This window comes from Pseudomonas sp. A-RE-22, assembly GCF_019956035.1.
Taxonomy (GTDB): Bacteria; Pseudomonadota; Gammaproteobacteria; order Pseudomonadales; family Pseudomonadaceae; genus Aquipseudomonas; species Aquipseudomonas brassicacearum.
This window is the reverse complement of the sequence record NZ_JAHBCZ010000029.1, coordinates 1-56125: the sequence shown is the minus strand read 5'-3', so window position 1 is coordinate 56125 and position 56125 is coordinate 1. Positions and strand designations below refer to the sequence as shown.

Sequence of the window (56125 nt, the reverse complement as noted above, 5' to 3'; positions counted from 1 at the left end):
GTTCGCTGGCAGCAACGGACGGAAGATCGCTCCAATACGCAGCAGGGCCTTGAACCGATCGGGGCTGGTGGCCAGGCTTCGCAGCCCCAGGCGCAGCGCGCGTTGGCCGGCGGGACGCGGCACGGCTTGGTCGACCACCGCCCGGCCGATGTCCAGCAGGTTGTGGTAATCCACGCCGGACGGGCAGGTGGTCTCGCAGTTGCGACAGGATAGGCAGCGATCCAGATGCAGCTGGGTGCTGGCCGTCGCCGGCTGGCCTTCGAGCACTTGCTTGATCAGGTAGATGCGTCCGCGCGGGCCGTCCAGTTCATCGCCGAGCAATTGGTAAGTGGGGCAGGTGGCATTGCAGAAGCCGCAATGCACGCAGCTGCGCAGGATCCGTTCGGCTTCTTCGGCGCGGGGTAGATTTTTGCTTTCCTCACTGAACCGAGTCTGCATAGGTAGTGTCCTGTATCACAAATGCTGTTTCTTTTTGACGGCGTCTGTTGTCGTCATGCTGCGTTGCCGCTTCTCGCCATAGCGGGCTATGACTCGTCGCGGCGCCTTGCCTGACGACAACAGCCACTCGTCAAAAAGGAACGCATTTGCGACACAGGACACTAGAACTCCAGATACATCCGACCAGGGTTGAAAAGCCCCAGGGGATCGAGCTGGGCCTTGAGCTGCCGGTGATAGCGCAGCAGCGCCGGGGCCAGTGGCTGGAACGGTGTGTCGCTGGCACCCTGACGATAGCAGGTGGCATGGCCACCGACTTCATGGGCCAGGGTTTGCACCGTGTCGGCCTCGGTTTTCAACCAGCGTTGGGCGCCGGCCCAGTCGATCAACTGCGCGCCGGGCAGGATGAGCGGCCCGGTATGGTTGGGCAGAGACAGGCGCCACAGCGGCAAGCCTTCATCGAAGAAGGCCAACTGATGTTCATTGAGTGCCGTCCAGTATTGATCGTCGATCAGCTCGCCACCGAAACGCTGATGAGCAGCGCTGACCGAGCCTTCGCCACCCTCCAGGCGCAGGTGCAGGCAGTCGCCGTCATGGCTGGCGGCGCTGATGGGCAGGGGCTGACGGCCCCATTCGGCGAGTTTTTCCAGGGCCTCGGTGCTGTCCAGTTCCAGGCGGATACTCAGGCTGTGACGGGGCTTGGGCAGGACCTTCAAGGAAACTTCGGTGATCACCCCCAGGCAACCGAAACTGCCGGCCAACAGGCGCGACAGGTCGTAGCCGGCGACGTTTTTCATCACCTCGCCGCCGAAACGCAGCAACGTGCCGTGGCCACTGATCAGCCGCGTGCCCAGGACGAAGTCGCGCACCGAACCGGCCCATGGGCGACGCGGCCCCGACAGCCCGGCGGCGACCATGCCGCCGACCGTGGCGTCGTCGCCAAATGCTGGCGGTTCGCAGGGCAGCCGTTGCCCGGCGGCGTCCAGGGCGGCAAGCAGTTCCTGCAGCGGGGTGCCGGCACGGGCCGTGATCACCAGTTCGGTGGGGTCGTAGTGGACGATGCCGCGATGGACGCGGGTGTCCAGCACCTCGCCGGCCACTTCGCGTCCCAGGAAAGCCTTGCTGTTGGACCCCTGGATGCGCAGCGGCGTGGCGTCGGCCCGGGCGCGATTGACCTGTTCGAGCAGCAGGTCGCTGGCGTCCTGGTCGGCTTCGCGGCTCATCAGAAACGCTCCAGTTCAGGAAACGGCAGTTGTCCGCCATGGATGTGCATGGCACCGAATTCGGCGCAGCGGTGCAGGGTGGGGATGTTCTTGCCGGGGTTGAGCAGGCCTTGGGGATCGAATGCTGCTTTCACCGCGTGGAACAGGTTCAGTTCGTCGCTGTTGAATTGCGTGCACATCTGATTGATTTTTTCCCGGCCGACACCGTGTTCGCCAGTGATGCTGCCACCTACCTGGACACACAGTTCGAGGATTTTCCCGCCCAGGGTTTCGGCGCGCTCCAGTTCGCCGGGCTGGTTGGCATCGAACAGGATCAGCGGGTGCATGTTGCCGTCACCGGCGTGAAAAACGTTGGCGACGCGCAGGCCATGCTCGGCACCGAGGCTGGCGATGCGCTGCAGTACCTCGGGCAGGGCACGTCGCGGGATGGTGCCGTCCATGCAGTAATAATCCGGCGCCAGGCGACCCACCGCCGGGAAGGCGTTCTTGCGCCCGGCCCAGAAGCGCAGCCGCTCGGCCTCGTCCCGCGCCTGGCGCACCTCGGTGGCCCCGGCCTGCTCCAACACCTGGCGGACCCGTTCGCAATCGTCATGGACATCGGCCTCTACCCCGTCCAGTTCGCACAGCAGGATCGCTTCGGCCTCCACCGGATAACCCGCGTGGATGAAGTCCTCGGCGGCGCGGATCGCCAGGTTGTCCATCATTTCCAGGCCGCCGGGGATGATCCCGGCGGCGATGATGTCGGCTACCGCTCGCCCGGCCTTGTCCACCGAATCGAAACTGGCCAGCAGCACCTTGGCGACCTGGGGCCGGGGCAACAGTTTGACCGTCACTTCGGTGATCACCCCCAGCAAACCTTCGGAACCGGTGAACAGCGCCAGCAGGTCCAGGCCCGGCGAGTCCAGGGCTTCGCTGCCGAGGGTCAGGCGCTCGCCTTCGATGGTGAGGATTTCCAGCTTCAACAGGTTGTGCACCGTCAGACCGTACTTGAGGCAGTGCACGCCGCCGGCATTTTCCGCGACGTTGCCGCCGATGGAACAGGCGATCTGCGACGAGGGATCCGGCGCGTAATACAGCCCGAACGGCGCCGCCGCCTGGGAGATCGCCAGGTTGCGCACACCGGGCTGAAGGCGTGCGGTGCGGGCGTCGGGGTCGATGTGCAGGATCTGGTTGAACCGCGCCATCACCAGCAACACGCCGCTTGCCAGGGGCAGGGCGCCGCCGGACAGGCCGGTCCCGGCACCCCTGGCGACCACCGGCACATTCAGCCCATGGCAGAGCTTGAGCAGCGCTTGCACCTGCTCGACTCGCTTGGGCAGTACCACCAGCAGGGGCGTGGTGCGGTAGGCCGACAGGCCATCGCATTCGTAGGGCTTGAGATCTTCCTCCTGATGCAGGATGTCCAGGTCTGGAACCTGTGCCTGCAAGGCTTGAAGCAGCGCCTGTTTGTCCACCTTGGGCAAGGGGCCGTCGAGGTGTTCGTCGTAGAGGATGTTCATGAAGTCGATACCTCTGAGTCGGCTCGAATCCCTGTGGGAGCGAGCTTGCTCGCGATGGCGGTGGGTCAGCTTGCATCCAGGTTGAATGTGTCACCGCTATCGCGAGCAAGCTCGCTCCCACATGGGATTCATTTTGTTATTTTCGCATCGCCGTCACTGCCCCAGCCCCTTGAGAAATTCCCGGTACAGCGCCGCGGTTTTCCCCGGTCGTTCGACCATGGGCATGTGGCCAATACCGTCCCAGATTTCCACCCGCAAATCGGCGATACCCTTGCTCCACACCGGCACGCTGCTGACGTCGATCAGCCGGTCCTTGCGCCCCCAGAGTAGCAGCGACGGGGCGCGGATGTCGGCCAGGCGCGGTTCCATCGGCGGGCTGGCGCGAAAATCGACGAAGATCTCCGCCAGTTCCTCGCGGCGCTGTTCGTAACGTTCGGCCATTGCCGCCAGCACCACGCTGGGCACCCAGGGCGGGGAGGCCATGGTCATTGCGTAGAACGGCGCGAAATCGTCCCGCGAGTCGACGAGGAACGGGTTATGCCCGGCGGCCAGGTGGCGTTCCATGTCGCTGGCCTGGGGCGCGGTGACGCCGGCCGGATCGATCAGCGCCAGGGTCAGCACGCGCTCGGGCGAGGTGGCCGCCAGCCATGCGGCGAGGTAACCGCCCATGGAATTGCCAATCACATGGACCTTGTCCAGGCCACAGGCGTCGAGCAACTCGATGACCCGCCGGGCCTGGGTCGGGATGTCATAGCCGCCGCCGGCCTTGAAGCCGGTTTCGCCATGGCCGGCCAGGTCGGGCACCACCACCCGGTAGTCGCCGACAAAATGTCGGGCGAAGCGCAGCCAGAGATTCTTGTCGGCGCTGTAGCCATGCAGCATCAGGATGCTGCCGGACGCTTCATAGGGCCCGCCTTGCCAGGTCGATACGGTCATCTCGCTGATGGGGACGGTGATCTTGTGCAACCGGTAGAGACGTGCCTCCAGCGCCATGCCCATGTCGTACAGCACATGGCCGATGCCTGGATATGTCAACCAGCTCCAGGCGATAAACACGGCAAGGACTACCCACAACACCAGCATGTTTTGCCCCCCCATGGGTCAGGACAGAATGTGATCGGCCAGTCTGAGCCGACGGGCCAGATATTCTTAAGTGAAGCTGAAACCCGAGCACATCGCGATGACATGGCGCATTTGCTTTGCTACTTGCTATGACAGCCGCCGGATGACTCATGTATAGCCAAGATCCGCGGCAGGGCCCGACATTTGAAGGAGAATAAATACCCCCTCATTCAGTGGTGGCTATTTGATGCTGCCCTGATAGACTCCAAGCTACCCCCCGTCCCAACGACTTGGGAAACCCGCGGTGCAGAGGTTCCTATGCAAAAAACGGGAAAAAAGGGACGGACGCTGGCCAGGAGGCTTTATATATCGCGCATTCTGGGCCTGACGCTGGGGTTGCTGTTGGTGAGTGCTGCCGTCTTTCCCCTCGAGCCGGCGCCGTGGGTCTGGGGTTTCATGCTGTTCAACGGCCTGCTCTGGCCACACTTGTCCTACGGGTGGGCCCGGCGTTGCTCGGTGCCGTACCAAGCCGAACACATCAACTTATTGATCGATGCGGCGCTTGGCGGCTTCTGGGTCGCGGCAATGCAGTTCAACCCACTGCCCGCAGCCGTCACGCTGGCGATGATGGCGATGAACAATGTCGCCATTGGTGGCCTGCGTTTCCTGCTCATTGGGGCCTTGGCCCAAGTGGCCGGCGTTGTCGTGGGCGTGCTGATCTTCCCGCTGACCAGCGTGCCCATGACCAGCCCGGCGCAGATCTATGCTTGTTTGCCGTTGCTGTGCCTGTATCCGATGGCGCTGGGTTGGTTCTGCTATCGCCAGGCCTACATTCTGGGCCGGCAGAAACGCGAGTTGCTGGCCCTGAGTCGCACCGACAGCCTGACTGGTTTGCTTAACCATGGCGCCTGGAAAGATCGCCTCAACGAGGAGTTCCAGCGCTGCCAGCGTCACCCGAATGACGGGGCAGGGCGCGGCGCGATTGCGCTGATCGACATCGATCATTTCAAAGCCATCAATGACACCTATGGCCATGTCGCCGGCGACATCGTGCTGCGCCAGCTTGGCAAGATGCTCAAGCAAAACCTGCGCGCCGCCGATGTGGTCGGGCGTTATGGCGGGGACGAGTTCTGTGTGATTCTGCCGGACCTGACGCTTCACAACGCCGTGCAGGCCATGGACGGCTTGCGCGAGCGCTTTGCGACGCTCAGCTATGAACAGAACCCGGCGCTGAAGGTGAGCCTGAGTATTGGCCTGGCGGCCTTCAACCCGGCTTATGGCGATGCGACCCATTGGCTCAATGATGCCGACCAGGCGCTTTACGAGGCCAAGACCGGCGGGCGCAACCGGGTCACGTGTTACCGGCATCGGCAGGTGTTGGAGGTATCGGCCATTTCTCCCTGAGGTGGCCACCTGCGGTCTAGAGCCTTGACCCATTGTCGGGTAGGGTGCCTCTGGCACTCTTTCGATACGGAACAAGGATGAAATCATGATGATGACCGCTCTTCGCTCCCGTCTGGCCGTCAGTCTTGGCCTGAGCCTGGCCCTCGGCGCCTTTGCTCCCGTTGCTTTCGCGCAGCCCCATCAACAAGTCCTGAGCGACGCCGAACAGTACAAGGGCGAGGCCCTGAAACTGCTCGAACGTTTGGTGAACATCGACTCCGGCTCAGGCTATGTGCCGGGGCTGACCCAGGTCGGTGACATTGCCATCGATGAATTGCAGAAGTTGGGCGCCACCATCGAAAAGGTGCCTAACTCGGACGGCACCCAGCACATCCTGGCGACCCTCAAGGGCACCGGCAAGGCAAAAATCCTGCTGATGGCGCACATGGACACGGTGTTCAAGGAAGGTTCGGCCGCCGAGCGTCCCTTCCACATCAAGGATGGCCGGGCCTACGGGCCGGGGGTGATGGATGACAAGGGCGGCATCGTCGCCGGGATCTACGCCTTGAAGGTGCTCAAGAACCTGGACTTCAAGAACTACGCGCAGATTACTTTCCTGCTCGACGCCAGCGAAGAAACCGGTTCGGACGCCGCCACCGACCTGATCAAGAAAACCGCCAAGGCCCATGACGTGACGCTCAACCTCGAGCCGGGGCGCCCGGCCGATGGTCTGGTGGTGTGGCGCAAGGGCAGTGCCACGGCGCTGGTGGAGGTCAAGGGCAAGGCGTCTCACGCCGGTGTCGCGCCGGAGTTGGGGCGCAATGCGGCGATGGAAGCCGCGCATCAGATCTTGCAACTGGGCCAGCTCGGCGACGCGGAAAAGAAAACCACCATCAACTTCACGGTGATCAAGGCCGGCGACCGGACCAACGTGATTCCCGACCAGGCGAGCGCCAAGGCGGATGTGCGGGCAGCGGTGCCGGAAGAGTTCGACCGCATCGAAAAAGACCTGGCCCGGGTGTCGCAGGACAAGTTGATCGCCGACACCGAAGTCACCACCAGCCTCAAGCGTGGCTTGCCACCGATGCCGCAGACGGCGGAGTCGGACCGGTTGATGGCCATGGCCCAAGGCATCTATGGCGAACTGGGGCGCAAACTCACTGAAGAAGGTAGCGGTGGGGCGGCGGATGCCAGCCTGTCGGCCGGGGTTGGTACGCCGACGCTGGATGGCTTTGGCATTGTTGGCGGCAACATCCATACGCCGGAGGAATACGCCGAAGTCGAGAGTGTGGTGCCAAGGATCTATCTGTTGTCGCGGATGATCATGGAGTTGGCTGGGCGGTAAAGCGCTGCCCATTTTTTAAAGGATCGAAACATCGCACCGTCCCGCTGTGGGAGCAAGCTTTGCTCCCACAGGGATTTGTGTTGCGCCGTTTGACCTGGTTCAGTAGACCCAAACCTCAACCCGTCGATTCCTGACCCGTCCTGCATCCTCGCTGTTGGCCGCCACCGGCATCAATGCGCCGAACCCCCGTACCTCTCGCAGCGCCACGCCGTATTTGACCAGTTCGCGCCGCACCGCCATGGCCCGCAGTTTGGACAGAAGGTCGGCCCGCGCCGGGTCGTCCTTGGCGTCGCCAAACCCCACCAGGGTCACACGCCGGTCGGTTTTGCCATGCTGCTTTATATAGTCGAGCACGCGGCCCAGGTCCTGGTGGGCCTTGTTGTCCAGGCTGGCGCTGCCTTCTTCGAAGCGGAAGTTCACGGTCAAGCGTTGGGCGTGGCGGCTCAGGGCCTGGTAACCCTCGGGCATCAATGCATTCGGCGTGACGGCCATGGCCTGGACGGTTTGGGCGATGAATCCATTGGCCGCGACGATGGTCTGGCCCTGCTCGCTTTGGGTGAACGCCACCAGCGCCTCGGCCCACGGGTTGGTCGCCTGGGGTGGCAAATAAAAGAACAGGCGCCGGGACAAGGGGTAGTCCTCGGTGGCGATCAGGTTGTTCAACGGCAACATGGGTTGGGAATCACCGTCGACAATCGCCAGTGCCTTGGCCTGGCGCACATAGGGCAAACCGATGAAGCCGATGCCTTGCGGGTCCTGGCTGACAGCGTCGGACAACTGTTCGCTGGATTCGAAGCGCCGTGCTGTAGGATCCAGCCGTTTTCCCTGTCGGCTGAGGACCAGTTCCTTGAAGGTGTCGTAGGTGCCGGACTGTTCATCTCGGGCATAAAGATGAATCGGCCCGCCAGCACCGCCCACGGCTTCCCAGGTTTTCGCCTCGCCACTGAATATCCGCGCCAGTTGCACGGTATCGAGCTGACGCAATGGGTTCTGCGGATGAAGAATAATCGCCAGGCCATCAATGGCGATGACCTGCTCGGCGGTGGGACTTTTCAGGTCGCCCAGGGACGACAGTTCCTTCAGCTCACTGTCCTTGATCGGTCGTGAAGAGGCGGCCAGGTCGGCGTTGCCCTGCTTGAGGGCGGCGAAACCGGTGCTGGAGCCGTGGGCGGCAATGTCGATTTCCACTCGCCGACCGTCAGTGGTCTGGCCGACGATCCGCTGCTCATTGTCCGTGCCGGTGATTTCGGCGCTCACTTTGAGCAGCCCCTGGCTTTCCATCAGCCCTTTGACCAGCGCCGGGCCGAGCGTTGCCCCTATGGTATTGGAGCCTTGAAGGCGCAGGGCCGGGCCGGATTCTGGAAGAGGCAAGCCGGGAACAGGCTCGCGTTCAGCGCAGATCGCCAACGGCAGCCACAACGCCATTATCCAGACCACGCACAGACGCATGCCGACACCTTCAGAACCCAGGGAAGTGCCGGGAGAATAAGTCAGGCAGATGACTAAACGATGACAGGGCGATTGCGTTCTTAAGCGCCGGACTCCATTGCTGCCAGCTCGGTCACCAGATGTTCGATCAACGCCCTCACGCGCTTGGGTTGGACGCGGGCAGTCGGGTAGACGATCTGCAGTAGCGTGCTGCCGGCCGTGAACTCCGGGAGTAACTCCACCAACCGCCCGCTCTTGAGATCGTCGCGCACATCCCAGATCGACTTGAGACTGATGCCGTGTCCCTCCAGGCACCACTGGCGTACGAGGCCGCCGTCATTGGCGATTCGCCGACCCTGGACCAACACGCGATGCACCTCGCCGCGTCGGCTGAAGGTCCATTCCCGCGCCGTATTGATGCCCAGGCGCATCACCAGGCATTCGTGTCGGGTCAGTTCGGTGGGGTGCGTTGGCGTGCCATGACGCGCCAGATAAGTGGGCGCGGCACAGACCACGCGACGGTTTTCCCCCAAGGGCCTGGCGCGCAGTGAGCTGTCGGCCAAGGCGCCATAGCGAATGGCAAAATCGAGCCCCTGGCTGACCAGGTCCACGTAGCCGTCGCCCAGGTCCAAATCCAGGCTGACATCTGGATGCTCATCGAGAAATCGCGACAGGATGGGGTCGATGTATTGGCGTCCCAAATCTTGCGGGGCACTCATGCGAATCGGCCCGCTGAGGGTTTGGGTGCCGGCGCGAATGCTGCTGTGCAACTCGCCGGCTTCGGCCAGTAACCGGCGGGCCCCTTCGACCAGCAACTTGCCTTCGTCGGTCAGGCTGATCGCACGCGTGGTGCGATTGAGCAGGGTGGCGCCGTAGTAGGTTTCCAGGGTGGCGAGCCGTTCCGAGACCGAAGCGGGGGACAGCCCCACCTCCCGGCCGGCAGCAGAGAGTCCACCTTTCTCAACGATGAGTAGAAAAAGCTCGAGGTTCTTCAGGAACATTATTCGGTAATTCCGAAATGTATTTTCGCCAGTTGATCAATTATCAGGAAAACACGCAAGGCATACCTTAGTGCCTCAGACGATTGCACTTCAGTGTTTTTTCCAGGAGTCCGCCATGGCCATTTCCGAGGTACCCGATGCTACTCACAACCCCGAACGCAGGACCTTCCTGGCCCAGGCGAGCGCTGGTGCTGCGTTGCTGGCAGCGGGGGACCTTTTGACGACGGGCTCGGCGCAGGCCGGTATCTCGACAAAAGCCGTCGGCGTTTCCAGGAGTGGCTTCTGGCCGGGCGACACCCGCTTGGTGATTTCGATTTCCATGCAATTCGAAGCCGGAGGGCAACCGCCCAAGGGGACCGACAGCCCGTTTCCCCCAGTGGATTTCCCTGACGGTGTCCCCTCCGATCCGGCGACCAATACCTGGTTTGCCTACGGCTATCGGGAAGGTATCCCACGCATGCTGGATTTGTGGGACCGCCATGACGTCAAGGTCACGTCCCATATGATCGGCGAAGCGGCGCGGCGCCAGCCGTCCCTGGCACGGGAGATTGTTGCGCGCGGTCACGAAGCGGCCGGCCATGGCCCGCGTTGGAGTTCGCAGTTTGCGATGAGTCGCGAGGAGGAACGGACGTTCCTGCGCCAGGCCGCCCAGATGGTGCAGGAGGTCACCGGGCAGCCGGTCACCGGTTACAACTGCAACTGGTTGCGCCGGGGGCCCAATACCCTGGCGTTGCTGCAGGAGCTGGGCTACCTCTACCACATCGATGACGTCAGTCGCGACGAGCCCTTCATCGAATCGGTCAATGGCAAGGACTTCGCAGTGGTCCCCTACACATTGCGCAATAACGACATCGTGCTGATCGAAGGCCGGCATTATTCGCCCCAGGCCTTCCTGGAGCAGGTAAAGCTCGATTTCGACCAACTCTACGAAGAAGCCGGCACACGGCGGCGAATGATGTCGATCAGCGCCCATGACCGTATCAGCGGCACGCCGCAAATGGTGCGGGTCTGGGATGAGTTCCTGCGTTACGCCAAAAGCCACCCGGGCGTGACGTTCATGCGCAAGGACGATATTGCCCGCTACACCCTCGCCAGTGCGCTGTCGGTGCGTGAAGCCGAAACGCTCTGAAGCCTTTTTACAAAACCGGGCCCCGGCCCTTGATCGACCCGAAGGAACCTACCATGCCGTTCTCATTCCTTGCCCTGCCTGGCGGCTTGCGCCTGGCCGGTTTTTCCCTGGCCCTGGGCCTGTCGCTGGGGGCCTCGGCCGCCACCGATGCGCTCGTGGCGCCCCAGAGTCTGATTGTCGACCAGAGCCTGTCGGCGCGGCAGGCGTCCGCCATGATCCTCGCGGCCCGGCGTTATGACACGTTCTGGCACACCGGAGACGAAGCGCTGGCCCGCGAAGCCCTGGCGCCTGGCTTCATCGACAAGACGCCACCTGCCGGGCGCAAGCAAGGCCCGGAAGGACCGTTACTGGCGTCTCGAGCCTTCCGTGGCGCAGTGCCGGATCTCAGTTGTGTCGTGGAACAGATGTTGGTGGTGGGGGATCGGGTCGTGGTGCACCTGCGCTTTCGCGGCCATTTCACCGGCACCTTTGACCAGCTCCGGGGCCAGGGCCAACCCGTGGAGTTCATCGCGACGGATATCTATCAGGTGGACCAAGGAAAAATCGTCGCCAACTGGCACATCGAGGACAACTTGAGCCTGTTCAAACAGCTGGGTGCTTTCTGACAGACAGGCTCGCCTTTGGCGAGCCGTTTTGCTGATCAGCTCAACTGCAACCAGATCGGCGCATGGTCCGACGGTTTTTCCATGCCCCGCAGTTCGTAGTCCACGCCGGCGTCCTTGACCCGCGGCAGCAGGCCGTGGGAGGTGAGGATCAGGTCGATGCGCAGGCCGCGTTTGGGCTCGTCCTCGAAACCGCGGCTGCGGTAGTCGAACCAGCTGAAGCGGTCGGTGACGTCCGGGTTCAGGTGGCGGAAGCTGTCCACCAGGCCCCAGTTCTTCAGGCGGGCCATCCATTCGCGTTCTTCCGGCAGGAAGCTGCATTTGCCGGTTTTCAGCCAGCGCTTCATGTTGTCCGGGCCGATGCCGATGTCGCAGTCTTCCGGGGAAATGTTCACGTCGCCCATCACCACCACCGGCTGGTCGTTGCTGAAGCGGCTTTCCAGCAGTTGCTGCAAATCGCTGTAGAAACGTTCCTTGGCCGGGAATTTGGTCGGGTGGTCGCGGCTTTCACCTTGTGGGAAATAACCGTTCATGATGGTCACCGGCACGCCGTTGGCATCGGCGAAGGTGCCCCAGATGAAGCGCCGCTGGGCGTCCTCGTCGTCGCCCTCGAAGCCCTTGTACAGGCTCAGTGGCACCTGGCGGGAGAGCAGGGCGACGCCGTAATGACCCTTTTGCCCGTGGTAATGCACGTGGTAGCCCAGGGCCTGCACCTCGGCCAGGGGGAATTGTTCGTCGTGGACCTTGGTTTCCTGCAGCCCGATCACGTCCGGCTGGTGCTTCTCGATCAGCGCCGCCAACTGATGGGGGCGGGCGCGCAGCCCGTTGATGTTGAAGGAGACGATCTTCATGGTCGGCTGTCCTGGCAAAACTGCGATGCTAGCTGACATGTCGGAACACGGCCAGCGTGGCAGTAGGACAAATGCGCTGCTAATGTCCTGTGGGTGTAGGAACGATCGCAACCCAATCGGGTTCGTACTCAATAAGAGCAGGGCCTCATCGAGCCTCGCCCCAGGAGAACTACCGTCATGCCTGAAACCGCCACCGCCATCGCCGACATCCATATGCTCGACAGTGGTTATTCCCGTGAAGCCCGCTCGTTGCTGTACCAGGCCTATCGCCACGAGCCGACTTTCAGCTACCTGTTCGAATCCGAGCGTCCCGGTTATGAGCAGCGGGTACGGGCCACGGTGCGTGAGCTGGTCAAGCAGCATTTTCTCCAGGACCTGCCGGCCATCGGCTTGCTGGTCAACGACCGCCTGATTGGCATCGCCCTGATCGCCCCGCCGCAGCGGCGCCTGGGCATCACCGAAAGCTGGGCCTGGCGCCTGCGCATGGTCTTGAGCACTGGTTTTCGTTGCACCCGGCGCTACCTGGAATACCACGCGGCGGTGCTGGCCTGCCTGCCGTCGGATGCGGTCCATGTATTGCCGCTGCTGGGGGTGCATCCACAGTTCCAGGGCAAGCATTTCGGCGAACAGTTGCTCGAAGCGGTTCATAACTGGTGTGCGGTGGACGAGCATTCCCAGGGCGTGGTGCTGGACACCGGCAACCCACGTTACCTTGAGTTTTATAAACGCCAGGGTTACGAGGAAATCGGTGAAGTGGCGGTAGGACCGATCCGCGAGCATGTGTTCTTCCACGCCAACCCGCAGGTCCTGCAAAGCGCAACGGCGTAGTCTGGCGAACTTTTGCGAAATGTCCGGCTCTATCAAGCACCTACGCTCGTGATAGCATCCGCGCCATGAACCTCCCAGGAAGAATGACCAGTGGCGCGCTCCTGCTGTCTCTCAGTTGCGCAGCGCTGGCAAACAGCGAATTGGAAGTACGGGTCAAGCCGTCCAACGATGAACTCAAGGCCAACGTAGAAGGTTACATCGGCGGCGTGGGTGATCGTGACGAGGAGGCCTTGCTGCGCTTCAGCCGTGGTGCCGAGGAGCAGGCGCGCAAGGCCGCCCAGGCGTTGGGCTACTACCAGCCGCAGATCGACAGTGAGGTCAAGGGCGGCAAGGACCCACGCCTGGTGCTGACCATCGACCCCGGCGAGCCTGTGCATTTGCGCAACGTCACCGTGCGCATTGATGGCCCGGCGGCATCGCTCAAAGCCTTTCGCGTACCCAGCAACGCCGCCCTCAAGCCCGGCGCGGTGCTCAACCATGGGCGCTACGAAGACGCCAAGCGAATCATCCAGAACCAGGCCTCGCGCTATGGTTTTTTCAGCGGGCGTTTCACCCAGCAGAAGCTGTTGGTTGACCCCCAGGCGGGCATTGCCGACATCGAACTGATTTACGACAGCGGCCCGCGCTATGCCTTGGGCCCGGTGAGTTTTGAGGGTGATACGCCGTTCGACGAAGATCTGCTGCAGCGCATGGTGCCGTTCAAGGCCGGCACGGCGTACGACTCCGAACTCATTGCAGAGCTCAACCAGGCCCTGCAATCGAGCGGTTATTTCGAAGGCGTCCGGGTGGATGCCGCACCGACGGCGGCCACTGACAACGTGATCCCGGTGGCGGTCAAGCTCGACACGCGCAAGCCGCGCACCATGGGCCTGGGCCTGGGTTTTTCCACCGATGTCGGCCCACGGGTCAAAGCCAATTGGACGCGTCACTGGGTCAACCCCCAGGGCCACAGTTATGGCTGGGAAGCGGAAGTGTCGGCGCCCCGGCAGAACGTCGGCCTGTGGTACGACGTGCCGCTGGATCCGCCGCTGACCGACAAGATACGTTACGCCGGCGGTTATCAATATGAAGAACTGGCCGGCACCGACAGCCTCAGCAAACTGCTCACCGTGGGCCCGGAATGGCACAGCAAGTTGCCCAGCGGCTGGCAGCGGGTGGTGTCGCTCAAGTGGCAGCGCGAGGAATATCGCCTCGGCGACGATGCGGGCCTGAGCACACTGCTGATGCCGGGCCTCAGCTATTCCTACCTGCGCAGCGACAACCGCATCGATCCGCACAACGGTTACCGCTTGCAGTTCGACACCAAGGTCGCCAAGGAAGGGCTCGGCTCGGACAACAACCTTTTATACGGCACCGCCATGGTCAAGGGCCTGACCACGGTGTTCGACAAGCATCGTTTGCTGGCGCGTGCGCAGATCGGCGGCAGCGCCACCAATGGCTACAAATCCATCCCGCCGTCCCTGCGCTTTTTTGCTGGTGGCGACCAGAGCGTGCGGGGTTACGACTACCAGAGCCTGTCGCCGGAAAACGCCGAGGGCGACCGTATCGGTGGTCGCTACATGGTCGCCGGCAGCCTCGAGTATCAATATTCAATCGCGGAAAAATGGCGGGTGGCGACGTTCATCGACCAGGGCAACTCGTTCAACAGCCTTGAACTGCCGAGCCTCAAGACCGGCGTAGGCGTCGGCGTGCGCTGGGTTTCGCCGGTGGGTCCGATTCGCCTCGACCTGGCCCATGCGATGGACGACGACGGTGGTATCCGCTTGCACTTTTCCATGGGGCCTGAGCTGTGACGCGTGGTTTGAAGATAACGCTGCTGGCGCTCGCCGGGGTGCTGGTGGCGCTCGTGCTGGCCTTGAGCGTGGTGCTGGGCACGGCATTCGGCAGCCGTTGGGCCCTCGGCCTGGTGCCGGGGCTGACCGTGGAGAATTTCCAGGGGCGGCTGGGCGGGCAGTGGAGCGCCGATCACCTGCTGTGGCAGCAGGACGCCAGTCGGGTGGAAGTGGATCGGCTGATATTCGCCTGGTCGCCGCTGTGCCTGGCACGCATGACCTTGTGCATCGAACAGCTCAAGGCCGACCAGGTCGCCTTGCAATTGCCAGCCTCTGCCGATGAGCCGAGCAGCGGCCCGATCAGCTTGCCGGACCTGGATTTGCCACTCGCCATCGAACTGGGCGACGTGCAGGTCGGCAGCCTGTCGTTCAACGGCAGCGAGCAGCTCAAGGGCCTGCAATTGGTTGCCCACTGGACCGCCGCGGGCATGCAGATCGATTCGGTGCAGTTGCAGCGCGATGAGCTGAGCCTGAAACTCTCCGGTCTGCTGAAGCCGGGCGGCGACTGGCCGTTGAACGCCGAGGGCCGGTTGACCTTGCCGGCGCCGGGCGCAACGCCCTGGGCCCTGGACCTGAAAGTCGACGGCAACCTGCTCAAGACCCTCAACCTCAAGGCCGACAGCAGCGGTTACCTGCAAGGCCAGTTGAGCGGTGAGCTGCAACCGTTGGCGGACAACCTGCCCGCCAAGGTGCGCATCACCGCCAACGGCTTCAAGGCTAGTGCCGATTTGCCCGACACGTTGTTGCTCAATCAACTGGAATTGACCGGCGAAGGCGATCTGAAAAACGGCTATCAACTGCTCGGCAAGGCGACGCTGCCCGCCGAAAAAGGGCCGGTGGCGTTGTTGCTGCAAGGCACGGTGGACGCCAACGGCGCGCAGATCGCTGGCCTGGATCTGGATGCCGGCGATCAGCAAAGCCTGAAACTCTGCGGCCAATTGGACTGGCGCGAAGGGCTGCGCGCCGAGGCGAAAGTCGCCTGGCTGGATTTCCCCTGGCATCGCCTCTATCCGCTGATCGACGAGCCACAGGTGACGCTGCGCAGCTTCGACGGCGAAGTCTCCTACACCGATGGCCAATACCTGGGCAACTTCCAGGCCGCGCTGGACGGACCCGCCGGGGCCTTCAGCCTGGGCAGCCCGTTCAGTGGCGACCTGACGCAAATCCATTTGCCGCAGCTCAAGCTCGCGGCGGGGCAGGGCAAGGCCGAAGGGCACCTGAGCCTGCAATTTGCCGAGGGCATTGCCTGGGACACGGCGCTGCAACTGTCGGCCATCAACCCGGCGTATTGGCTTGGCGAACTGCCCGGGACCCTGGCCGGGCCGTTGCGCAGCAAAGGGATGATGAAGAACGATCGCCTCGATCTCGACGCGGACCTGGACCTCAAGGGCAAACTGCGTGGCCAGCCCGCGGTGTTCCAGGCCAAGGCCAGCGGCGCTGGCGAGCAGTGGAAGCTCAGCGCGCTGGATATTCGCCTGGGGGATAACCGCATCAACGGCAGCGGCAGCCTGCAAGAGAAGCTGACCGGCCAGATCGACATCAAGCTCGCACGCCTGGCTCAGCTCTGGCCGCAATTGCGCGGCCAAGTCGTCGGCCGTGTCGACGTGGCCGGCACGCTCAAAGCCCCCCAAGGCAAGCTCGGCCTGCAAGGCACGCAACTGGCCTTCCAGGACAACCGCCTGCAAAGCCTGAACCTGGATGCGATCCTCGACAGCGCCCAGCGCGGCAAGCTCGACCTCAAGGCCAGCGGTATCCGCGCCGGCGAAACGTCACTGGGCGTGCTGACGGTCAGCGGACAGGGCGACATCAAACGGCAAGCACTCAACCTCGACTTGCAAGGGCCGCAGCTCGACACGACCCTGGCACTCGATGGCGCGCTCGACCAAGGCAATTGGCGCGGGCGCCTGGCCAGCGGCGACGTGCAGGCCGGCGGTCAAGCCTGGCGCCTGCAAGCCCCGGCTAAACTGGAGCGCCTGGCCGATGGCACGCTCAACGTCGGCGCGCATTGCTGGCGTTCAGGCGAGGCCAGCCTGTGCGGTGAGGACCAGCGGCTGATGCCGGAACCGAAGTTGCGCTATCACCTCAAGCAGTTCCCCATCGAAAGCCTGGCCCAGTGGATGCCCAAGGATTTTGCCTGGCAGGGCCGGCTCAACGCGGACCTGCAACTGGACCTGCCGGCCAGCGGTCCGAATGGCCGGATCCTGGTGGACGCCAGCGGCGGTACTTTACGGATTCGGGACAAGGAGGGCGATAAGGCGCAATGGCTGGACTTCCCCTACCAGACCCTGACGCTCAACAGCCGCCTGACCCCCAAGCGCATCGACACCGACCTGAATTTCGTCGGCGCCAGGCTCGGCGAACTGATGCTCCAGGCACAAATCAACCCCATACCGGCCAGCAAACCCATCAGCGGCTCGTTCCGCCTGACCGGCCTGGACCTGTCCGTGGCGCGGCCATTCGTGCCGATGGTGGAAACCCTCACCGGTCACCTGAACGGCAGCGGAACCTTGTCTGGTGGTCTGCTTGCGCCCCAGGTCAACGGCAACCTGGTGCTCAGCGACGGTGAAGTGTCTGGCCCGGAACTGCCGGTCAGCCTTGAAGCCTTGCAGATGCGGGCAGCGATTACCGGCGAAGCGGTGCAGCTCAATGGCAATTGGAAAAGTGGCAAGAGCGGGCAGGGCAGCCTGAACGGCAACATCGGCTGGGGCGACGCCCTGACCATGAACCTGGCCCTCAAGGGTTCGCAACTGCCAGTCACCGTCGAGCCTTATGCGGTGCTCGACGTGGCGCCCGACCTGAACATCACCATGCACGGTGAGCGGCTTTCCATTGCCGGCAAGGTCCTGGTGCCCAAAGGCGAGATCACCATCCGCGAACTGCCGCCGTCCACCGTCAAGGTTTCGGATGACACGGTGATCGTCGGCCACCAGACCGAAGAGGGCAAGGCGCCGCTGGCCATGGCGATGGACATCGACGTGATCGTCGGCCAGGACAAGCTCGCGTTCTCGGGTTTCGGCCTGACCGCCAACGTGCAGGGCCAGGTTCACATCGGCGACAACATGGACACCCGCGGCGAGCTCTGGCTCAACGACGGTCGTTATCGGGCCTACGGGCAACGGCTGACGGTGCGGCGGGCGCGGCTGCTGTTCGCCGGGCCCATCGACCAGCCCTACCTGGACATCGAAGCGATCCGCCAGACCGATGACGTGATCGCCGGCATCCGCTTGAGCGGCAGCGCCGAGCAACCGACCACGCAAATCTTCTCGGAACCGGCCATGAGCCAGGAACAGGCGTTGTCCTACCTGGTGCTGGGCCGGCCACTGAGCACCACCGGCGAGGACAACAACATGCTCGCCCAGGCAGCGCTGGGCCTGGGGTTGATGGGCAGCTCGGGGGTGACCACCAGCCTGGCCAATAACCTGGGGATCGAGGATTTCCAGCTCGACACCCAGGGCAGCGGCAATGCCACCAGCGTGGTCGCCAGCGGCAACCTGTCGGAAAAACTCAGCCTGCGCTACGGCGTCGGCGTGTTCGAGCCGGCCAACACCATCGCCCTGCGCTACAAGCTCAGCAAGAAGGTCTACCTCGAAGCCGCGAGCGGCGTCGCCAGCTCGCTGGACATCTTCTACAAGCGCGATTTCTAACCTTCCCCGAACCCCCCTTTGTGGGAGCGGGCTTGTGTGGGAGCAAGGCTTGCCCGCGATATAGGCAACTCGGTCTATCAGTCGAACCGAGGTGATGCTATCGCGGGCAAGCCTTGCTCCCACAGGACCAGCTCACACACACTTCATGTGAATAGCAAGCTAACTATTCGATTGACATTTGCTGCCTAAGCAGTAATATCTCGACATACATTCACTGCCTAGGCAGCAAACGGTGGTCAGATGAAGCATTTCACTCCAGACAACTTTCACAATTGCCATCTCGGCATGCTGCTCGGCCGCACCGCGCTGCTCAAGGACCGGATCATCGACACTCACATGGAACCTGTCGGCATCACCGCCGCGCAGTTCAAGGTGTTGATCATCATGGCCCAGTACGGCATCGAGACGCCGGCCGAGCTGTGTCGTTACCTGTCCCTGGACAGCGGCTCGATGACGCGGATGCTCGATCGCCTGGAGCAGAAAGGTTTCCTGGCCCGTGAACGCTCCGCCCAGGACCGCCGGCAAGTGCGCCTGGTGCTGACTGAAGCCGGCCAGGCCCTCGCCGATCGCCTGCCGTTTATCGGTGCCGAAGCCATGAACCAGTTGGCCGGCGCCATCAGCCCCGAGGAGCTGCAAACCCTCGAACAGATCCTCAAGAAAATTCTGCTCGCCGCCGGTGACCCCATCACCGTGTCGCGAATGGGGGAAAAATGAAGCGTAGAACCTTGCGTACCCGATTAAGCCTGGTGGTCTTGGCCATGAGCCTGGCTGGCTGTGCCAGCTACAGCGGCCTGAAGACCGAAGGCGTCAGCCTGGAGGCCCAAAGCCTCAAGGCTGGGCAATCGCTGAACGGTGTCACACTGTCGCAGGCCGCGTGGCCGAAAAGCGATTGGTGGAAGAGCCTCGGCGACCCGCAACTCGATGGCCTGATCCGTGAAGCCCTGCGCGATAGCCCGGACATGCAGATCGCCAGCGCCCGGGTTCATCAGGCCAGTGCCGCCGCCTATGCCGCCAACGCGGCGCGCCTGCCGACCCTCGATGCCAGCGGCGGCGCCAGCCGTTCGCGCCTGTCCCGTGACCAGGACCCGCAAGGGCAGGGCGGGGCATACAGCACCCTGCGCACGTTAGGTGTGGACTTCAATTACAACTTCGACCTCTGGGGCGGCCAGCGTGCCACCTGGGAAGCCGCCCTCGGCCAGGCCCGCGCCGCCGAGATCGATCGCCAGGCCGCGCAACTGACCCTGGCCGCCGACGTGGCCCGGGCCTACAGCGACCTGGGCCAGGCCCACATCATTTATGACCTGGCCTCAGAGGACCTCAAGCGCACCCGGCAGATGCTCGACCTGGGCAAGCGCCGCCTCACTGCCGGGATCGACAGCGAATATCAGTTCCAGCAGACCGAAAGCTTGGAAGCCAGCGCCGATGCAACCCTGATCGACGCAGAGAAACGCCTGCAAAGCGCCAAGATCGCCCTGGCGGTGTTGCTGGGCAAGGGGCCGGACCGCGGCAATGAAATCCCCCGGCCCAACGTGCTGCAAGCCAGCGCGGTCGCCTTGCCATCGAACCTGCCGGCCGAGTTGCTGGGGCGGCGTCCGGACCTGGTCGCGGCACGCTGGCGGGTCGAGGCGGCGAGCAAGAACATCGAGGCTGGCAAGACCAACTTCTACCCCAATCTCAACTTGAGCGCAGCCGCCGGAACCCGGTCGTTGCTGGGCGATGCGATGTTCGGTTCGGCCAGCCGCTTCTTCAATGTGGCGCCGACGGTGTCGCTGCCGATCTTCGATGGCGGCCGCTTGCGGGCGGACCTGGATGCCCGGGACGCCGATTACGACCTGGCGGTGGCGCAATACAACAAGAGCCTGGTCACGGCCCTTGGCGATGTCAGCGACACCATCAACCAATTGCGTGACATCGCTCGCCAGATCGGCGCCCAGCAACATGCCACTGATATTGCACAGAGCTCCTACGACACGGTGGTCCAGCGCTACGGCTCGGGCATCGGTAATTACCTGGACGTGCTGAGCATCGAGCAGCAATTGCTCCAGGCCCAGCGCCAACTGGCGAACCTGAATGCCGACCAGATCGATTTGTCGATCCAACTGATGCAGGCCCTGGGCGGCGGTTTCGAGGCCCAGACCCTGGCGGCGGCCACCCCGGCCGCTACCACGCCAAATAACTGATTCGAGGTACTTGTCATGGCGACTGCCGAAACGACTCAATCCGAACATGCGCAGGACGGCAACCCACGCAAGCGCAAGGTCATGCTGCTGACACTGGCGCTGCTGGTCATTCTCTCGGGCCTGGGCGTCTGGGCCTGGCACGAACTGTATGGCCGCTGGAGCGAAAGCACCGACGATGCCTATGTGAACGGCAACGTGGTGGAGATCACACCGCTGGTCACTGGCACCGTGGTGAGCATCGGGGCCGACGACGGCGACCTGGTGCGTGAAGGCCAGGTGCTGGTGCAGTTCGACCCGAACGATGCCGAAGTCGGGCTGCAAAGTGCCCAGGCCAACCTGGCCCGGACCGTGCGCCAGGTGCGTGGCTTGTACAGCAACGTCGATGGCATGCGGGCGCAGGTCAATGCGCAAGAGGCCGAAGTGCAGAAGGCCCAGGAAAACTACAGCCGACGCAAGAACCTGGCGGCCGGCGGGGCGATTTCCAAGGAGGAACTGTCTCACGCCCGGGATGACCTGACCTCGGCGCAGAACGCCTTGGCCAATGCCCGGCAACAGCTCAAGACCACCAGCGCCTTGGTGGACGATACCGTGGTGTCGTCCCATCCCGACGTGCAGTCCGCCGCCGCGCAACTGCGCCAGGCCTTCCTGGCCAACGCCCGCAGTACCTTGATCGCACCCGTCACCGGTTATGTCGCCAAGCGCACCGTGCAACTGGGCCAACGGGTGCAGCCGGGTACGGCGTTGATGGCGGTGATCCCGCTGGATCAGCTGTGGATCGACGCCAACTTCAAGGAAACCCAACTGCGCGACATGCGCATCGGCCAGCCAGTGGACATCGAAGCCGACCTGTACGGCAGCGATGTGAAGTACAGCGGCACCATCGACAGCCTCGGCGCCGGGACCGGCAGCGCATTTGCCTTGCTGCCGGCGCAGAACGCCACCGGTAACTGGATCAAGATCGTCCAGCGGGTGCCGGTGCGCATTCACATCAATGCCCAGGAGCTGGCCAAGCATCCGCTGCGGGTCGGCCTGTCGACCCTGGTCAGTGTCGACCTGCACGACCAGAGCGGCCCGGTACTGGCCCAGCAGCCACCGCAGAAAGCCTCGTTCAGCACCCAGGTCTACGACCAGCAGCTGACCGATGCCGACGCGATGATCGCCCGCCTGATCCACGACAACAGTGCGGTGGCGAGCAAGACCGTGCAGCGCTGATCGCAATTGCAGGCCAACCTCTGAAACCTGTGGGAGCAAGGCTGTTGGCTTTGCTCCCACACAGCCAACAGCCTGGCTCCCACAGGGTTTGTGTCTTGCCCTAAGGGATTTCGCCACCTTCGCTTCATAGGATTTCGCAATGAGCAATAACGCGTCTTTCACGCCGCCCAGCCTGTTGCTCAGCACCATCGGGCTGTCGCTTGCGACGTTCATGCAAGTGCTCGACACCACCATCGCCAACGTTGCCTTGCCGACTATTTCCGGCAACCTGGGTGTCAGCTCGGAGCAGGGCACTTGGGTGATCACCTCGTTCGCGGTGAGCAACGCCATCGCCTTGCCGCTTACCGGCTGGCTGAGCCGGCGGTTTGGCGAGGTGAAACTGTTTTTGTGGGCGACGATGCTGTTCGTGCTCGCGTCGTTCTTGTGTGGTATTTCCACCTCGATGCCGGAGCTGATCGGCTTTCGTGTACTTCAAGGGCTGGTGGCCGGGCCGTTGTACCCGATGACCCAGACCTTGCTGATTGCCGTGTACCCGCCGGCCAGGCGCGGCATGGCCCTGGCGTTGCTGGCGATGGTCACGGTGGTGGCGCCGATTGCCGGGCCGATCCTCGGCGGCTGGATCACCGACAGCTACAGCTGGCCGTGGATCTTCTTCATCAACGTGCCCATCGGCGTCTTCGCCGCGCTCGTGGTGCAACAGCAGCTCAAGGCGCGGCCGGTGGTCACCAGCCATCAACCGATGGATTACGTGGGGTTGATCACGCTGATCATTGGCGTTGGCGCGCTCCAGGTGATTCTCGACAAAGGCAACGACCTGGACTGGTTCGAGTCGAACTTCATCATCATTGGTGCGCTGATTTCGATCATTGCCCTGGCGGTGTTCGTGATCTGGGAAATGACCGACCGTCACCCGGTGGTCAATCTCCGCCTGTTCGCCTATCGCAACTTTCGCATCGGCACCATTGTGCTGGTGGGGGGCTACGCCGGGTTCTTCGGCATCAACCTGATCCTGCCGCAGTGGTTGCAGACCCAGATGGGCTACACCGCGACCTGGGCCGGGCTGGCGGTGGCGCCCATCGGTATCCTGCCGGTGCTGATGTCGCCTTTCGTCGGCAAGTACGCCCACCGGTTCGACCTGCGCGTGTTGGCCGGGCTGGCGTTCCTGGCCATCGGCCTGAGCTGCTTCATGCGGGCCGGGTTCACCAACGAGGTGGATTTCCAGCACATTGCGATGGTGCAGTTGTTCATGGGCATCGGCGTGGCGCTGTTCTTCATGCCGACCCTGAGCATCCTGATGTCGGACCTGCCGCCGCACCAGATTGCCGACGGCGCGGGGCTGGCGACGTTCCTGCGGACCCTGGGTGGCAGCTTTGCCGCGTCCCTGACCACCTGGATCTGGATCCGCCGGGCCGACCAGCATCACGCCTACCTGAGCGAAAGCATCAGCACTTTCGAGCCGGCCACCCGCGAAGCACTCAACCAACTCGGTGGTGCGAGTGCCCCGGCCTATGCCCGGCTCGAGCAGGTCCTCAACAGCCAGGCGTACATGCTCTCCACCGTGGATTACTTCACGCTGCTGGGTTGGGCGTTCATGGGGTTGATCGTGCTGGTGTGGCTGGCGAAGCCGCCGTTCGCGGCGAAGGCTGGGCCTGCATCGGCGGGGCATTGATCCACACACAACACCCTGTGGGAGCGTACCTGTGGGAGCAAGGCTTGCCCGCGATGCAGGCGACATGGTTCAACTGCAAGACCGTGTCATCGTTCATCGCGAGCAAGCTTTGCTCCCACAGGCTCGCGCCCACAAAGGAGATCTGCGGTCTTTAGGTGCTTGGCAACGCCAACTGCGCATTACCAAACCCAAACGGCGCCAACGCAAACCCCTGTTCGTCCACCTGCAACGCCCAGCCTTGCTTGTCCCAATCCCCCAGCACAATGCGCCGGGCGGCGTGTTCGCCCAGTTGCAACTTGTGGATGGCGGGCCGATGGGTGTGGCCGTGGATCAAGGTCTTCACGCCGTATTGCTGCATGATCCGTGGGATCTCTTCGGGCGTGACGTCGACGATGTCATTGGCTTTCATGCGTGTCTGCGTGCGGCTTTCGCTGCGCAGTTTGCGCGCCAGCTTCTGGCGGCTGCCCAGCGGCAGGTGCCGCAGGACGAACAGCGTGACCGGGTTGCGCAGCCAGCGCCGCAGCTTCATGTAGCCTTCGTCGCGGGTGCAGAGGCTGTCGCCGTGCATCAGCAGCACCGGCTCGCCATTGAACTGCACGACACTCGGGTCCTTGAGCAGGGTGCAGCCGGCCGCTTTGCAAAAGGCCTGACCCAGCATGAAGTCGCGATTGCCGTGCATCAGGAAGATGGCCGTGCCGCTGTCGCTCAATTCGCGCAGGGCCTGGCAGATGGAACGCTGGAACGGCGTCATGGCATCGTCGCCGATCCAGGCTTCGAAAAAGTCGCCCAGAATGTACAACGCTTGCGCCGAGCGGGCGCGTGTGGCGAGTAAATCCAGAAACGCCCGGGTGATGTCCGGGCGCTCCTCTTCCAGATGCAAGTCTGAAATCAGCAATATCACTCAATGATCTCGGCTTTCTCGATGATCACGTCTTCTGCCGGGACATCCTGGTGGCCGGCCTTGGACGTGGTGGAAACGCCTTTGATCTTGTCGACCACGTCGGTGCCTTCGATCACTTCACCGAACACTGCATAGCCCCAGCCCTGGGTGGTCTTGCCGCTGTGGTTCAGGAAGCTGTTGTCCGCCACGTTGATGAAGAACTGCGCGGAGGCCGAATGCGGCTCCATGGTACGGGCCATGGCAACGCTGTACTTTTTGTTCGGCAGGCCGTTGTCGGCTTCGTTCTGGATGCTTGGGCGCTTGTCTTTCTTTTCCTTCATGCCGGGCTCGAAACCGCCGCCCTGGATCATGAAGTTGCCGATGACGCGGTGGAACACGGTGTTTTCGTAATGGCCGGCCTTGACGTACTCGACGAAGTTGGCAACGGTCAGCGGTGCCTTCTCGGCGTTCAGTTGCAGGACGATGTCGCCGTGGTTGGTGGTCAGTTTGACTTTGCTCATGATCGGTACTCTTTCAAGGAATTCGTGGGTTTCGGGGCTTCACTGCCCGCAACCGGTCTGGCTGTAATCGGCCAGGCTGGGCAGTTTAGCGTGCCGGGCACGAATTTCGAGGCTGTTTTTCATCTGGCCGTCGATTAAATTCAATCGTTTGCCGGCCTGGCCTGTCAGCTGCTTGACAGCATCGGCTATGATACGGGCTTTGATTTATCAGGCCGCACCCGGCCGCGCACTTGTCTGTTCAAGGATCCTATGAGCAAGCCCACTGTCGACCCTACCTCGAATTCCAAGACCGGCCCGGCCGTGCCGGTCAACTTCCTGCGCCCGATCATCCAGGCGGACCTGGACTCGGGTAAGCACACACAGATCGTCACTCGCTTCCCGCCAGAACCCAACGGCTACCTGCACATCGGCCATGCCAAGTCGATCTGCGTGAATTTCGGCCTGGCCCAGGAGTTCGGCGGCGTCACGCACCTGCGTTTCGACGACACCAACCCGGCCAAGGAAGACCAGGAATACATCGACGCGATCGAAAGCGACGTCAAATGGCTGGGCTTCCAATGGTCCGGTGAGGTGCGCTACGCCTCGCAATATTTCGACCAGTTGCATGACTGGGCAGTGGAACTGATCAAGGCCGGCAACGCCTACGTGTGCGACCTGACCCCCGAGCAGGCCAAGGAATACCGTGGCAGCCTGACCGAGCCGGGCAAGAACAGCCCGTTCCGTGACCGCAGCGTGGAAGAGAACCTGGACCTGTTCGCCCGTATGCGCGCCGGTGAGTTCCCGGACGGCGCTCGGGTGCTGCGTGCCAAGATCGACATGGCTTCGCCGAACATGAACCTGCGCGACCCGATCATGTACCGCATCCGTCACGCCCATCACCACCAGACCGGCGACAAATGGTGCATTTACCCCAACTATGACTTCACCCACGGTCAGTCGGACGCCATCGAAGGCATCACGCATTCGATCTGCACCCTGGAGTTCGAAAGCCATCGTCCGTTGTACGAGTGGTTCCTCGAGCACCTGCCGGTGCCGGCCACCCCGCGCCAGTACGAATTCAGCCGCCTGAACCTGAACTACACCATCACCAGCAAGCGCAAGCTCAAGCAACTGGTGGACGAGAAGCACGTCAACGGCTGGGATGACCCGCGCATGTCGACGCTGTCGGGCTTCCGTCGTCGCGGCTACACCCCCAAGTCGATCCGCAATTTCTGCGAAATGGTCGGCACCAACCGTTCCGACGGCGTGGTGGACTTCGGCATGCTGGAATTCAGCATCCGTGACGACCTCGACCACAGCGCCCCGCGCGCCATGTGCGTGCTGCGTCCGCTGAAAGTGGTCATCACCAATTACCCGGAAGGCCAGGTCGAGAACCTCGAACTGCCGCGCCACCCGAAAGAAGACATGGGCGTGCGCGTCCTGCCGTTTGCCCGGGAAATCTACATCGACCGTGACGACTTCATGGAAGAGCCGCCTAAAGGCTACAAGCGCCTGGAGCCTACCGGCGAAGTGCGCCTGCGTGGCAGCTACGTGATCCGCGCCGACGAGGCCATCAAGGACGCCGACGGCAACATCGTCGAACTGCGTTGCTCGTACGATCCCGACACACTGGGCAAGAACCCGGAAGGTCGCAAGGTCAAGGGCGTGATCCACTGGGTGCCGGCCGCCGCCAGCGTCGAGTGCGAAGTGCGCCTCTACGATCGCCTGTTCCGTTCGCCGAACCCGGAAAAGGCCGAAGACAGCGCCAGCTTCCTGGACAACATCAACCCTGACTCCCTGCAAGTACTCACTGGTTGTCGTGCCGAGCCTTCGCTGGGCAACGCACAGCCGGAAGACCGTTTCCAGTTCGAGCGCGAAGGTTACTTCTGCGCGGATATCAAGGACTCGAAACCCGGTGCTCCGGTATTCAACCGTACCGTGACCTTGCGCGACTCCTGGGGTCAGTGATCAAGTCTTAAGGGAAACCCTGTGCTTACGATCTACAACACGCTCACCAAGAGCAAAGAAGTCTTCAAGCCGCTGGATGGCAACAAGGTCCGCATGTACGTCTGCGGCATGACCGTGTACGACTACTGCCACATTGGTCATGGTCGCAGCATGGTCGCCTTCGACCTGGTAACCCGCTGGCTGCGATTTAGCGGTTATGACCTGACCTATGTGCGCAACATCACCGACATCGAAGACAAGATCATCAACCGTGCCCGCGAAAACGGCGAGCCTTACGATGCGCTGACCGAGCGCATGATCAAGGCCATGCACGAGGATGAGGCGCGCCTCAATATCCTCAAGCCGGACCTGGAGCCCCGTGCCACGGACCACATCCCTGGCATGCTGAGCATGATCCAGACCTTGATCGACAAGGGCTACGCCTACGCACCGGGCAATGGCGACGTGTACTACCGCGTTGCCAAGTTCATGGGCTACGGCAAGCTGTCGCGCAAGAAGATCGAAGACCTGCGCATCGGCGCGCGTATCGAAGTCGACGAGTCGAAAGAAGACCCGCTGGACTTCGTGCTGTGGAAGGGCGCCAAGCCGGGTGAGCCGAGCTGGGAATCGCCATGGGGCGCCGGGCGTCCGGGCTGGCACATCGAATGCTCGGTGATGTCCACCTGCTGCCTGGGCGAGACCTTCGACATTCATGGCGGCGGCAGCGACCTGGAGTTCCCGCACCACGAAAACGAAATCGCCCAGAGCGAAGCGGCCACCGGCAAGACCTACGCCAACGCCTGGATGCATTGCGGCATGATCCGGATCAACGGCGAGAAGATGTCCAAGTCCTTGAACAACTTCTTCACCATCCGCGACGTGCTCGACAAGTACCACCCGGAAGTCGTGCGTTACCTGCTGGTGTCGAGCCATTACCGCAGCGCCATCAACTACTCGGAAGACAACCTCAAGGACGCCAAGGGTGCCCTGGAGCGTTTCTATCACGCGTTGAAGGGCCTGCCGAGCGTGCCGGCTGCCGGTGGCGAAGCGTTCGTGGCGCGTTTCACTGAAGTGATGAACGACGACTTCGGCACGCCGGAAGCGTGCGCGGTGCTGTTCGAGATGGTGCGTGAGATCAACCGCCTGCGTGAGAGCGATCTCAATGCGGCGGCCGGTCTGGCGGCCCGCCTGAAAGAACTGGCCAGCGTACTGGGTGTGTTGCAGCTCGAAGCCGATGACTTCCTGCAGGCTGGTGCCGAAGGCCGCGTGGACGCCGCCGAAGTCGAGGCGTTGATCCAGGCGCGCCTGACTGCGCGCGCCAACAAGGATTGGGCCGAGTCCGACCGGATCCGCGACCAGCTAACCGCCATGGGCGTGGTGCTGGAAGATGGGAAGGGCGGCACGACCTGGCGTCTGGCGGACTAAGATCTTCTAAAGCTCGCAATACCCCTGTGGGAGCGAGCTTGCTCGCGATAGCGGAATGTCAGACAACATTGTTGTCGACTGATACACCGCCATCGCGAGCAAGCTCGCTCCCACATTTTTTGTGGCCGGCCTGGCAATCATTGTTTTATGAGCTAGTACTGTCAGGTCGATTCGACGTTCTCTCTGACAGGGTTCTTCCATGTTGGCTCATTGGTCTCTCGCGGCAATTCATCTGCTGGCCTTCGCCCTCGGGTTCTGGGCGGTGCTGACGCGCGGCACGGCGCTGCGACGCCTGGCGAGCGGTGTGGATGCGGTTCGGAGTGTCTTGGTCGCTGACAATCTGTGGGGCCTGTCGGCGCTGGTGTTGTTGGTGACTGGTGGGATGCGGGCGTTTGGCGGGTACGAAAAAGGCACGGATTATTACCTGCACCAACCGCTGTTTCACCTGAAGATGACCTTGCTCCTGCTGATCCTGTTGCTTGAGATCGCGCCAATGATCGCCCTGATCAAATGGCGGATGGCGCTGGGCAAAGGGGCTGCGATCGATCCTTCGAAAGCTGGCCGGTTTGCACGGATCAGCCACATCGAGGCTTTGTTGCTGATCTTGATGATGATCGCCGCCACGGGCATGGCGCGGGGCGTGAGCCTGGGTTGACCGGCCGCGAACGCCCGCTTCGTCATCATTAAAACGAAACGTCTGACAGCCATGCTAAGCGCCATGTCATTAGTATCGGTTCAACGGGCTGGACGAAAAGAAGTGGGATGGGCAGGGTAAGACACGGTCGACCAGAATCTTTAGCCAGCCATTGCGGCGATGCAAACGGGCTGGCTACGGACTGCAGCAAGGCTCAGGGAGTTTGCGGCTTGTCGGGGGCAGTGAGGCCCGCCTGAATACGCTGGTAAATCTCTTCGCGATGCACCGCAACGTTTTTCGGGGCGTTGATGCCGATCCGGACCTGTTGGCCGCTAACGCCCAGAATGGTGATCGTGATGTCGTCACCAATGTTTATGCTTTCACCGACTTTGCGGGTGAGTATCAGCATGGTGTTCTCCTTGATTGCTTTATAGGGCACCTGATTCAGACAGTGCAGATGTCGGTACTGCTTATAGATTAGTGCTAAGTGTCACAATGTGGGTGCCTCTTTCTGACGTACAGATGCAGCATTAATTCCCAGGGTGCGACTATACAGAGACGCCGGGCAGGATTCTCGTGTTTTGAGCACTGTTTGCGGCGATCTTGAGGGGCACGGGTGCTAAAATCCGTCCCTCATGTCTTCCGAGGGAAACGTTGTGCGCAAATTGGCTTGGGTTATTGCGGTATTGGTGCTGGCAGGATGCGGTGAGGGGCGTGACGTCGAAGCACCGAAACCCAAACCCGTAGCGACCTCCGCACCGGCCGCCGCTGCCGCGCCGCAGTGGGCCGTCGAGGTTCGCGGCGAAACGCCGCAGGCGGTCAGCGACCTGACCGGTTGGCTCATCGAACACAGCTTCATGTCGAACGTGGTGCGGGAAAACGGCAAGGAGCGCGTCCTGGTCGGTCCTTTCAGCTCCAAGGCTGAGGCCGAAGCCAAGCAGGAACAGGTGACGGCTGCCCTGGTCCGGGCGAAAAAACGCAACATCGAGACGTTGGTGGTGGATTACCCGACGGCCCAGTAATCGGGCAGCACAAATAAGCCAGTCAAGCCACAAAACCTGTGGGAGCGAGCTTGCTCGCGATAGCGGTGGATCAGCCAATGTTGATGTTGACTGACATGCCCCTATCGCGAGCAAGCTCGCTCCCACAGTTTCATAAATGCCAGCTCAGCCGCAGGCCTTCATGTCCACCGGCCCCACGAACTCGTTCCCGCGGCCCATGACGCACGCCACGCTCTGGTTGCGCTGACGCTCCCAGCTTTCGACCGGGTAGGTCTTGTCCCAGGCCTCATACAAGCGCCGGTCCTGATTCGAGAGGCGCAGGCCATATTGCTTGCTCATGTAGAAATAGGTCCGGGCGATCATGCCCCGGATAGAAGGGCGGGGCATGACCTTCTTGGCCTTGAAGTCCACCTGGGTCAGGCATGAGCCGTACTGACCCTTCTGCACCGGCAGCCAGCCGAAACTGAAATTGCTGCGATCACCGTTCACTTCCCCGATGCTCGGCACCAGGTTGTGCAGGTCGGCCTCGGCCCGTTGATAGACCGGGTCATAGCGGGTGCAGTTCTTGCGACCCCCTTGTTGCCAGCATTGACGCTGATGGCCGATCTGCCACGCCGGGACAATATGTTCCCATTCAATACGGGCGGCACGGCTGGCATTCTTGCGCGGTACATAACCGCAGGCGGCCAGGTTCACGCGATTGCCGGTGTATTTGCAGCCACAGTAAAACTCGGTGGATTGTGGCGCGTAGAGTTTCCAGGCGACTTTCTTGGCTTCGTTGAAGGTGCGCGGAGCACCGGCCTGTGCGCCCATGGCGATAAACACAAGCAAAAAAGCTAAACAGCGAACACTCATCAGACTCAATCTTCCTTCGGCACAACCCAGAAAACCTGCACACCACCATCGTCGCGATAGGCGAGGGTCACGTTGTCGTTCTCGTCGATTTCTTCCAGCAGGCGCTCCCACTCATCCACCGGCTCGTCGGGAAGACGGAAGATCAGGGCTGCCTTGGCTTTTTGCGCGGTGGGGGCGTTGATGATTTTCGAGACCCGCAGGCCGAGTCGTGTATAGGAATCTAAAGGGGTAGTTGCAGCGGAGGGCGGGGCCACAGGATTATCCTTATTAAGCTGTACGTGCATACAGTATTTAACCGTAGGCAATTACGCAACTGCTTAAAATTCAAGAAAATCGTCTGACAGCACTTTTTTCGTTTTGGTGTAGGCGAAAGGAATTTTTTATTGGCTGGCATAAATGGGTGGATCAACCGCTCTGGCCCTGTGGCGGATTTGCGCGAGCGCTAAAGAAATTGCTTTGGCGGGCGATGTCCTGCGTAGGAATCCCACCCATGGAGTTTTGTCATGTCGTTTACAGTCGGCTTTCCCAACGCGGCGGCCGTGACCATCGGCGGTCAGTCCGCAGCCACCCTGAAGGCCTTGAACGAGGCGAGTACCGAGGCCGCCGATGAGGCCCTTGGCGAGACGCAAACGCCCGGCAAAGTCCGTACGGGGGCGGGCGCGGAAGCGACCGATCAGGCACAAGAGAGCGGCAGCACCCAGAGCATTGCCGTCCAGATTTTGCTCAAGCGGATGCAAGAGCTTCAGCAACAGCTCAGGGAGCAGCAGCAACAACTGGCCGCCGCACAGGCGCGCGACTACCCAACGGCGGAAGCCAAGACCTCGGCGGTCATGGCGGCCCAGGGACAGATCGCCGACACCAGTGGCGCGTTGCTGGAGGTCACCGGCCGTTTGGTCACGGAGCTGGCAAAGGGCGCCAGTTCGGGTACGGTGGTCAATACGACGGCCTGAACTGCGACGTTGCGGATGAAACCGCAACGTTGACAAATCTCCGAAGCCTTACCATAGTTCACTTCACGCAAACGTTTGCGCGGCGTTCCGTGCATTGATTTGCTCACAATAATCATAAGATCGGAGTGAACCCATGAAGTTGCCATTCGCTGGACGCCTTCTCGCTGTTGCCATGCTCGCGGCCGCATCCGCTGCGCTGCCTATCTCCTCGGCATTCGCCCAGACCGCAGAAAAACCCAAGGTCGCCCTGGTCATGAAATCCCTGGCCAACGAGTTCTTCCTGACCATGGAAGACGGCGCCAAGGCTTATCAGAAGGAACACTCCGCCGATTTCGACCTGATCTCCAACGGGATCAAGGATGAAACCGACACTGCCAACCAGATTCGCATCGTCGAGCAGATGATCGTGTCCAAGGTCGATGCGCTGATCATCGCGCCAGCGGATTCCAAGGCCATGGTGCCGGTGATCAAGAAAGCCGTCGACGCTGGCATCACCGTGATCAACATCGATAACCAGCTCGATCCGGCCGTCGTCAAAAGCAAGAACATCAATGTGCCGTTCGTAGGCCCGGACAACCGCAAAGGGGCGCGCCTGGTGGGCGAGTACCTGGCCAAGCAGCTCAAGGCCGGTGACGAAGTCGGCATCATCGAAGGCGTGTCCACCACCACCAATGCCCAGGCACGCACCGCGGGCTTCAAGGACGCGATGGAGGCGGCGCAGGTCAAGGTCGTTTCCCTGCAATCGGGTGACTGGGAAATCAACAAGGGCAACCAGGTTGCCGCGTCGATGCTCAGCGAATACCCGAACATCAAGGCCCTGCTGGCCGGTAACGACAGCATGGCGGTCGGCGCTGTATCGGCCGTGCGCGCGGCGGGCAAGGCGGGCAAGGTGCAGGTAGTCGGCTACGACAACATCAATGCCATCAAGCCGATGCTCAAGGATGGTCGTGTCCTGGCGACGGCCGACCAGTTCGCCGCCAAGCAGGCCGTGTTCGGCATCGAGACGGCGCTGAAGATCCTCAAGGGCGAAAAAGTTGACAGCGGTATCAACGGCGTTATCGAAACTCCGGTCGAGCTGGTGACCAAGTAGTTATCCTGGCGACACAACGGTGCTCGCCCATCCGGGCGAGCGCATTGGAGAGTTTGTTATGTCCGTTCTCGACCCGAACGCTGTCCTGTGCGTCAGCGGTATCGGCAAGACCTATGCCCAGCCTGTACTGACCGATATCAACCTGACGTTGATGCGCGGTGAAGTGCTGGCGCTGACCGGCGAAAATGGCGCCGGCAAAAGTACCTTGTCCAAGATCATCGGCGGGCTGGTGACGCCGACGACCGGGCAGATGCAGTTTCAAGGTCAGGATTATCGTCCTGGCAGTCGGACCCAGGCTGAAGAGCTGGGCGTGCGCATGGTGATGCAGGAACTCAACCTGCTGCCGACGCTTTCCGTGGCCGAAAACCTGTTTCTCGACAACCTGCCCAACCACGGCGGCTGGATCAGTCGCAAACAATTGCGCAAGGCGGCCATCGAGGCCATGGCCCAGGTGGGGCTGGATGCAATCGATCCCGACACGCTGGTCGGCGAACTGGGGATCGGTCACCAGCAGATGGTCGAGATCGCCCGCAACCTGATCGGCGACTGCCATGTGCTGATTCTCGATGAGCCGACGGCGATGCTGACGGCCCGTGAAGTCGAGATGCTCTTTGAACAGATCACTCGTCTGCAGGCTCGCGGCGTGTCGATCATCTACATTTCCCATCGCCTCGAAGAACTGGCGCGGGTCGCCCAGCGCATTGCCGTACTGCGCGATGGCAACCTGGTTTGCGTCGAGCCGATGGCCAACTACAACAGCGAGCAACTGGTGACCCTTATGGTCGGCCGGGAGCTGGGCGAGCATATCGACCTGGGCCCACGCCAGATCGGCGCGCCGGCGCTGACGGTTAACGGCCTGACACGCTCCGACAAGGTCCGCGACGTGTCCTTTGAAGTGCGCAGTGGGGAGATCTTCGGTATCTCCGGCCTGATCGGGGCAGGGCGCACCGAACTGTTGCGGCTGATCTTCGGTGCCGATACCGCCGACAGCGGCACGGTGGCGCTGGGTTCGCCGGCCCAGGTCGTGAGCATTCGCTCCCCGTCCGATGCGGTGGCCCATGGCATCGCGTTGATCACCGAAGACCGCAAGGGTGAAGGCCTGCTGCTGACCCAATCCATCGCCGCCAACATTGCCCTGGGCAACATGCCGGAGATTTCCAGCGCCGGCCTGGTCAATGGCGATGCTGAACTGGCCTTGGCACAGCGGCAGGTCAATGCCATGCGCATCCGCAGTTCCAGCCCGACCCAGTTGGTGTCCGAGCTGTCGGGTGGCAACCAGCAGAAAGTCGTGATCGGGCGTTGGCTCGAACGCGATTGCGCGGTCATGTTGTTCGACGAGCCGACCCGTGGCATCGACGTCGGCGCCAAATTCGACATTTATGCGCTGCTCGGCGAGCTGACGCGCCAGGGCAAGGCGCTGGTCGTGGTGTCCAGCGACCTGCGGGAGCTGATGTTGATCTGTGACCGGATCGGCGTGCTGTCCGCCGGACGCCTGATCGACACCTTCGAGCGCGACAGCTGGACCCAGGATGACTTGCTTGCCGCCGCATTCGCCGGCTACCAGAAACGTGATGCGTTGCTCAATGAAGCAGCGCCTAGGGATTTTTCATGAAAACCGCATCTGCCGTCGGCAAATCGAGTGGCAACTTCTATGGTCTCGGGACCTACCTGGGCCTGGCCGGCGCGCTGCTGGCCATGGTCGCGCTGTTCTCGGCCCTGAGCAGCCATTTCCTGTCCTATGACACCTTCAGTACCTTGGCCAACCAGATTCCGGACCTCATGGTGCTGGCGGTCGGCATGACGTTCATCCTGATCATCGGTGGCATCGACCTGTCGGTGGGGTCGGTGCTGGCGCTCGCGGCATCGACGGTCAGCGTGGCCGTGCTCGGCTGGGGCTGGAGCGTCTGGCCATCGGCCTTGCTCGGCATGGCCGTGGCGGCGCTGGCGGGTACGGTCACCGGTTCGATCACCGTGGCGTGGCGGATCCCATCGTTCATCGTCTCCCTCGGCGTGCTGGAAATGGCCCGAGGCCTGGCGTACCAGATGACCGGCTCCCGGACCGCCTACATCGGCGACTCGTTCGCCTGGCTGTCCAATCCCATCGCCTTTGGCATCTCACCTTCGTTCATCATCGCCTTGCTGATGATCTTCATTGCCCAGGCAGTGCTGACCCGTACGGTGTTCGGCCGTTACCTGATCGGCATCGGCACCAATGAAGAAGCCGTGCGCCTGGCCGGTATCAATCCAAAGCCTTACAAGATCCTGGTGTTCAGCCTGATGGGCTTGCTGGCCGGTGTGGCTGCGCTGTTCCAGATTTCGCGCCTGGAAGCGGCGGATCCGAACGCCGGTTCAGGGCTTGAGCTGCAAGTCATCGCTGCCGTGGTCATCGGTGGCACCAGCTTGATGGGTGGGCGCGGTTCGGTCATCAGCACCTTCTTTGGCGTGCTGATCATCTCCGTGCTGGCGGCGGGCCTGGCGCAAATCGGCGCTACTGAGCCGACCAAGCGCATCATTACCGGTGCGGTGATCGTGGTGGCAGTCGTGCTCGATACCTATCGCAGCCAGCGCGCCAGTCGGCGGGGCTGAACCATGGCGACGATCAAGGATGTAGCAGCGCTCGCCGGGATTTCCTACACCACCGTGTCCCACGTGGTGAACAAGACGCGACCGGTCAGCGAGGAAGTGCGGCTCAAGGTCGAGGCGGCCATCGAGCGCCTGGACTACGTGCCCAGCGCCGTGGCCCGGTCGCTCAAGGCCAAGACCACGGCGACCATCGGCCTGCTGGTGCCTAACAGCCTCAACCCTTACTTTGCCGAGTTGGCCCGGGGGATCGAGGATTACTGTGAGCGCAACGGCTATTGCGTGATCCTGTGCAACTCCGACGACAACCCGGACAAGCAGCGCAGCTACCTGCGGGTGCTGCTGGAAAAGCGCATCGATGGCCTGATCTTCGCGTCCGCCGGCGGTGATGTCGGCTTGGCCGAGGGGCTGTCCAACGTGCGCACGCCCATGGTGATCGTCGACCGCGGGCTCGAGGGCGTCGACGCAGACCTGGTGCGTATCGATCATGAATACGGCGCTTACCTGGCGACCCGGCACCTGCTGGAGCTGGGTCACCGCGATATCGCCTTCATCGGTGGCCCGGCCAACACCAGCGTGGCGCAAATGCGCTTGGCCGGTTACTGCCGTGCGTTGAAAGAGGCCGGGATCGAGCTGCCCGTCGAGCGCATGCTCGAGAGCGATTTCACCAGTACCGGCGGCTACCGCGCCGCTGCGCAACTGCTTGAACAGCAGCCGCCGAGCGCGATTTTTGCGGCCAACGACATGATCGGCATCGGTGTGCTGCGCGCCGCCGCTGAACGTAACGTGCGCGTGCCCAGCGAACTGTCGGTCATCGGTTTCGATGACATCCAGATGAGCCGTTATGTCTACCCGGCGTTGACCACGGTAGGGCAGTCGATCCTGCAACTTGGCGAGATGGCGGCCGAAGTGCTGCTGCGACGAATTGCGACGCCGGGCCTTGCCACCGAGCAGCGGATCGTGACGCCGAGTATTGTCCTGCGAGAGTCGACTGCACCGCTGTCCGGTACATTCGCCCAATACCGCTGAACCGAATTGATGAGTAGTGATGTATGCCAGCAAAAGTAGTGGTAATAGGCAGCCTGAACATGGACCTGGTAACCCGGGCGCCGCGTCTGCCGCGTGGTGGTGAAACACTGATCGGCGAGTCGTTCTCCACCATCCCGGGCGGCAAGGGGGCCAACCAGGCGGTGGCCGCCGCGCGCCTGGGCGCCCAGGTATCGATGGTCGGTTGCGTGGGCAATGATGCCTACGGCGAACAATTGCGTAACGGGTTGTTGGCCGAGGGCATCGACTGCCAGGCGGTCGGCGTGGTGGAGGGGGCCAGCGGCGTGGCGCTGATCGTTGTCGACGACAACAGCCAGAATGCGATCGTTATCGTCGCCGGTGCCAACGGTGCGCTCACCGCCGAGGTCCTGGACAGTGTCGATGAAGTGCTGCAAAGCGCCGATGTTGTCATCTGCCAGCTCGAAGTGCCGGATGCCACCGTCGGCCACGCCCTCAAGCGCGCTCGTGAGTTGGGCAAAATCGTCATCCTCAACCCGGCGCCAGCCTCGCGGACGTTGCCGGCCGACTGGTACGCCTGCATCGACTACCTGATTCCCAATGAAAGCGAAGCAGCGGTCTTGAGCGAACTGGCGGTGGACTCCCTGGAAACCGCCGAATCCGCCGCGGCGCATCTGATCGCCGCTGGCGCCGGCAAGGTGATCGTGACCCTGGGTGCCCAGGGGTTGATGTTTGCCAACGGCGCCAGCTTCGAACACTTCCCGGCCCCACGGGTCAAGGCAGTGGACACCACGGCGGCCGGAGACACCTTTGTCGGCGGCTTCGCGGCAGCCCTGGCCAGCGGCAAAAGCGAGGTCGACGCGATTCGTTTCGGCCAGGCCGCCGCCGCGCTGTCGGTCACCCGCGCGGGCGCGCAGCCTTCAATCCCCACGTTGCTGGAAGTACAGGCTTTCAAATCATGAAAAAGACGCCGTTGTTGAATGTGGCACTGTCACGACTGATCGCTTCCCTGGGCCATGGCGACAAGGTGGTCATCGGTGATGCCGGCCTGCCCGTGCCGCCCCAGGTCGAATTGATCGACCTGGCCCTGACCCATGGCATTCCTGACTTTGTCAGTACCTTGAAGGTGGTGCTTAGCGAAATGCAGGTGCAAAGCCATGTCCTGGCCGAGGAGATCCTCGATAAACAACCGTCGGCCCTGACGACCCTGGAGGCGCTGCATGCGGAGGGTGCGCTGGGCGAGCGGGAGCTGGTCAGCCATGAACAATTCAAGATCATCAGCCGACAGGCGCGGGCGATCATTCGCACAGGCGAGTGCTCTCCGTACTGCAATATCGTGCTGGTCGCTGGAGTGACGTTCTAACCCTCTTCAACCCTGCACAAGGAGTGCGCCATGCACCGCTATGCTCAGAAAATGCATCAACTGATCCGGAGTCTGCTGCTTTTGTCATTGATCACTGCTACGAGCGCCCAGGCGGCGGAAAAAATCGACCTGATCATCGACACCGATCCAGGGGCTGACGACGTGGTGGCGCTGTTGTTCGCCCTGGCGTCGCCCGAGGAGCTGCATATCCGTGCGCTGACCACCGTCGCCGGCAATGTGCGCCTGGACAAGACCTCTCGCAACGCTCGCCTGGCCCGGGAATGGGCGGGGCGCGAAGACGTGCCCGTGTATGCCGGTGCGCCGAAACCATTGATGCGCACGCCGATCTACGCGGAAAACATCCATGGCAAGGAAGGCCTGTCGGGTGTCACCGTGCACGAGCCGAAGAAAGGGTTGGCCGAAGGCAATGCCGTCAACTACCTGATCGACACGCTCAAGGCGGCCAAGCCACACAGCATCACCATTGCCATGCTTGGCCCGCAGACCAACCTGGCCCTGGCGCTGGTGCAGGAGCCCGATATCGTCCAGGGCATCAAGGAAGTGGTGATCATGGGCGGTGCGCATTTCAACGGCGGCAATATCACGCCGGTGGCTGAGTTCAATCTGTTCGCCGACCCGCAGGCGGCCGAGGTCGTGGCCAAGAGCGGCGTGAAGCTGACGTACCTGCCGCTGGACGTGACCCACAAGATCCTCACCAGCGAAGCGCGCCTGAAGCAGATCGCGGCGCTGAACAACAATGCCAGCAAGCTGGTGGGCGATATCCTCAACGAATACGTCAAGGGCGACATGGAGCACTACGGGATGACGGGCGGGCCGGTGCATGACGCGACGGTGATTGCCTATCTGCTCAAGCCGCAGTTGTTCACTGGTCGTTCGGTCAATGTCGTCGTGGACAGTCGCGAGGGCCCGACGTTCGGGCAGACCATCGTCGACTGGTACGATGGCCTGAAAGCACCGAAGAACGCGTTCTGGGTGGAAAACGGTGATGCCCAGGGCTTCTTCGACCTGCTGACCGAGCGCCTGGCGCGCCTCAAGTAACCTGCCTGGCTATGCGCCCGCAGGTTGGGCCTGCGGGTGCGTGAGTATCAGTCCACGGCGTCGACCACGCTCGGGTAGCGTTCGAATGCCTGCTGGATGAAGTTGCGGGCGACCTCCGTCCCCAGTTCCCTCACCAGCAATTCTATGCCGATGATTGCCAGTTCCTCGGGGCTGCTCGGGCTATAGGAGCTATGGCCCTCCGACCATTTGGCATTGATGGTGGCTTCGATGCTGACGGTGCTCATGGTAGGGCTCGCGAGTTGGAGGGCTGTAAGTGGAGTTAAGCATTTTTGCCCCCGGTTTGGCACTGCGACTTAGGCATTGGAGGAGGGCTGTGCGACACTCTTTTTTTTGTTTTTAAAGGAGCCCCGCCGTGCAGATCGATTTGAACGCTCCGGATGGCCTGACCCTCGAGGCGGTTCGCCAATTACTGGCTTCGGCCAGTGATGACGAGCATACCCAGCTGCGCGTGACCAAGGGCGGTATCGCCTATTTGTCCTCGGGTGTGGTCGGTGGCGCTGACATCGATGGTTTGCTGTTTCGGCTCGAGACCTGGGCGAAGGGCTCGGGATACGTCGGGCGGGTCGCTGCCAGCGACGAGGTCTGGGTCATGCAGATATACAATGCGCTGAAGGATAACTGGCCCAATCCTCCGTTCGATTACATCGACGTTTATTGAGCGGCGTTCATATCCAGTCACGATTCATGTCTGAACAGCGGTAGCGGCTCAGGCAAACTGCTGGTTTTCCGGATGAGCCAGACCGAGGGCTGTGGTGTTGAAACCAAGCGCCGTTTGGGTTGTCGCACGCTCTCTGTTTATTTATCGAAAAAGGAGGCTTCATGCCTTGGAAGCTCGCGTCATTGAGTACTCTGTTGGCTGCGGTGGTCTTGAGCGGTTGCAGCAGCACCTCGGAATCGACCCCCGAACCCGTGGCGACCGAGACCGGTCACAGCCGCTGCGAAGCAAAGGGCGCCGAGTTCGCCATTGGCAAGCAGGCCTCGCCACAATTGCTGGAGCAGGCTCGTACCCGTGCCGGCGCGCAGATTGCCCGGATCCTCAAGCCCAACGACATGGTGACGCTTGAGTACCGCTCCGATCGCCTGAACCTCAATACCGATGCCAACCTGGTAGTCAACCGGGTGAACTGCGGCTGACAGGCGGTTTTCAATCGCCCACAAAAAACCCCGTCACATGGACGGGGTTTTTTTAGTGCGCCGAGAAATTACTCTGGGCGAACCTGTGCAGCTTGCATACCCTTTTGGCCTTTCTCAGCCACGAAGGAAACGGTCTGGCCTTCTTTCAGGCTTTTGAAACCGTCGCTTTCGATAGCTTTGAAGTGTACGAACAGGTCGTCACCGCCACCTTGAGGAGTGATGAAGCCGAAGCCTTTTTCATCGTTGAACCATTTAACGGTGCCGGTTTGGCGATTAGACATGGTGTATCTCCAAGAAACATATATTTTCAGTGTACTGTGCTGCTCAGGCCAACTGGGCACACCCGGGTATCATAGTCGAAATGTTCGATTTGGGACCCCCCCAGACGCGCTGTTTGCCAATCAGTCGTGTTTACTTTACTGCCTTTACCCGCTGAAAGGCCCGGTTTTAAAGGCTTTCAGCCGAAAGTAAAGACGATAAAAAAAGCTGTAAAACCTGAATAAATCGTTCAAAAAAGCCTGAAATCAGAGCTTTTCAACCCTGCCGGGCCTGTTCAGGAACCCTGCTTTCTCACTTTTTCGCCTTGTTGTCGGCCTTGCATTTTGCGATCTCCCCCAGTGCCTTTTGCTGCAGCTGTGGGGTGGCCTTGTTGTCCATCAAGGCCTGGATGTCCGCGGCTGGATAGGACTTGATCGCATCGGCGCCACAGGCGCAATGAGCCTTGGCAGCGGCCGGGCCGATCTGGGGCGTTGCCGCCTCGGTGCATTGGGCCATGTATTTTTCGCGCTCGCCTTTGGGCCAGTCGGCATGGGCGGTCAGTGGAAGCAGCAGGGCGAGGGGGGCGACTACTGCAAACAATGTATTGAGACGCATGCGAAGATGCTCCTTTCGGGTCGATGTCTTGATATCTGAGGCGTTGCGCTCGGTTCAGTTCAGCACTCTGGCATAAAAACCCTGGATTTACGCCTGCTTCAATTCCAGCGCGGCGATGACCGTTCATCTGTGCTAGCATGCCGGGCTCGGGTATTTCCAGGCTGCGGATGACAACTCGTCCCGGCGGCAAATGTTCGAATAACCCTGATTTGAATCCCAGTCACTCTGGTTCGGTTTTCCGGTTGGCCGCAAGGCTCCTGCCGCTGTAAGGCAGGCGTTCGTCATTGAATGGCCTGGACTGGATCTTGTACTGGCTCATCCCAACCCACGTGACCTTTGGTAGGGGTCACCACTAGGAGAGGAGGCGCCATGCCAACTATTACTCTTCCCGACGGCAGTCAACGTTCATTCGATCACCCGGTTTCCGTAGCCGAGGTCGCCGCATCCATCGGTGCGGGCCTGGCCAAGGCCACCCTGGCCGGCAAGGTCAACGGCAAGCTGGTCGACGCCAGTGACGTCATCGACAGCGACGCCACGCTGCAAATCATCACGCCAAAGGATGAAGAGGGGCTGGAGATCATTCGCCACTCTTGCGCGCACCTGGTCGGCCATGCGGTCAAGCAGCTGTACCCAAGCGCGAAGATGGTCATCGGGCCAGTCATCGACGAAGGCTTCTATTACGACATCGCCTTCGAGCGTCCTTTCACGCCGGAAGACATGGCGGCCATCGAACAGCGCATGCAGCAGCTGATCGAGAAAGATTACGACGTCATCAAGAAAGTCACCCCGCGCGCCGAAGTCATCGAAGTCTTCAAGGCCCGTGGCGAGGACTACAAGCTGCGTCTGGTGGAAGACATGCCGGACGAGCAGGCCATGGGCCTGTACTACCACGAAGAATACGTCGACATGTGCCGTGGCCCGCACGTGCCGAACACGCGTTTCCTGAAGTCCTTCAAGCTGACCAAGCTGTCCGGCGCCTACTGGCGTGGCGATGCGAAGAACGAGCAGTTGCAGCGCGTCTATGGCACTGCCTGGGCGGACAAGAAACAACTGGCGGCCTACATCCAGCGCATCGAAGAAGCCGAGAAGCGCGATCACCGCAAGATCGGCAAGCGCCTGGGCCTGTTCCATACCCAGGAAGAGTCCCCGGGCATGGTGTTCTGGCACCCGAACGGCTGGACCCTGTACCAGGTGCTCGAGCAGTACATGCGCCAGGTCCAGCGTGAGAACGGCTATCTGGAAATCAAGACGCCGCAAGTGGTGGACCGCAGCCTGTGGGAGAAATCCGGGCACTGGGCCAACTACGCCGACAACATGTTCACCACCCAGTCGGAAAACCGCGACTACGCCATCAAGCCGATGAACTGCCCATGCCACGTGCAGGTGTTCAACCAGGGCTTGAAGAGCTACCGCGAGCTGCCGATGCGCCTGGCCGAGTTCGGTGCCTGCCACCGCAACGAGCCGTCGGGTGCGCTGCACGGCATCATGCGCGTGCGTGCATTCACCCAGGACGATGCACACATCTTCTGCACCGAAGAGCAGATGCAGGCCGAATCCGCCGCCTTCATCAAGCTGACCATGGACGTCTATCGCGACTTCGGCTTCACCGAAGTCGAGATGAAGCTGTCCACTCGTCCGGAAAAACGCGTTGGCTCCGACGAGCTGTGGGATCGCGCCGAAGCGGCCCTGGCCGCCGCCCTTGATAGCGCGGGCCTTGCGTACGACCTGCAGCCGGGCGAGGGGGCCTTCTACGGTCCGAAAATCGAATTCTCGCTGAAAGATTGCCTCGGTCGTGTGTGGCAGTGTGGTACCTTGCAGCTCGATTTCAACCTGCCGATCCGTCTGGGCGCTGAATATGTGTCCGAAGACAACAGCCGCAAGCACCCGGTCATGCTTCACCGCGCGATCCTCGGTTCGTTCGAGCGTTTCGTCGGGATTCTGATCGAACACTACGAGGGCGCGTTCCCTGCGTGGCTGGCGCCGACCCAGGCAGTGGTCATGAATATCACTGATAAACAGGCAGATTTTGCCGCCGAAGTCGAAAAAACTCTCAATCAAAGCGGATTTCGTGCCAAGTCCGACTTGAGAAATGAAAAGATCGGCTTTAAAATCCGCGAGCATACTTTGCTCAAGGTTCCCTTTCTCTTGGTTATTGGAGATCGGGAGGTCGAGATGCAGACTGTCGCTGTGCGTACTCGTGAAGGTGCTGACCTGGGCTCGATGCCCGTCGCCGAATTCGCTGAGTTTCTCGCGCAAGCGGTTTCCCGGCGTGGTCGCCCAGATTTGGAGTAATTATTATTAAGCGTGAAATGAGACAAGATAAACGAGCTGCACCGAAAGCCCCGATCAACGAGAATATCTCGGCACGCGAGGTTCGGTTAATTGGCGCTGACGGCGAGCAGATTGGCATCGTCTCGATTGATGAAGCGCTTCGTATTGCTGAAGAAGCCAAGCTTGATCTGGTAGAAATTTCCGCAGACGCAGTCCCACCGGTTTGCCGGGTGATGGACTACGGCAAGTCGATCTTCGAGAAGAAGAAGCAGATTGCCGCGGCGAAGAAAAACCAGAAGCAGATTCAGGTAAAAGAAATCAAGTTTCGTCCAGGGACGGAGGAAGGGGATTACCAGGTAAAACTGCGCAACCTGGTACGTTTCCTGAGTGACGGGGACAGGGCCAAGGTATCCTTGCGATTCCGCGGCCGTGAGATGGCCCACCAGGAGCTGGGGATGGAACTCCTCAAGCGGGTTGAACAAGACCTGCTCGAGTACGGTTCGGTCGAACAGCATCCTAAGATGGAAGGACGCCAGCTGATCATGGTCATCGCCCCGAAAAAGAAGAAGTAATCACCAGGGCACGGCAGGCCTTGCGATTATGTTTATCAACTGAATGCGGAGTATCCGAACATGCCAAAGATGAAGACCAAAAGTGGTGCTGCTAAGCGGTTTCTGAAAACTGCTAACGGTATCAAGCACAAGCACGCTTTCAAGAGCCACATCCTGACCAAAATGTCGACCAAGCGTAAGCGTCAACTGCGCGGTAGCAGCTTGCTGCATCCGTCTGACGTGGCAAAAGTCGAGCGCATGCTGCGCCTTCGTTAATTTTTGGATCAAGAATAGAGGAAGTAACTCATGGCTCGTGTAAAGCGTGGCGTCATTGCCCGTAAGCGTCACAAAAAAATTCTGAAACTTGCTAAAGGCTACTACGGCGCGCGTTCCCGCGTATTCCGTGTTGCCAAGCAAGCGGTAATCAAGGCAGGCCAATACGCCTACCGTGACCGTCGTCAGAAAAAACGTCAGTTCCGCGCTCTGTGGATCGCTCGTATCAATGCTGGTGCTCGTGTTAACGGTCTGTCCTACAGCCGTTTCATCGCTGGCCTGAAAAAAGCGTCCATCGAGATCGACCGTAAGGTTCTGGCTGATCTGGCAGTGAACGAAAAAGCGGCGTTTGCTGCGATTGTCGAGAAAGCTAAAGCCACCTTGGCTTAAGTACCCCCGGCAGTCACCGGGGCCTACATCTGTGGGCCCAGGTGTCGAACGTCATAAATAGGGGAAGAGCCTTAAAGCTCTTCCCCTATTTCGTATCTGGAGTCTGTACATGGAAAACCTGGACGCGCTGGTCGCTCAAGCACTAGAGGCTGTGCAAAGCGCTGAAGATATCAATGCCCTGGAGCAAATCCGGGTTCACTACCTTGGCAAGAAGGGCGAGTTGACTCAGGTGATGAAGACCCTGGGGAACCTGCCAGCCGAAGAGCGTCCGCAGGTCGGTGCGCTGATCAACGTTGCCAAGGAGCGTGTCACAGAGGTCCTCAATGCGCGCAAGGCGTTGTTCGAGGAGGCGGATCTGGCTGCCAAGCTCGCCGCCGAGTCCATCGACGTGACCCTGCCTGGCCGTGGCCAGACTTCCGGTGGCCTGCATCCGGTGACCCGGACGCTGGAACGCATCGAGCAGTTCTTCACCCACATCGGCTACGGCATTGCCGAAGGCCCTGAGGTCGAAGACGACTACCACAACTTCGAAGCGCTCAACATCCCAGGCCATCACCCGGCCCGGTCGATGCATGACACTTTCTATTTCAACGCGAACATGCTGTTGCGCACCCATACCTCGCCGGTACAGGTCCGCACCATGGAATCGCAACAGCCGCCGATCCGCATCGTCTGCCCAGGCCGTGTGTACCGCAGCGACTCCGATATCACCCACTCGCCGATGTTCCACCAGGTCGAAGGCCTGCTGGTTGATCGCGACATCAATTTCGCCGACCTGAAAGGAACGATCGAAGAGTTCCTGCGGGTGTTCTTCGAAAAAGAACTGGCCGTGCGTTTCCGGCCTTCGTACTTCCCGTTCACCGAGCCATCGGCTGAAGTCGACATGGAGTGCGTGATGTGCAGCGGTAAAGGCTGCCGCGTCTGCAAACAGACTGGCTGGCTGGAAGTCATGGGCTGCGGCATGGTTCACCCGAACGTGCTGCGTATGTCCGGGATCGATCCGGAAGAGTTCTCGGGCTTTGCCTTCGGCATGGGCGTCGAGCGCCTGGCCATGCTGCGTTACGGTGTGAATGACTTGCGCCTGTTCTTCGACAACGACTTGCGATTCCTTGCGCAATTTCGCTAGGGCTTGTACGAAAAGTCGCCGAGCGGCGATCAGGCAAGGCGAAAACAGGCGAGGAAGCGGAGTCTACTGGTTGTAAATGAGCATTCCGAGCCTGTTTTCAACGCAGCATGATCGTCGCGCAGGCACTTTACGTACAAGGCCTAGGTCGCAGTCCGTAACGAATCTATTAGGGGAGCAGGATGAAATTCAGTGAACAATGGCTGCGCGGCTGGGTAAGCCCGCAGGTAAGTCGGGACGAGCTGGTTGCTCGCCTGTCGATGGCCGGCCTTGAGGTCGATAGCGTCACGCCGGCCGCCGGTGATTTCAGCGGTGTGGTAGTGGGCGAGGTGCTGGGCACCGAGCAGCACCCAGACGCTGACAAACTGCGGGTTTGCCAGGTCAGCAATGGCGCGGAAACCTTCCAGGTCGTCTGTGGCGCGCCCAACGTGCGCCCGGGCCTGAAGATCCCGTTCGCCATGATCGGTGCCGAACTGCCGGGCGACTTCAAGATCAAGAAAGCCAAGCTGCGCGGCGTCGAGTCCAACGGCATGTTGTGCTCCCAGGCCGAGCTGCAGATTGGCGAAGGCAACGATGGCCTGATGGAACTCCCGGCGGATGCGCCGGTTGGCCAGGACATCCGTGAATACCTGGGCCTGGACGATGCAAGCATCGAGGTCGACCTGACACCGAACCGTGGCGATTGCCTGTCCCTGGCCGGCCTGGCCCGTGAAGTCGGCGCGTTGTATGCCGCTCCCGTGACGCGTCCCGTGGTTGCGAGCGTGCCGGCTGTGCACGACGAAGTGCGTTCGATTGAAGTCCTGGCGCCGACCGCGTGCCCGCGTTACCTGGGTCGTGTGATCCGTAACGTCGACCTGTCCAAGCCGACGCCGCTGTGGATGGTCGAGCGCCTGCGTCGCGCCGACGTGCGTAGCATTGACGCCGCTGTCGACATCACCAACTATGTGATGCTGGAGCTGGGTCAGCCGCTGCATGCGTTCGATCTCGCCGAAATCAACGGTGGCATCCGCGTACGCATGGCCGAAGAGGGTGAGAAGCTGGTGCTGCTCGACGGCCAGGAAGTGACCCTGCGCAGCGACACCCTGGTGATTGCCGACCACTCCCGTGCCCTGGCAATCGCTGGCGTAATGGGCGGCGAGCACAGTGGTGTCTCCACGACGACCCGCGATGTGTTCCTGGAAAGTGCGTTCTTCGACCAGATCGCCGTCGCTGGCAAGGCCCGCTCCTATGGCCTGCACACCGATGCCTCGCACCGTTACGAGCGTGGCGTGGACTGGCAACTGGCCCGTGAAGCCATGGAGCGCGCCACAGGCCTGCTGCTGGACATCACGGGTGGTGAAGCCGGCCCGATCATCGAGACGGTCAGCGAACAGCACCTGCCCAAGATTGCCCCGGTCACCCTGCGTGCCCAGCGCATCACCCAGATGCTGGGCATGGAAATGGACCCGGCCGAAGTCGAACGCCTGCTCAGCGCCTTGGGCCTGAACATCAGCGCCGATGGGGTAGGGCAGTGGCGTGTCGAAGTGCCAAGCCATCGCTTCGATATCAGCCTGGAAGTCGACCTGATCGAAGAACTGGCCCGCTTGTACGGTTACAACCGCCTGCCGGTTCGCTACCCGCAAGCACGCCTGGCCCCACAGGCCAAGGCTGAAGCTCGCAGCGACCTGCCGGAACTGCGCCGCCTGTTGGTGGCCCGTGGGTATCAGGAAGCGATCACCTACAGCTTCATCGATCCACGCCAGTTCGAGCTGTTCAATCCGGGTGTCGAGCCGCTGTTGCTGGCCAATCCGATTTCCAACGACATGGCCGCCATGCGCTCGTCCCTGTGGCCAGGCCTGGTCAAGTCGCTCCAGCACAACCTGAACCGCCAGCAGGATCGCGTGCGGCTGTTCGAAAGCGGCCTGCGTTTTGTCGGTCAGCTGGAAGGCTTGAAACAAGAGCCGATGCTGGCCGGTGTCGTCTGTGGCAGTCGCCTGCCGGAAGGCTGGGCGCAAGGTCGCGATGTCGTCGACTTCTTCGACGTCAAGGCTGACGTCGAAGCGGTGCTGGGCTTCGCCGGCGCGCTAGACGCATTCACTTTCGTCCCGGGCAAGCACCCGGCGCTGCACCCGGGGCAGACCGCGCGCATCGAACGAGACGGGCGTGAAGTCGGCTATGTCGGTGCCATTCACCCGGAATTGTCGAAAACCCTGGGCCTTGATCGTCCGGTCTTCGTTTTCGAGCTGGTCCTGGCCGAAGTGGCGCTGGGGAAAATGCCGAAATTCCAGGAGTTATCGCGCTTTCCTGAAGTGCGTCGTGACCTTGCGTTGCTGGCCGACCGTGACGTTGCTTCCAGCGCTGTGCTGGACGTAATCCGTGAAAATGCAGGCGAATGGCTCACGGACCTCAGGCTATTTGACGTGTATCAGGGTAAAGGCATTGATCCGCATAGAAAAAGCCTTGCAGTTGGCTTGACCTGGCAGCATCCATCGCGCACTCTTAATGACGATGAGGTGAATACCGCAACGCAGAATATCCTCACCTCGCTCGAAAACAGGTTGAACGCCACGTTAAGGAAGTGACGTATGGGGGCTCTGACGAAAGCTGAGATGGCGGAACGTCTGTATGAGGAGCTGGGCCTGAATAAACGGGAGGCCAAAGAATTGGTCGAACTGTTTTTCGAAGAAATCAGGCACGCTCTGGAAGACAACGAACAGGTCAAATTGTCCGGTTTCGGCAATTTCGACCTGCGGGACAAACGCCAGCGGCCTGGCCGCAATCCGAAAACGGGAGAAGAAATCCCGATCACGGCTCGCCGTGTGGTCACCTTTCGTCCAGGGCAGAAGTTGAAGGCCCGAGTTGAGGCTTATGCTGGAACCAAGTCATAACGACGAACTACCCGTCATCCCGGGCAAACGCTACTTCACCATTGGTGAAGTCAGCGAGCTGTGTGCGGTAAAACCGCACGTGCTGCGCTATTGGGAGCAGGAGTTTCCTCAACTCAACCCGGTCAAGCGCCGCGGAAACCGTCGGTATTATCAGCGCCAAGACGTGCTGATGATCCGGCAGATCCGCGCGCTGCTCTATGACCAGGGGTTCACCATCGGCGGAGCGCGTCTGCGCCTCTCCGGTGATGAGGCCAAAGACGATACAACCCAGTACAAACAGATGATCCGCCAGATGATCGCCGAGCTTGAAGATGTTCTGCTGGTGCTCAAGAAATAAATTTCTGCTTTTAAATACTTCCAGTTTTCAAAAGCTTGCGATATATTCCTGAGCGTTCCGCTGAGACGCGGAACAAGATTCACGCCTAGTCGGGGCGTAGCGCAGTCCGGTAGCGCACTAGCATGGGGTGCTAGGGGTCGAGTGTTCGAATCACTCCGTCCCGACCATATTTACTGAGTAAAATCAGGCACTTAAGCCGATCAACTAGATCGGCTTTTTTGTGCATGCGCAAAACCCGCGCAAAACTTGCGCAAAACTAACCGGTGATTTCGCTGATATTCAGGTCGGGTATTGCCTCCGACCACACGATATCGGCGTGATCCTTCTGGTAGTTCCTGGTCATGCTCTCGCTGGCATGGCCCGCGATTATCTGCCCGTCCTTTCCGGCTTCTGATACAGGTGCAGCGACAGCGCACGCACTTCGTGGAAGCCCGGCATTTTCTCTTCTTTCCATCCCTTGTAACAACCCGCCGCTTCCCGGGCCTCTTTGAAGGCTCGCGTCAAATATCGTTCTTCGACCTGCGTCCAGTGGTCCTTGGTCTGCGCCTGCTTCTGTTTCAGGCGATCAGGGCGCCGATGGAAAAAGGGGATGCGATATCATCCCGGCACCGGCTGATGACGGCTTGGAGTTCTTCGGTCAAGCGATCCTTGGTGTTGATGGTCGGCGCCGGTGCATCACAGGAGCTGATGTTCTCCGTGCCGTAGTAGCTGATCAGGAGCGCGGCCACCCGCCGCACGCCGGCGTCATGCTCTGGCGAGAGCTTCAGCGAAACCATCGAGCTTTTCCCGCCACCTCCGGCTGTGACTGTTGGCGCGGGGTCCTCCAGGCCCTGGCCGACGCTGGCGCCGAAGGCCCGCTCCATGAGCGCGCTGACCATCCCGTGATGCTCGCCGCCGGCGTTGATAGTGCGCAGCGGGTTATCACCGCCCGGCCGCCGCAATTGCCGCGCAGGTGCACCAGGTTGGCCGACGTCAGTTGCTGCTGGCTGCCGGTGTTGGTCACCGTGGTCAGCGGCTCGTCCATGCCCTTTGCAAACGTGGTGTTAAAGCCGCCGTTCATCTGGGCCATGAAGGCGGTGGCTACAGCGCGGTGGTTTTGGGTCATCAACGTGCCGACAGGCTGATCCGCCGCCGTTGGCTTCCCGCCGGGACCTCCGGCCCGACCAGTGCCGACGTCGTCAGCGCGTGCTTGATGCCACCTGCTACGACGGTCCCCGGTGGCTGACCAGGGCCGGGGCGCGCGGCTCTTGCCCGGGGCGTTCGCCATAACCCGACTGGATGAGTGTCGGACTGATAAGCGTCAGCTCGCCGCGGTTGGCACGCGTCACGGTGTGCAATGGCACCATGGGATCGTTGACCCTGTCGCTGCCCTGATGCGTGGCTGGCACGCTGATCGGGCTTGCCATGGCGAAAGAACCGCTGGGGGGGGGCAACTGGTGATGGTGCGCAGCGGTTCAGCCGATGATTGCGCCAGTTCACCCTACCAGTTAGCGATTGGAGCAATGAACGGCGCAGGGTTATCAATGACGAACTTCGTCTTGCCTTTTGCAACGCGGCGCAGGGTGGTCGGGGCCAAGTCCTTCTTGCGGCTGAAGATGCTCTTGCCCAGGTCGCTGAAGTCGATGCAGTTGGCGGCGGTCTTCAACTTCTGCTGGCCCTTGACCGGGTTCTTCGTGTGGGTTGGCTCTGGCCACATGATCGGCTGCCCATCGCACCGGGCGATCATGAACAGGCATTCCCAGCTGGTTGGGGGGCGAAGTCGCATGCCTTGATTACGCGCCACTCCACGGCATAGCCCTGGCGCTTCAGTTCGGCAACGAACACCGCCCATGTATGCCCGCGGCGCTGCGGGTCGGGGACCAAGAATCGCTGGTGAACCGGAACCACCTCGCCTGGGTGCTGCGATGTCGCCGCCAAGTTTCACGACGCGGCCGGTAACCTTGCAGCGCTTGGCAATCAGCGGTCCCCACTGAAGGATCGGCTTCACGTTTTCAAGGCTGATGACGCGTGGCATCTTCTTGCCGGCCCACTTGAGGCCGATCCACGACAGGTTCTGGATCTCGCGCTTGCGCGGCTGTCCGCCGGCGGCCTGACTGTGATGCGTGCGGTCCCGCGAAATGTGGAACTAGCCAACGGCCTTACCACCACACTCGGTGTCTGGGTCGCCGTCGAACACGTCGATGGTGAAGTGCGCCGCGCCCGGGTGATTCACGGTGTGCATGCTGATGGCCTGCGGACTGTGGTTTTTCGCCGCGTTCACCGTGCGGCCTAGGCCTATTTTCAGCCCGGTACCAGCACCGCCGCCACCGCAGAAGAAGTCGACCACGATCTCGTCATCCTAAGGGTTGAAGCTGAGTCCGTATTGGGTTTTGAAGTCGAAAGAGTGTTTTTATGGGCGTGTATGGCGGTTTCTCGCGGTTTAGCGTGGTAGGGGTGAAACGCAGGAGTCAGGCTAGAAATGCTAAGTGCTTTAGAGGCGAAATAGGTGGTGTAGGGTTAGAGTTGTGCATTGCCTACGCTTGAAGCAGGCTCTGGGCGGCGGTATCATTGTTTTTATGATTGCCTCATTCTTGTTTGAGTTGCATGGATGTTCTAAATGGAAATTAGTTGGGATACGGCGAATAAGGTAGGTATTGTCTTTACCGTTGTTGGTACGGTGTTTACCGTTGTAACCTATTATTTGGTCGGTGCACTTAAGAAGCAATTAAAAAAGAAAGAGCGCTTGCCGGATGCACATAAAACTTTGAATGATATTTTGCCGGCTTTTAGACGTATTATTACTGATTGGGATGACTCAAAGGCCAGAGATGCCTTGGAGATAATCTATAGTATTAAAGGGCATGTTCAAAATATCCGGCCTAATTTAAATAGGTTGGAAAAAAACTCAGCAGATAAAGTGATTTTCCTTATAGATAGGCGTCGATGGCTGTTCTTCAAATCTCCCGTTACGAGTGATGTTTGCTGGGATATTCATGGGGAATTACATACCTTCGTTGCTTTGCTTGAAGGGCTTACGAAAGATAATGAGGCGCAAAGAGTATGAGGGATGTTAAAGCAGCAAATATGGCGGTTCGCCTCATAGAGGAAACGTCCAGAAATCTTATTCAGTGGAAAATAGGTGATGTGCCCTCTACACTCACCACGGGTACCGGCAACTACTTTTCTTTATTTGTTGAGACTTTTTTTAAGGATACGCGCATTGCTTTGTATGAGGTTAAATATCGGCATTTTACCGATGAGGACAGCTTTTACTGGTGCGAAACTGTTGTAATGGCGATACTTGATCAGTTTGATAGGGTCATTTGGGAGTCGGAAAGCGATGAGCCTGAGATTAGAGAGCTTTATCGTTTGATTCGAAGGTCGGTTGGAGGAGTTGATCGACTCCTTAACTATTTTCGGTGACTGATAGCTGAATTACAGGTGCCGCCCTCCGTGACCGGTGGTGGCAATTTGGTTTAGGGTATTACGGGGTGGGGGCGACATGGGACCGGGCAAAGGAGAGCTGTATGAACGCGCGCGAATATTACGAACACAGCCGTAGGCTTTGGGCTGTAGTCGATGCCAGAAATAAAGCTGTTGACGATTTTGTAGCTGATAACCCCGATCTAAATGGTGACGGCGTCTATGAAAGGTTCTGGGAGCTACAGAACGAAGCCACCAAGGCGATAGGCGACGTCCAATATTTCCAGGAAAACAACCGTCACAAAGTCACACGCTAAACCGGCGGCAGAGTTTCGTCGCCCATATCGGCAGTAAGTTCGGCCATGCTCTTTTCGTAAAACTCCCGCGACACCTTTTCGCTTGGCTCATAAGGTGTCGTGACACATCGAGGCATCTTGGCTTGGCCCTCGAAGTCCGCCGCGATCAGGTTCATCAGCAGCCTCTGGTGGACGTCCTGTTGGTTGTTGATGCTGTGGACTTTCATGACCCGCTGAAGGTCCGGCTTGAACACGCCAGCGACCTCAACCGTGAACTTCTTGACGCCCAGGGCGGCAGCTTTCGGCGCTGCTTGGGGGCTTCCGCCGTCGGCTGCTGTGTTTCGGCCATGGCCTGCTCCTTCGATTCCACTGGCCAGCGGTGCCAGCCAGGTCTGTCGTTTGCGTTGTTGGGAGCGGAAACGTCTCACGCTGCTACTTTCACCTGGTGCTAGGTGTCGGCGGCGTAGAACAGCTTCGCGGCCTGGGCTTCATCCATCGAAACCTCATCTGGGATGGTGATCCAGTCTGACGCCACCAGGTGGTTGGGGGTCGCGCTGTTGCGCAGCTCCAGGTAATAATGCTCGATGGCGTCGGTCAGCCGCTCGATCTTATAGATGTCCTCGGGCGAGAGCTCGACCGACTTGATGTGCTCGTCGCGGCGCTCGCCTCGGCACATAGCGGCGATGTAGATCCTCCAGCGGTAGGAGAGATCGAAGATGGTGTTGGCAACAGCCACGCTTCGGATCTGCCGCCAGCTCTTCCAGTTCACCATTGCCTGGCTACCACTTGGGTCGATATTCACGACCGCGACGTGGTTGGTCCTGAGCAAAGCCTACGCACCGCCCACATCGTTTATGCACTGGCCATCGGCGCCGGTGTGATCTGGCTTGCCTGGCTGTGCCTGGTGCATTTGCCGTTGTGGGCGGCGGTGTTGGCGTTCTGTTTTGGGCTGTCGCTGCTGGCCTTGGCTGTCGCCCCTTTGGCGGCGGGCGGCGCGTTGCTGGCGGGGCTGGTGGTGGGGGTTGTGGCGCTGATCAGCCACTGACTTTGTCGGCCAGTTCGAGTCGGCGATTGATTTCGCGCTGACACACCTCTACCCAGCGCCAGAGCTTCACCAAGTCGAGCTGGGCGATCTCAGAGGGCTGCATCCTGAGTGCCAGCAACAACGCTTCGCCCCAGGAGGCAGCAAGGTCACGTGCGGCTGCCATTTCCCGTAACACCTCGGTGGCTAGCCGGGAGTCGGCGATGTCGAATTCGCGCAGGTCTTCGAGGGTGATGCCCAGCATCTTGGCCACCAGTCGGTCTTCCATGACGCCTTCGTCTTTGGTCACTGCTTGCGCCGCGGTGATGTCTTTGCGTTTGAGGCGTTTGATGGGCAGTGTCGAGATCTGTTCGCCGTTGGCGCTGGTGAACGGGAAATTGAGGGTAAAGGTCAGTGCGTCGGCCATCGTCTTGCTCCAGGTCGATCGGTGAGATCGGTTGCTCTTTGGTTGAGCCCTGATGATGACGATGCGCCTGGATACTGGCTTTTAATCGGATTTAAAGAGACGATTTGGGCTGCATAGCAAGCTGCAACCAAAACCGGAGACCGGATGGAAGACGAAATCACGATTGAAATTGAAGGCGTGCAGCACACCGCTTTGTACAGCGTGTTCAATGACACCTTGACGGTGTCGCTGCCTGACGGAAGCCAACGTTCCACCGAGCTTCGTGGGCTTAGCCCTGTCAGTGCCGCGAGGGTTCACCTACGTGCTTACATTGGCCGTGTTGCTGAACAGAAGAAGCAAGAGATCTTGTAGTGCTTGCTGATTCTTTTGTTGTGAGGGCGCTTGCGGCGCCCCCACAACGCTACCTGGCGATTACCCAGGCTTGTGGTTGTCCAGTACCCGATTGACCGCTAACTCACTCAACATGATGACCCGTTGCAGCACCAGCATCGTTTGGCGTCTTGGGCCGTCCGTTACGTCGGTGAGGTCGCTGACCATCACGCTGGCGGATGCCAAGGATTGGCACGCCTCAACGAGCAACGTTTCGTCATCCACCGCTGCGTCGATGGTGAAGATCGTGCTGGGCTTGCGGGGCTGTATCTGCGTTTTCGTTGCCCCGGGGTTCAGGTAATGCTTGAGCGCGCGGTCTGCCACTTCTTTCAACTTTTCGGGGTCGAGAGAGTCGCCATAGAGTACCGAATCGATATCCGGGGGGTTGGGAGTTACTTTGAACATAATTGACAATCCTATATTGGAGCTGCAACCGTTCTCTACTAAAAGAAGGGTGGCGGCTGTACGCAGGTTAGTAGACCGGCAGGATTGGCAAAACCCGGCGCGCCCGAGGACGCCCTGCGCACAACCACCATTTAGTGCAGGCATATAAATGACCTGACTGAACGGTGCTTAAGCACTTCACCAAACCTGATGGGCTACTAAACCCGACCACTGATGGGCAGTGGCAGGTAAACGATAGAGGTCAGGGGCAAAGCACACAAGCCAGTGGATTCTGATGCATGCGTAAGTAAGGACGCAAGGTCTCGTAGCCTTTAGGGCGTAATGTGGAATGTATTTAAACGTGTCGCGCTGGATACGTTTACGGCAATTAAACGGATCGAACTTTTCTTCGTTATTTCTTGAGGCTGTATTGGCGTAAATACAGTGTCTTATGAGGCGCTTCGGGATCATCGATATTAAACGAGATCAGGCCGTAGATAATACGCTGGCGGATACGTTGAGGGATTTGCCTACATCTGACCGCAGCAACGACATGCTTTCTCGGCAGAGGGTTTGAGGTTGGAGTCGATCTTGGGTGATTGGCTTCGGCCTTCAATAGCACTTGAAGGGCTTTGAAGGATGCTTGGCGGAGGGAGGCGGCTGTACGAGGTCACCGGCTGAAAGATCGCACTCAATGCAGTGGGTTGAACCTCGCACAGCTACCATAAAGCTCTGGCGGTTTAAAAGATGGCACTGTACGCCGGTGTGGACCGGGGATGTGCAATGCCGGAGTGCCCAGGGGGCCCGGCGTACAGCGCCATCAAACATCGGGCGGAGCGACCTGTTCCTTCATAAGAGGTACCTAAGTACGACCGCAGGCTGCTCCGCCCGGTCACCGTAAGTGGTGACGGGGAATACGATACCTTGGGGCTATGGATGCGCTGCCGGGGGATTCTATGGTGGTTGTAGGGAATGGCGCTGAAAGATGTAGCCCTTCCTCCCCGAATTTCTTGAAGATCGATCCGTCAGAATTTCAGCGCTTCAAAGCTTGTCCTTTGGAAGAAAATGTCGGATAGTGTCAATTCGCCCTCAAAACGAGGGCTTTTTTTCGCCAATAATGACTTCATTTTGACTTCAGAATGAAGTCATTGAGGCGCAGACGTCCAGGAGAGACTGTTATGGCGAGAATAAATATCCGCGAGCTACCAGATCACATTCACCAGGCGATTAGTGAATCTGCCATCAAAAACAATCGATCCACTGAAGGCGAAGTCCGTTCGATACTGCAAAGCTACGTATCGAGCTTAGAAGCTAAACCGGCGATGGCCGAAACCTACCGCCAGTCTTGGCAGAAGGGTTTTGGGGATCGCCTGGATCAGTTGCTCGGGTGCGTGCGCAGAGATCAAGTTTTTCCGATCACGGAACCTCAAAGCGTCGCTGACATAGCACGAGCTATTGGCGAAGAATCGCCTGCGAATTTCCTGGACTGCTTGGACGGCCTTAGCTCGCCAACCTTTGACATGTTGGATCGTATTGTTGCTTGGTCCGGCGGGTCCCACAGTTGGTTACTGAGCGGTATGGGCACGGTCTTTCCTGTCGAGAACATCGGCAATAAATATCAAGATTTTTTCCTGTACGACCGGCACAGCAAAGACGTCACCTTCTACCTACTACGCATCTGCGGAGGTCGCTCTGATGGAATGCTTTTGTGCATTCGGCACGACAGCGCAAGCCAAACCTACGCCAGTGGCTATATTTCCGAACACTTTATGCT

General features: G+C 60.6%; 57 protein-coding genes, 1 tRNA gene and 3 pseudogenes (1 of these 61 cut by a window edge). 40 read left to right on the top strand and 21 right to left on the bottom strand.

Features of this window, described 5'->3' with window-relative positions; all coding sequences use genetic code 11:
* From glcF to KGA89_RS15650, 4 genes are all read right to left on the bottom strand, one after another.
* A protein-coding gene (gene glcF, locus KGA89_RS15665; protein WP_053163007.1) for a glycolate oxidase subunit GlcF crosses the window boundary here: on the bottom strand, positions 1-438 show its start. It extends 783 nt beyond the left edge of the window; the window shows 438 of its 1221 coding nt (coding positions 1-438); the start codon lies at positions 436-438; the stop codon falls past the left edge of the window.
* Positions 439-599: 161 nt separating this feature from the next.
* Positions 600-1658 carry a glycolate oxidase subunit GlcE gene (gene glcE / locus KGA89_RS15660; RefSeq protein WP_053163005.1) on the bottom strand — a complete coding sequence of 353 codons (1059 nt, stop codon included), beginning with the start codon at positions 1656-1658 and terminating at the stop codon, positions 600-602.
* Entirely contained in the window at positions 1658-3157 is a 1500-nt protein-coding gene (gene glcD / locus KGA89_RS15655) for a glycolate oxidase subunit GlcD (protein ID WP_053163003.1), read from the bottom strand. The genes glcE and glcD overlap by 1 nt, the downstream gene beginning before the upstream one ends.
* A 153-nt stretch (positions 3158-3310) precedes the next feature.
* Positions 3311-4240: an alpha/beta fold hydrolase gene (locus KGA89_RS15650; RefSeq protein WP_003203699.1), complete on the bottom strand. Its 930-nt coding sequence runs from the start codon at positions 4238-4240 to the stop codon at positions 3311-3313.
* Between the two features lie 297 nt (positions 4241-4537).
* Here KGA89_RS15650 and KGA89_RS15645 point away from each other — a divergent pair, with 297 nt between their 5' ends.
* Positions 4538-5623 carry a diguanylate cyclase gene (locus tag KGA89_RS15645; RefSeq protein WP_013693795.1) on the top strand — a complete coding sequence of 362 codons (1086 nt, stop codon included), beginning with the start codon at positions 4538-4540 and terminating at the stop codon, positions 5621-5623.
* An 85-nt stretch (positions 5624-5708) separates the two neighbouring features.
* Positions 5709-6947, top strand: coding sequence for a M20/M25/M40 family metallo-hydrolase (locus KGA89_RS15640; protein ID WP_223471995.1), 1239 nt, complete (start codon positions 5709-5711; stop codon positions 6945-6947).
* 99 nt (positions 6948-7046) lie between these two features.
* On the opposite strand, the gene KGA89_RS15635 is transcribed toward KGA89_RS15640, so the two are convergent.
* Together KGA89_RS15635 and KGA89_RS15630 are read right to left on the bottom strand one after the other, a co-directional pair.
* The gene (locus tag KGA89_RS15635; RefSeq protein WP_085983275.1) at positions 7047-8372 is read right to left on the bottom strand and encodes a substrate-binding domain-containing protein; all 1326 of its coding nucleotides are present in this window, start codon (positions 8370-8372) and stop codon (positions 7047-7049) included.
* A 104-nt stretch (positions 8373-8476) separates the two neighbouring features.
* Entirely contained in the window at positions 8477-9376 is a 900-nt protein-coding gene (locus KGA89_RS15630) for a LysR family transcriptional regulator (protein ID WP_013693793.1), read from the bottom strand.
* Between the two features lie 115 nt (positions 9377-9491).
* Between KGA89_RS15630 and KGA89_RS15625 the strand changes: the two genes are divergently transcribed.
* Both KGA89_RS15625 and KGA89_RS15620 read left to right on the top strand, forming a co-directional pair.
* Entirely contained in the window at positions 9492-10505 is a 1014-nt protein-coding gene (locus KGA89_RS15625; RefSeq protein WP_039012630.1) for a polysaccharide deacetylase family protein, read from the top strand.
* A 53-nt stretch (positions 10506-10558) separates the two neighbouring features.
* Complete coding sequence (locus KGA89_RS15620) at positions 10559-11110, top strand: ester cyclase (protein ID WP_223471994.1); 552 nt, start codon at positions 10559-10561, stop codon at positions 11108-11110.
* Positions 11111-11145: 35 nt separating this feature from the next.
* Here KGA89_RS15620 and xthA read toward each other — a convergent pair whose 3' ends face one another.
* A complete protein-coding gene (xthA, locus tag KGA89_RS15615) occupies positions 11146-11958 on the bottom strand; it encodes an exodeoxyribonuclease III (RefSeq protein WP_223471993.1) in 813 nt (270 codons plus the stop codon).
* Positions 11959-12135: 177 nt separating this feature from the next.
* Between xthA and KGA89_RS15610 the strand changes: the two genes are divergently transcribed.
* The 7 genes from KGA89_RS15610 (at position 12136) to KGA89_RS15580 (ending at position 23323) form a co-directional block, all read left to right on the top strand.
* Positions 12136-12786, top strand: a complete 651-nt coding sequence (locus KGA89_RS15610; RefSeq protein WP_003203682.1) for a GNAT family N-acetyltransferase — start codon at positions 12136-12138, stop codon at positions 12784-12786.
* 65 nt (positions 12787-12851) lie between these two features.
* Positions 12852-14579, top strand: a complete 1728-nt coding sequence (locus tag KGA89_RS15605) for an autotransporter assembly complex protein TamA (RefSeq protein WP_003203680.1) — start codon at positions 12852-12854, stop codon at positions 14577-14579.
* A complete protein-coding gene (locus KGA89_RS15600; protein WP_223471992.1) occupies positions 14576-18262 on the top strand; it encodes a translocation/assembly module TamB domain-containing protein in 3687 nt (1228 codons plus the stop codon). Before KGA89_RS15605 ends, KGA89_RS15600 begins: the two co-directional genes overlap by 4 nt.
* 240 nt (positions 18263-18502) lie before the next feature.
* Positions 18503-18976 (top strand): MarR family winged helix-turn-helix transcriptional regulator, encoded by a 474-nt coding sequence (locus KGA89_RS15595; protein WP_013693787.1) that lies wholly within the window; start codon positions 18503-18505, stop codon positions 18974-18976.
* Positions 18973-20442 (top strand): efflux transporter outer membrane subunit, encoded by a 1470-nt coding sequence (locus KGA89_RS15590; RefSeq protein ID WP_013693786.1) that lies wholly within the window; start codon positions 18973-18975, stop codon positions 20440-20442. The genes KGA89_RS15595 and KGA89_RS15590 overlap by 4 nt, the downstream gene beginning before the upstream one ends.
* 15 nt (positions 20443-20457) lie before the next feature.
* Positions 20458-21654 carry an HlyD family efflux transporter periplasmic adaptor subunit gene (locus KGA89_RS15585; RefSeq protein WP_003203671.1) on the top strand — a complete coding sequence of 399 codons (1197 nt, stop codon included), beginning with the start codon at positions 20458-20460 and terminating at the stop codon, positions 21652-21654.
* A 139-nt stretch (positions 21655-21793) separates the two neighbouring features.
* Positions 21794-23323, top strand: coding sequence for a DHA2 family efflux MFS transporter permease subunit (locus KGA89_RS15580; protein WP_003203669.1), 1530 nt, complete (start codon positions 21794-21796; stop codon positions 23321-23323).
* A 151-nt stretch (positions 23324-23474) separates the two neighbouring features.
* On the opposite strand, the gene lpxH is transcribed toward KGA89_RS15580, so the two are convergent.
* Positions 23475-24224, bottom strand: coding sequence for a UDP-2,3-diacylglucosamine diphosphatase (gene lpxH / locus KGA89_RS15575; RefSeq protein WP_003203667.1), 750 nt, complete (start codon positions 24222-24224; stop codon positions 23475-23477).
* Entirely contained in the window at positions 24221-24724 is a 504-nt protein-coding gene (locus tag KGA89_RS15570; protein ID WP_003203665.1) for a peptidylprolyl isomerase, read from the bottom strand. Before KGA89_RS15570 ends, lpxH begins: the two co-directional genes overlap by 4 nt.
* Positions 24725-24973: 249 nt before the next feature.
* Between KGA89_RS15570 and KGA89_RS15565 the strand changes: the two genes are divergently transcribed.
* The 3 genes from KGA89_RS15565 to KGA89_RS15555 all read left to right on the top strand — a co-directional run bounded on the left by KGA89_RS15565 (position 24974) and on the right by KGA89_RS15555 (position 28730).
* Positions 24974-26671 (top strand): glutamine--tRNA ligase/YqeY domain fusion protein, encoded by a 1698-nt coding sequence (locus tag KGA89_RS15565; protein WP_003203664.1) that lies wholly within the window; start codon positions 24974-24976, stop codon positions 26669-26671.
* Between the two features lie 21 nt (positions 26672-26692).
* A complete protein-coding gene (gene cysS / locus KGA89_RS15560) occupies positions 26693-28075 on the top strand; it encodes a cysteine--tRNA ligase (protein WP_003203662.1) in 1383 nt (460 codons plus the stop codon).
* 199 nt (positions 28076-28274) lie between these two features.
* On the top strand, positions 28275-28730 hold the full coding sequence (locus KGA89_RS15555) for a DUF2214 family protein (RefSeq protein WP_003203659.1): 456 nt from the start codon (positions 28275-28277) through the stop codon (positions 28728-28730).
* A gap of 193 nt (positions 28731-28923) precedes the next feature.
* Here KGA89_RS15555 and csrA read toward each other — a convergent pair whose 3' ends face one another.
* Complete coding sequence (gene csrA, locus KGA89_RS15550; RefSeq protein ID WP_003179932.1) at positions 28924-29118, bottom strand: carbon storage regulator CsrA; 195 nt, start codon at positions 29116-29118, stop codon at positions 28924-28926.
* 247 nt (positions 29119-29365) lie between these two features.
* Between csrA and KGA89_RS15545 the strand changes: the two genes are divergently transcribed.
* On the top strand, positions 29366-29731 hold the full coding sequence (locus KGA89_RS15545) for a hypothetical protein (protein WP_003203657.1): 366 nt from the start codon (positions 29366-29368) through the stop codon (positions 29729-29731).
* A gap of 144 nt (positions 29732-29875) precedes the next feature.
* On the opposite strand, the gene KGA89_RS15540 is transcribed toward KGA89_RS15545, so the two are convergent.
* Positions 29876-30565: an endonuclease gene (locus tag KGA89_RS15540; protein WP_013693784.1), complete on the bottom strand. Its 690-nt coding sequence runs from the start codon at positions 30563-30565 to the stop codon at positions 29876-29878.
* Between the two features lie 5 nt (positions 30566-30570).
* Complete coding sequence (locus KGA89_RS15535; RefSeq protein ID WP_027913013.1) at positions 30571-30870, bottom strand: DUF1654 domain-containing protein; 300 nt, start codon at positions 30868-30870, stop codon at positions 30571-30573.
* 198 nt (positions 30871-31068) lie between these two features.
* On the opposite strand from KGA89_RS15535, the gene KGA89_RS15530 reads away from it, so the two are divergent.
* The 8 genes from KGA89_RS15530 (at position 31069) to KGA89_RS15495 (ending at position 38612) form a co-directional block, all read left to right on the top strand.
* Positions 31069-31515 carry a hypothetical protein gene (locus KGA89_RS15530; RefSeq protein WP_013693783.1) on the top strand — a complete coding sequence of 149 codons (447 nt, stop codon included), beginning with the start codon at positions 31069-31071 and terminating at the stop codon, positions 31513-31515.
* A 133-nt stretch (positions 31516-31648) separates the two neighbouring features.
* A complete protein-coding gene (locus tag KGA89_RS15525) occupies positions 31649-32605 on the top strand; it encodes a sugar ABC transporter substrate-binding protein (RefSeq protein WP_013693782.1) in 957 nt (318 codons plus the stop codon).
* Positions 32606-32663: 58 nt separating this feature from the next.
* On the top strand, positions 32664-34217 hold the full coding sequence (locus tag KGA89_RS15520) for a sugar ABC transporter ATP-binding protein (RefSeq protein ID WP_043042289.1): 1554 nt from the start codon (positions 32664-32666) through the stop codon (positions 34215-34217).
* Positions 34214-35191 (top strand): ABC transporter permease, encoded by a 978-nt coding sequence (locus tag KGA89_RS15515; RefSeq protein WP_223471991.1) that lies wholly within the window; start codon positions 34214-34216, stop codon positions 35189-35191. The genes KGA89_RS15520 and KGA89_RS15515 overlap by 4 nt, the downstream gene beginning before the upstream one ends.
* 3 nt (positions 35192-35194) lie before the next feature.
* A complete protein-coding gene (locus tag KGA89_RS15510) occupies positions 35195-36214 on the top strand; it encodes a LacI family DNA-binding transcriptional regulator (protein WP_013693779.1) in 1020 nt (339 codons plus the stop codon).
* 23 nt (positions 36215-36237) lie between these two features.
* Entirely contained in the window at positions 36238-37152 is a 915-nt protein-coding gene (gene rbsK, locus KGA89_RS15505) for a ribokinase (protein ID WP_223471990.1), read from the top strand.
* Complete coding sequence (gene rbsD / locus KGA89_RS15500; RefSeq protein ID WP_013693778.1) at positions 37149-37553, top strand: D-ribose pyranase; 405 nt, start codon at positions 37149-37151, stop codon at positions 37551-37553. The genes rbsK and rbsD overlap by 4 nt, the downstream gene beginning before the upstream one ends.
* A 30-nt stretch (positions 37554-37583) precedes the next feature.
* Positions 37584-38612, top strand: coding sequence for a nucleoside hydrolase (locus tag KGA89_RS15495; RefSeq protein WP_003203636.1), 1029 nt, complete (start codon positions 37584-37586; stop codon positions 38610-38612).
* A gap of 47 nt (positions 38613-38659) precedes the next feature.
* Here the strand turns inward: KGA89_RS15495 and KGA89_RS15490 are convergent, their stop codons facing one another.
* Entirely contained in the window at positions 38660-38857 is a 198-nt protein-coding gene (locus KGA89_RS15490) for a hypothetical protein (RefSeq protein ID WP_003203634.1), read from the bottom strand.
* 128 nt (positions 38858-38985) lie between these two features.
* On the opposite strand from KGA89_RS15490, the gene KGA89_RS15485 reads away from it, so the two are divergent.
* A complete protein-coding gene (locus tag KGA89_RS15485) occupies positions 38986-39291 on the top strand; it encodes a hypothetical protein (RefSeq protein ID WP_003203632.1) in 306 nt (101 codons plus the stop codon).
* 161 nt (positions 39292-39452) lie between these two features.
* Complete coding sequence (locus KGA89_RS15480; RefSeq protein WP_003203630.1) at positions 39453-39767, top strand: I78 family peptidase inhibitor; 315 nt, start codon at positions 39453-39455, stop codon at positions 39765-39767.
* Between the two features lie 68 nt (positions 39768-39835).
* On the opposite strand, the gene KGA89_RS15475 is transcribed toward KGA89_RS15480, so the two are convergent.
* Both KGA89_RS15475 and KGA89_RS15470 read right to left on the bottom strand, forming a co-directional pair.
* On the bottom strand, positions 39836-40048 hold the full coding sequence (locus KGA89_RS15475; RefSeq protein ID WP_003179963.1) for a cold-shock protein: 213 nt from the start codon (positions 40046-40048) through the stop codon (positions 39836-39838).
* 289 nt (positions 40049-40337) lie between these two features.
* A complete protein-coding gene (locus KGA89_RS15470; protein WP_003203628.1) occupies positions 40338-40640 on the bottom strand; it encodes a hypothetical protein in 303 nt (100 codons plus the stop codon).
* A gap of 369 nt (positions 40641-41009) precedes the next feature.
* Between KGA89_RS15470 and thrS the strand changes: the two genes are divergently transcribed.
* The 9 genes from thrS to KGA89_RS15425 all read left to right on the top strand — a co-directional run bounded on the left by thrS (position 41010) and on the right by KGA89_RS15425 (position 48619).
* A complete protein-coding gene (thrS, locus tag KGA89_RS15465) occupies positions 41010-42932 on the top strand; it encodes a threonine--tRNA ligase (RefSeq protein ID WP_223471989.1) in 1923 nt (640 codons plus the stop codon).
* Positions 42932-43483: a translation initiation factor IF-3 gene (gene infC, locus KGA89_RS15460; RefSeq protein WP_169432615.1), complete on the top strand. Its 552-nt coding sequence runs from the start codon at positions 42932-42934 to the stop codon at positions 43481-43483. Before thrS ends, infC begins: the two co-directional genes overlap by 1 nt.
* 60 nt (positions 43484-43543) lie before the next feature.
* Positions 43544-43738: a 50S ribosomal protein L35 gene (gene rpmI, locus KGA89_RS15455; RefSeq protein ID WP_002553160.1), complete on the top strand. Its 195-nt coding sequence runs from the start codon at positions 43544-43546 to the stop codon at positions 43736-43738.
* A gap of 30 nt (positions 43739-43768) precedes the next feature.
* Entirely contained in the window at positions 43769-44125 is a 357-nt protein-coding gene (gene rplT / locus KGA89_RS15450; protein WP_002553161.1) for a 50S ribosomal protein L20, read from the top strand.
* A 109-nt stretch (positions 44126-44234) separates the two neighbouring features.
* Positions 44235-45251: a phenylalanine--tRNA ligase subunit alpha gene (pheS, locus tag KGA89_RS15445; protein WP_003203624.1), complete on the top strand. Its 1017-nt coding sequence runs from the start codon at positions 44235-44237 to the stop codon at positions 45249-45251.
* A gap of 179 nt (positions 45252-45430) precedes the next feature.
* Positions 45431-47809 carry a phenylalanine--tRNA ligase subunit beta gene (gene pheT / locus KGA89_RS15440; RefSeq protein WP_223471988.1) on the top strand — a complete coding sequence of 793 codons (2379 nt, stop codon included), beginning with the start codon at positions 45431-45433 and terminating at the stop codon, positions 47807-47809.
* A gap of 3 nt (positions 47810-47812) precedes the next feature.
* Positions 47813-48115: an integration host factor subunit alpha gene (gene ihfA / locus KGA89_RS15435; protein WP_002553164.1), complete on the top strand. Its 303-nt coding sequence runs from the start codon at positions 47813-47815 to the stop codon at positions 48113-48115.
* The gene (locus KGA89_RS15430; RefSeq protein WP_223471987.1) at positions 48096-48452 is read left to right on the top strand and encodes a MerR family transcriptional regulator; all 357 of its coding nucleotides are present in this window, start codon (positions 48096-48098) and stop codon (positions 48450-48452) included. The genes ihfA and KGA89_RS15430 overlap by 20 nt, the downstream gene beginning before the upstream one ends.
* A 90-nt stretch (positions 48453-48542) precedes the next feature.
* A tRNA-Pro gene (locus KGA89_RS15425) sits at positions 48543-48619 on the top strand.
* An 89-nt stretch (positions 48620-48708) separates the two neighbouring features.
* Here the strand turns inward: KGA89_RS15425 and KGA89_RS15420 are convergent.
* Together KGA89_RS15420 and KGA89_RS15415 are read right to left on the bottom strand one after the other, a co-directional pair.
* A pseudogene (locus KGA89_RS15420) lies at positions 48709-49096 on the bottom strand (integrase); the annotation flags it as partial.
* Positions 49091-50841, bottom strand: a pseudogene (locus KGA89_RS15415) (DNA cytosine methyltransferase); the annotation flags it as partial. The pseudogenes KGA89_RS15415 and KGA89_RS15420, both read right to left, overlap by 6 nt.
* A 207-nt stretch (positions 50842-51048) precedes the next feature.
* Between KGA89_RS15415 and KGA89_RS15410 the strand changes: the two are divergent.
* The 3 genes from KGA89_RS15410 (at position 51049) to KGA89_RS15400 (ending at position 52171) form a co-directional block, all read left to right on the top strand.
* The gene (locus tag KGA89_RS15410) at positions 51049-51495 is read left to right on the top strand and encodes a hypothetical protein (protein WP_223471986.1); all 447 of its coding nucleotides are present in this window, start codon (positions 51049-51051) and stop codon (positions 51493-51495) included.
* The gene (locus KGA89_RS15405) at positions 51492-51854 is read left to right on the top strand and encodes a hypothetical protein (RefSeq protein ID WP_223471985.1); all 363 of its coding nucleotides are present in this window, start codon (positions 51492-51494) and stop codon (positions 51852-51854) included. The genes KGA89_RS15410 and KGA89_RS15405 overlap by 4 nt, the downstream gene beginning before the upstream one ends.
* Before the next feature lie 104 nt (positions 51855-51958).
* The gene (locus KGA89_RS15400) at positions 51959-52171 is read left to right on the top strand and encodes a hypothetical protein (protein WP_223471984.1); all 213 of its coding nucleotides are present in this window, start codon (positions 51959-51961) and stop codon (positions 52169-52171) included.
* Here KGA89_RS15400 and KGA89_RS15395 read toward each other — a convergent pair.
* Both KGA89_RS15395 and KGA89_RS15390 read right to left on the bottom strand, forming a co-directional pair.
* Positions 52168-52499, bottom strand: a pseudogene (locus KGA89_RS15395) (hypothetical protein). The gene KGA89_RS15400 and the pseudogene KGA89_RS15395 sit on opposite strands and share 4 nt — an antisense overlap.
* A gap of 99 nt (positions 52500-52598) precedes the next feature.
* Positions 52599-52979, bottom strand: coding sequence for a hypothetical protein (locus KGA89_RS15390; protein ID WP_223471983.1), 381 nt, complete (start codon positions 52977-52979; stop codon positions 52599-52601).
* Between KGA89_RS15390 and KGA89_RS15385 the strand changes: the two genes are divergently transcribed.
* Positions 52962-53195: a hypothetical protein gene (locus tag KGA89_RS15385; protein ID WP_223471982.1), complete on the top strand. Its 234-nt coding sequence runs from the start codon at positions 52962-52964 to the stop codon at positions 53193-53195. The two genes, KGA89_RS15390 and KGA89_RS15385, sit on opposite strands and share 18 nt — an antisense overlap.
* On the opposite strand, the gene KGA89_RS15380 is transcribed toward KGA89_RS15385, so the two are convergent.
* Positions 53185-53598, bottom strand: coding sequence for a phage tail assembly protein (locus tag KGA89_RS15380; RefSeq protein ID WP_223471981.1), 414 nt, complete (start codon positions 53596-53598; stop codon positions 53185-53187). The genes KGA89_RS15385 and KGA89_RS15380 overlap by 11 nt on opposite strands.
* A 144-nt stretch (positions 53599-53742) precedes the next feature.
* Here KGA89_RS15380 and KGA89_RS15375 point away from each other — a divergent pair, with 144 nt between their 5' ends.
* Positions 53743-53949 carry a hypothetical protein gene (locus KGA89_RS15375; protein ID WP_223471980.1) on the top strand — a complete coding sequence of 69 codons (207 nt, stop codon included), beginning with the start codon at positions 53743-53745 and terminating at the stop codon, positions 53947-53949.
* Between the two features lie 60 nt (positions 53950-54009).
* Here the strand turns inward: KGA89_RS15375 and KGA89_RS15370 are convergent, their stop codons facing one another.
* Positions 54010-54372, bottom strand: coding sequence for a DUF6124 family protein (locus KGA89_RS15370; protein ID WP_223471979.1), 363 nt, complete (start codon positions 54370-54372; stop codon positions 54010-54012).
* A gap of 1157 nt (positions 54373-55529) precedes the next feature.
* On the opposite strand from KGA89_RS15370, the gene KGA89_RS15365 reads away from it, so the two are divergent.
* Positions 55530-56125 (top strand): FitA-like ribbon-helix-helix domain-containing protein (locus tag KGA89_RS15365; RefSeq protein WP_223471978.1); only part of this gene is annotated, 596 nt, incomplete at its 3' end.

Coding starts and splice junctions, on each gene's coding strand:
- KGA89_RS15370 (WP_223471979.1), bottom strand. CDS start 54,372: ATGTTCAAAGTAACTCCCAACCCCCCGGATATCGATTCGGTACTCTAT.
- KGA89_RS15475 (WP_003179963.1), bottom strand. CDS start 40,048: ATGTCTAATCGCCAAACCGGCACCGTTAAATGGTTCAACGATGAAAAA.
- KGA89_RS15580 (WP_003203669.1), top strand. CDS start 21,794: ATGAGCAATAACGCGTCTTTCACGCCGCCCAGCCTGTTGCTCAGCACC.
- KGA89_RS15640 (WP_223471995.1), top strand. CDS start 5,709: ATGATGATGACCGCTCTTCGCTCCCGTCTGGCCGTCAGTCTTGGCCTG.
- KGA89_RS15565 (WP_003203664.1), top strand. CDS start 24,974: ATGAGCAAGCCCACTGTCGACCCTACCTCGAATTCCAAGACCGGCCCG.
- KGA89_RS15510 (WP_013693779.1), top strand. CDS start 35,195: ATGGCGACGATCAAGGATGTAGCAGCGCTCGCCGGGATTTCCTACACC.
- glcD (WP_053163003.1), bottom strand. CDS start 3,157: ATGAACATCCTCTACGACGAACACCTCGACGGCCCCTTGCCCAAGGTG.
- rplT (WP_002553161.1), top strand. CDS start 43,769: ATGGCTCGTGTAAAGCGTGGCGTCATTGCCCGTAAGCGTCACAAAAAA.
- KGA89_RS15515 (WP_223471991.1), top strand. CDS start 34,214: ATGAAAACCGCATCTGCCGTCGGCAAATCGAGTGGCAACTTCTATGGT.
- KGA89_RS15585 (WP_003203671.1), top strand. CDS start 20,458: ATGGCGACTGCCGAAACGACTCAATCCGAACATGCGCAGGACGGCAAC.
- pheT (WP_223471988.1), top strand. CDS start 45,431: ATGAAATTCAGTGAACAATGGCTGCGCGGCTGGGTAAGCCCGCAGGTA.
- KGA89_RS15650 (WP_003203699.1), bottom strand. CDS start 4,240: ATGCTGGTGTTGTGGGTAGTCCTTGCCGTGTTTATCGCCTGGAGCTGG.
- csrA (WP_003179932.1), bottom strand. CDS start 29,118: ATGCTGATACTCACCCGCAAAGTCGGTGAAAGCATAAACATTGGTGAC.
- rpmI (WP_002553160.1), top strand. CDS start 43,544: ATGCCAAAGATGAAGACCAAAAGTGGTGCTGCTAAGCGGTTTCTGAAA.
- KGA89_RS15555 (WP_003203659.1), top strand. CDS start 28,275: ATGTTGGCTCATTGGTCTCTCGCGGCAATTCATCTGCTGGCCTTCGCC.
- KGA89_RS15470 (WP_003203628.1), bottom strand. CDS start 40,640: ATGCGTCTCAATACATTGTTTGCAGTAGTCGCCCCCCTCGCCCTGCTG.
- KGA89_RS15480 (WP_003203630.1), top strand. CDS start 39,453: ATGCCTTGGAAGCTCGCGTCATTGAGTACTCTGTTGGCTGCGGTGGTC.
- KGA89_RS15380 (WP_223471981.1), bottom strand. CDS start 53,598: ATGGCCGACGCACTGACCTTTACCCTCAATTTCCCGTTCACCAGCGCC.
- KGA89_RS15495 (WP_003203636.1), top strand. CDS start 37,584: ATGCACCGCTATGCTCAGAAAATGCATCAACTGATCCGGAGTCTGCTG.
- xthA (WP_223471993.1), bottom strand. CDS start 11,958: ATGAAGATCGTCTCCTTCAACATCAACGGGCTGCGCGCCCGCCCCCAT.
- KGA89_RS15610 (WP_003203682.1), top strand. CDS start 12,136: ATGCCTGAAACCGCCACCGCCATCGCCGACATCCATATGCTCGACAGT.
- thrS (WP_223471989.1), top strand. CDS start 41,010: ATGCCAACTATTACTCTTCCCGACGGCAGTCAACGTTCATTCGATCAC.
- KGA89_RS15520 (WP_043042289.1), top strand. CDS start 32,664: ATGTCCGTTCTCGACCCGAACGCTGTCCTGTGCGTCAGCGGTATCGGC.
- KGA89_RS15645 (WP_013693795.1), top strand. CDS start 4,538: ATGCAAAAAACGGGAAAAAAGGGACGGACGCTGGCCAGGAGGCTTTAT.
- rbsK (WP_223471990.1), top strand. CDS start 36,238: ATGCCAGCAAAAGTAGTGGTAATAGGCAGCCTGAACATGGACCTGGTA.
- KGA89_RS15635 (WP_085983275.1), bottom strand. CDS start 8,372: ATGGCGTTGTGGCTGCCGTTGGCGATCTGCGCTGAACGCGAGCCTGTT.
- KGA89_RS15375 (WP_223471980.1), top strand. CDS start 53,743: ATGGAAGACGAAATCACGATTGAAATTGAAGGCGTGCAGCACACCGCT.
- KGA89_RS15605 (WP_003203680.1), top strand. CDS start 12,852: ATGAACCTCCCAGGAAGAATGACCAGTGGCGCGCTCCTGCTGTCTCTC.
- KGA89_RS15430 (WP_223471987.1), top strand. CDS start 48,096: ATGCTGGAACCAAGTCATAACGACGAACTACCCGTCATCCCGGGCAAA.
- KGA89_RS15525 (WP_013693782.1), top strand. CDS start 31,649: ATGAAGTTGCCATTCGCTGGACGCCTTCTCGCTGTTGCCATGCTCGCG.
- KGA89_RS15490 (WP_003203634.1), bottom strand. CDS start 38,857: ATGAGCACCGTCAGCATCGAAGCCACCATCAATGCCAAATGGTCGGAG.
- KGA89_RS15620 (WP_223471994.1), top strand. CDS start 10,559: ATGCCGTTCTCATTCCTTGCCCTGCCTGGCGGCTTGCGCCTGGCCGGT.
- KGA89_RS15400 (WP_223471984.1), top strand. CDS start 51,959: ATGAACGCGCGCGAATATTACGAACACAGCCGTAGGCTTTGGGCTGTA.
- KGA89_RS15540 (WP_013693784.1), bottom strand. CDS start 30,565: ATGAGTGTTCGCTGTTTAGCTTTTTTGCTTGTGTTTATCGCCATGGGC.
- KGA89_RS15410 (WP_223471986.1), top strand. CDS start 51,049: ATGGAAATTAGTTGGGATACGGCGAATAAGGTAGGTATTGTCTTTACC.
- rbsD (WP_013693778.1), top strand. CDS start 37,149: ATGAAAAAGACGCCGTTGTTGAATGTGGCACTGTCACGACTGATCGCT.
- KGA89_RS15595 (WP_013693787.1), top strand. CDS start 18,503: ATGAAGCATTTCACTCCAGACAACTTTCACAATTGCCATCTCGGCATG.
- KGA89_RS15590 (WP_013693786.1), top strand. CDS start 18,973: ATGAAGCGTAGAACCTTGCGTACCCGATTAAGCCTGGTGGTCTTGGCC.
- KGA89_RS15570 (WP_003203665.1), bottom strand. CDS start 24,724: ATGAGCAAAGTCAAACTGACCACCAACCACGGCGACATCGTCCTGCAA.
- KGA89_RS15630 (WP_013693793.1), bottom strand. CDS start 9,376: ATGTTCCTGAAGAACCTCGAGCTTTTTCTACTCATCGTTGAGAAAGGT.
- KGA89_RS15530 (WP_013693783.1), top strand. CDS start 31,069: ATGTCGTTTACAGTCGGCTTTCCCAACGCGGCGGCCGTGACCATCGGC.
- glcE (WP_053163005.1), bottom strand. CDS start 1,658: ATGAGCCGCGAAGCCGACCAGGACGCCAGCGACCTGCTGCTCGAACAG.
- KGA89_RS15625 (WP_039012630.1), top strand. CDS start 9,492: ATGGCCATTTCCGAGGTACCCGATGCTACTCACAACCCCGAACGCAGG.
- KGA89_RS15405 (WP_223471985.1), top strand. CDS start 51,492: ATGAGGGATGTTAAAGCAGCAAATATGGCGGTTCGCCTCATAGAGGAA.
- pheS (WP_003203624.1), top strand. CDS start 44,235: ATGGAAAACCTGGACGCGCTGGTCGCTCAAGCACTAGAGGCTGTGCAA.
- ihfA (WP_002553164.1), top strand. CDS start 47,813: ATGGGGGCTCTGACGAAAGCTGAGATGGCGGAACGTCTGTATGAGGAG.